Origin of the sequence: Planktotalea sp., from assembly GCF_050633725.1 — a bacterium.
Classification (GTDB): Bacteria; Pseudomonadota; Alphaproteobacteria; order Rhodobacterales; family Rhodobacteraceae; genus Planktotalea.
In genome coordinates this window covers 13,076-67,781 of record NZ_JBOEHB010000020.1, presented here as the reverse complement: position 1 = coordinate 67,781, position 54,706 = coordinate 13,076, and the positions used below count along the sequence as shown (strand labels likewise).

56 protein-coding genes, 2 tRNA genes and 2 pseudogenes (1 of these 60 only partly in view) are annotated in these 54,706 nt (G+C 54.7%); 31 read left to right on the top strand and 29 right to left on the bottom strand.

Annotated elements, in window-relative coordinates:
- On the top strand, positions 1-358 hold the 3' portion of the coding sequence (eda, locus tag ACRBCU_RS16000; RefSeq protein WP_431366392.1) for a bifunctional 4-hydroxy-2-oxoglutarate aldolase/2-dehydro-3-deoxy-phosphogluconate aldolase. The gene continues 287 nt to the left of window position 1, outside the view; only the last 358 of its 645 coding nucleotides appear in the window; the start codon falls outside the window, past its left edge; its stop codon occupies positions 356-358.
- Positions 359-424: 66 nt separating this feature from the next.
- Here the strand turns inward: eda and ACRBCU_RS15995 are convergent, their stop codons facing one another.
- The gene (locus tag ACRBCU_RS15995; protein ID WP_431366391.1) at positions 425-877 is read right to left on the bottom strand and encodes an outer membrane protein assembly factor BamE; all 453 of its coding nucleotides are present in this window, start codon (positions 875-877) and stop codon (positions 425-427) included.
- An 88-nt stretch (positions 878-965) separates the two neighbouring features.
- Between ACRBCU_RS15995 and ACRBCU_RS15990 the strand changes: the two genes are divergently transcribed.
- The 4 genes from ACRBCU_RS15990 to ACRBCU_RS15975 all read left to right on the top strand — a co-directional run bounded on the left by ACRBCU_RS15990 (position 966) and on the right by ACRBCU_RS15975 (position 5,306).
- Positions 966-1,538 (top strand): YceD family protein, encoded by a 573-nt coding sequence (locus ACRBCU_RS15990; protein ID WP_431366390.1) that lies wholly within the window; start codon positions 966-968, stop codon positions 1,536-1,538.
- Positions 1,535-2,026, top strand: coding sequence for a cupin domain-containing protein (locus ACRBCU_RS15985; RefSeq protein WP_431366389.1), 492 nt, complete (start codon positions 1,535-1,537; stop codon positions 2,024-2,026). Before ACRBCU_RS15990 ends, ACRBCU_RS15985 begins: the two co-directional genes overlap by 4 nt.
- A gap of 125 nt (positions 2,027-2,151) precedes the next feature.
- Entirely contained in the window at positions 2,152-4,581 is a 2,430-nt protein-coding gene (locus ACRBCU_RS15980; protein WP_431366388.1) for a calcium-binding protein, read from the top strand.
- A gap of 128 nt (positions 4,582-4,709) precedes the next feature.
- Complete coding sequence (locus ACRBCU_RS15975) at positions 4,710-5,306, top strand: DUF2306 domain-containing protein (protein WP_431366387.1); 597 nt, start codon at positions 4,710-4,712, stop codon at positions 5,304-5,306.
- On the opposite strand, the gene ACRBCU_RS15970 is transcribed toward ACRBCU_RS15975, so the two are convergent.
- Positions 5,303-6,433 (bottom strand): pyridoxal phosphate-dependent decarboxylase family protein, encoded by a 1,131-nt coding sequence (locus tag ACRBCU_RS15970; RefSeq protein ID WP_431366412.1) that lies wholly within the window; start codon positions 6,431-6,433, stop codon positions 5,303-5,305. The genes ACRBCU_RS15975 and ACRBCU_RS15970 overlap by 4 nt on opposite strands.
- Positions 6,403-6,720 (bottom strand): hypothetical protein, encoded by a 318-nt coding sequence (locus tag ACRBCU_RS15965; RefSeq protein WP_431366386.1) that lies wholly within the window; start codon positions 6,718-6,720, stop codon positions 6,403-6,405. Before ACRBCU_RS15965 ends, ACRBCU_RS15970 begins: the two co-directional genes overlap by 31 nt.
- A gap of 460 nt (positions 6,721-7,180) precedes the next feature.
- On the opposite strand from ACRBCU_RS15965, the gene rpmF reads away from it, so the two are divergent.
- From rpmF to ACRBCU_RS15930, 7 genes are all read left to right on the top strand, one after another.
- Positions 7,181-7,387: a 50S ribosomal protein L32 gene (rpmF, locus tag ACRBCU_RS15960; protein WP_431366385.1), complete on the top strand. Its 207-nt coding sequence runs from the start codon at positions 7,181-7,183 to the stop codon at positions 7,385-7,387.
- Positions 7,388-7,408: 21 nt separating this feature from the next.
- Positions 7,409-8,518 (top strand): phosphate acyltransferase PlsX, encoded by a 1,110-nt coding sequence (gene plsX, locus ACRBCU_RS15955; RefSeq protein ID WP_431366384.1) that lies wholly within the window; start codon positions 7,409-7,411, stop codon positions 8,516-8,518.
- The gene (locus ACRBCU_RS15950) at positions 8,515-9,483 is read left to right on the top strand and encodes a beta-ketoacyl-ACP synthase III (RefSeq protein WP_431366383.1); all 969 of its coding nucleotides are present in this window, start codon (positions 8,515-8,517) and stop codon (positions 9,481-9,483) included. The genes plsX and ACRBCU_RS15950 overlap by 4 nt, the downstream gene beginning before the upstream one ends.
- 101 nt (positions 9,484-9,584) lie before the next feature.
- A complete protein-coding gene (ihfA, locus tag ACRBCU_RS15945; RefSeq protein ID WP_431366382.1) occupies positions 9,585-9,887 on the top strand; it encodes an integration host factor subunit alpha in 303 nt (100 codons plus the stop codon).
- An 18-nt stretch (positions 9,888-9,905) separates the two neighbouring features.
- Positions 9,906-11,162, top strand: a complete 1,257-nt coding sequence (locus tag ACRBCU_RS15940) for a MerR family transcriptional regulator (RefSeq protein WP_431366381.1) — start codon at positions 9,906-9,908, stop codon at positions 11,160-11,162.
- 82 nt (positions 11,163-11,244) lie between these two features.
- A tRNA-Pro gene (locus tag ACRBCU_RS15935) sits at positions 11,245-11,321 on the top strand.
- Between the two features lie 65 nt (positions 11,322-11,386).
- Positions 11,387-12,466 carry a 2'-deoxycytidine 5'-triphosphate deaminase gene (locus ACRBCU_RS15930; RefSeq protein ID WP_431366380.1) on the top strand — a complete coding sequence of 360 codons (1,080 nt, stop codon included), beginning with the start codon at positions 11,387-11,389 and terminating at the stop codon, positions 12,464-12,466.
- Between the two features lie 11 nt (positions 12,467-12,477).
- Here ACRBCU_RS15930 and ACRBCU_RS15925 read toward each other — a convergent pair whose 3' ends face one another.
- The 3 genes from ACRBCU_RS15925 to ACRBCU_RS15915 all read right to left on the bottom strand — a co-directional run bounded on the left by ACRBCU_RS15925 (position 12,478) and on the right by ACRBCU_RS15915 (position 16,271).
- Positions 12,478-13,302 carry a sulfite exporter TauE/SafE family protein gene (locus tag ACRBCU_RS15925; protein ID WP_431366379.1) on the bottom strand — a complete coding sequence of 275 codons (825 nt, stop codon included), beginning with the start codon at positions 13,300-13,302 and terminating at the stop codon, positions 12,478-12,480.
- Between the two features lie 61 nt (positions 13,303-13,363).
- Positions 13,364-14,380 (bottom strand): tRNA dihydrouridine(20/20a) synthase DusA, encoded by a 1,017-nt coding sequence (gene dusA, locus ACRBCU_RS15920; protein WP_431366378.1) that lies wholly within the window; start codon positions 14,378-14,380, stop codon positions 13,364-13,366.
- A 154-nt stretch (positions 14,381-14,534) separates the two neighbouring features.
- Positions 14,535-16,271, bottom strand: a complete 1,737-nt coding sequence (locus ACRBCU_RS15915; RefSeq protein ID WP_431366377.1) for a hypothetical protein — start codon at positions 16,269-16,271, stop codon at positions 14,535-14,537.
- 350 nt (positions 16,272-16,621) lie between these two features.
- Between ACRBCU_RS15915 and kynU the strand changes: the two genes are divergently transcribed.
- Together kynU and ACRBCU_RS15905 are read left to right on the top strand one after the other, a co-directional pair.
- On the top strand, positions 16,622-17,818 hold the full coding sequence (kynU, locus tag ACRBCU_RS15910; protein ID WP_431366376.1) for a kynureninase: 1,197 nt from the start codon (positions 16,622-16,624) through the stop codon (positions 17,816-17,818).
- Entirely contained in the window at positions 17,815-18,663 is an 849-nt protein-coding gene (locus ACRBCU_RS15905) for an alpha/beta hydrolase (RefSeq protein ID WP_431366375.1), read from the top strand. Before kynU ends, ACRBCU_RS15905 begins: the two co-directional genes overlap by 4 nt.
- A 12-nt stretch (positions 18,664-18,675) precedes the next feature.
- On the opposite strand, the gene ACRBCU_RS15900 is transcribed toward ACRBCU_RS15905, so the two are convergent.
- Positions 18,676-20,295: a sulfatase-like hydrolase/transferase gene (locus ACRBCU_RS15900; protein WP_431366374.1), complete on the bottom strand. Its 1,620-nt coding sequence runs from the start codon at positions 20,293-20,295 to the stop codon at positions 18,676-18,678.
- 174 nt (positions 20,296-20,469) lie between these two features.
- On the opposite strand from ACRBCU_RS15900, the gene ACRBCU_RS15895 reads away from it, so the two are divergent.
- Positions 20,470-22,899, top strand: a complete 2,430-nt coding sequence (locus ACRBCU_RS15895) for a heavy metal translocating P-type ATPase (RefSeq protein WP_431366373.1) — start codon at positions 20,470-20,472, stop codon at positions 22,897-22,899.
- 49 nt (positions 22,900-22,948) lie between these two features.
- Here ACRBCU_RS15895 and ACRBCU_RS15890 read toward each other — a convergent pair whose 3' ends face one another.
- The 9 genes from ACRBCU_RS15890 to ACRBCU_RS15850 all read right to left on the bottom strand — a co-directional run bounded on the left by ACRBCU_RS15890 (position 22,949) and on the right by ACRBCU_RS15850 (position 29,488).
- On the bottom strand, positions 22,949-23,962 hold the full coding sequence (locus ACRBCU_RS15890) for a diguanylate cyclase (RefSeq protein WP_431366372.1): 1,014 nt from the start codon (positions 23,960-23,962) through the stop codon (positions 22,949-22,951).
- On the bottom strand, positions 23,959-24,543 hold the full coding sequence (locus tag ACRBCU_RS15885; protein WP_431366371.1) for a heme NO-binding domain-containing protein: 585 nt from the start codon (positions 24,541-24,543) through the stop codon (positions 23,959-23,961). The genes ACRBCU_RS15890 and ACRBCU_RS15885 overlap by 4 nt, the downstream gene beginning before the upstream one ends.
- A gap of 130 nt (positions 24,544-24,673) precedes the next feature.
- Positions 24,674-26,236, bottom strand: a complete 1,563-nt coding sequence (locus ACRBCU_RS15880) for a trimethylamine methyltransferase family protein (protein WP_431366370.1) — start codon at positions 26,234-26,236, stop codon at positions 24,674-24,676.
- Between the two features lie 84 nt (positions 26,237-26,320).
- A complete protein-coding gene (locus tag ACRBCU_RS15875) occupies positions 26,321-27,040 on the bottom strand; it encodes an HAD family hydrolase (RefSeq protein WP_431366369.1) in 720 nt (239 codons plus the stop codon).
- On the bottom strand, positions 27,037-27,321 hold the full coding sequence (locus ACRBCU_RS15870) for a DUF3572 domain-containing protein (protein ID WP_431366368.1): 285 nt from the start codon (positions 27,319-27,321) through the stop codon (positions 27,037-27,039). Before ACRBCU_RS15870 ends, ACRBCU_RS15875 begins: the two co-directional genes overlap by 4 nt.
- 110 nt (positions 27,322-27,431) lie before the next feature.
- The gene (locus ACRBCU_RS15865; protein WP_431366367.1) at positions 27,432-27,944 is read right to left on the bottom strand and encodes a periplasmic heavy metal sensor; all 513 of its coding nucleotides are present in this window, start codon (positions 27,942-27,944) and stop codon (positions 27,432-27,434) included.
- A 5-nt stretch (positions 27,945-27,949) separates the two neighbouring features.
- Positions 27,950-28,324 carry a hypothetical protein gene (locus tag ACRBCU_RS15860; protein ID WP_431366366.1) on the bottom strand — a complete coding sequence of 125 codons (375 nt, stop codon included), beginning with the start codon at positions 28,322-28,324 and terminating at the stop codon, positions 27,950-27,952.
- Positions 28,321-28,911 (bottom strand): RNA polymerase sigma factor, encoded by a 591-nt coding sequence (locus ACRBCU_RS15855; RefSeq protein ID WP_431366365.1) that lies wholly within the window; start codon positions 28,909-28,911, stop codon positions 28,321-28,323. The genes ACRBCU_RS15860 and ACRBCU_RS15855 overlap by 4 nt, the downstream gene beginning before the upstream one ends.
- Positions 28,912-28,990: 79 nt before the next feature.
- Complete coding sequence (locus tag ACRBCU_RS15850; protein WP_431366364.1) at positions 28,991-29,488, bottom strand: EF-hand domain-containing protein; 498 nt, start codon at positions 29,486-29,488, stop codon at positions 28,991-28,993.
- A gap of 242 nt (positions 29,489-29,730) precedes the next feature.
- Between ACRBCU_RS15850 and ACRBCU_RS15845 the strand changes: the two genes are divergently transcribed.
- Both ACRBCU_RS15845 and ACRBCU_RS15840 read left to right on the top strand, forming a co-directional pair.
- Positions 29,731-30,195: a DUF983 domain-containing protein gene (locus ACRBCU_RS15845; RefSeq protein ID WP_431366363.1), complete on the top strand. Its 465-nt coding sequence runs from the start codon at positions 29,731-29,733 to the stop codon at positions 30,193-30,195.
- Between the two features lie 44 nt (positions 30,196-30,239).
- On the top strand, positions 30,240-30,950 hold the full coding sequence (locus ACRBCU_RS15840) for an NUDIX hydrolase (protein WP_431366362.1): 711 nt from the start codon (positions 30,240-30,242) through the stop codon (positions 30,948-30,950).
- A gap of 25 nt (positions 30,951-30,975) precedes the next feature.
- On the opposite strand, the gene ACRBCU_RS15835 is transcribed toward ACRBCU_RS15840, so the two are convergent.
- From ACRBCU_RS15835 to ACRBCU_RS15825, 3 genes are read right to left on the bottom strand one after another with little or no spacing between them, the layout of a single operon-like run.
- Complete coding sequence (locus ACRBCU_RS15835) at positions 30,976-31,881, bottom strand: EamA/RhaT family transporter (RefSeq protein ID WP_431366361.1); 906 nt, start codon at positions 31,879-31,881, stop codon at positions 30,976-30,978.
- Positions 31,882-31,895: 14 nt separating this feature from the next.
- Positions 31,896-32,798: a fatty acid desaturase gene (locus ACRBCU_RS15830; protein WP_431366360.1), complete on the bottom strand. Its 903-nt coding sequence runs from the start codon at positions 32,796-32,798 to the stop codon at positions 31,896-31,898.
- A complete protein-coding gene (locus ACRBCU_RS15825) occupies positions 32,791-33,009 on the bottom strand; it encodes a DUF2061 domain-containing protein (protein WP_431366359.1) in 219 nt (72 codons plus the stop codon). The genes ACRBCU_RS15830 and ACRBCU_RS15825 overlap by 8 nt, the downstream gene beginning before the upstream one ends.
- A gap of 83 nt (positions 33,010-33,092) precedes the next feature.
- On the opposite strand from ACRBCU_RS15825, the gene ACRBCU_RS15820 reads away from it, so the two are divergent.
- Positions 33,093-33,956 carry a helix-turn-helix domain-containing protein gene (locus ACRBCU_RS15820; protein WP_431366358.1) on the top strand — a complete coding sequence of 288 codons (864 nt, stop codon included), beginning with the start codon at positions 33,093-33,095 and terminating at the stop codon, positions 33,954-33,956.
- 7 nt (positions 33,957-33,963) lie between these two features.
- Here the strand turns inward: ACRBCU_RS15820 and ACRBCU_RS15815 are convergent, their stop codons facing one another.
- Entirely contained in the window at positions 33,964-34,437 is a 474-nt protein-coding gene (locus tag ACRBCU_RS15815; RefSeq protein WP_431366357.1) for a MarR family winged helix-turn-helix transcriptional regulator, read from the bottom strand.
- A gap of 102 nt (positions 34,438-34,539) precedes the next feature.
- Here ACRBCU_RS15815 and ACRBCU_RS15810 point away from each other — a divergent pair, with 102 nt between their 5' ends.
- On the top strand, positions 34,540-35,505 hold the full coding sequence (locus ACRBCU_RS15810) for an MBL fold metallo-hydrolase (RefSeq protein ID WP_431366356.1): 966 nt from the start codon (positions 34,540-34,542) through the stop codon (positions 35,503-35,505).
- Positions 35,506-35,558: 53 nt separating this feature from the next.
- Here ACRBCU_RS15810 and ACRBCU_RS15805 read toward each other — a convergent pair whose 3' ends face one another.
- From ACRBCU_RS15805 to ACRBCU_RS15795, 3 genes are read right to left on the bottom strand one after another with little or no spacing between them, the layout of a single operon-like run.
- Positions 35,559-36,044, bottom strand: coding sequence for a DUF2867 domain-containing protein (locus tag ACRBCU_RS15805; RefSeq protein WP_431366355.1), 486 nt, complete (start codon positions 36,042-36,044; stop codon positions 35,559-35,561).
- Positions 36,045-36,083: 39 nt separating this feature from the next.
- The gene (locus tag ACRBCU_RS15800) at positions 36,084-37,283 is read right to left on the bottom strand and encodes a DegT/DnrJ/EryC1/StrS family aminotransferase (protein WP_431366354.1); all 1,200 of its coding nucleotides are present in this window, start codon (positions 37,281-37,283) and stop codon (positions 36,084-36,086) included.
- Position 37,284: 1 nt separating this feature from the next.
- Positions 37,285-37,968 (bottom strand): HAD-IA family hydrolase, encoded by a 684-nt coding sequence (locus ACRBCU_RS15795; RefSeq protein ID WP_431366353.1) that lies wholly within the window; start codon positions 37,966-37,968, stop codon positions 37,285-37,287.
- A 142-nt stretch (positions 37,969-38,110) separates the two neighbouring features.
- On the opposite strand from ACRBCU_RS15795, the gene glmU reads away from it, so the two are divergent.
- The 3 genes from glmU to ACRBCU_RS15780 are packed head-to-tail and all read left to right on the top strand — an operon-like array spanning position 38,111 to position 41,963.
- Positions 38,111-39,466, top strand: coding sequence for a bifunctional UDP-N-acetylglucosamine diphosphorylase/glucosamine-1-phosphate N-acetyltransferase GlmU (gene glmU, locus ACRBCU_RS15790; protein ID WP_431366352.1), 1,356 nt, complete (start codon positions 38,111-38,113; stop codon positions 39,464-39,466).
- A complete protein-coding gene (gene glmS, locus ACRBCU_RS15785; protein WP_431366351.1) occupies positions 39,466-41,286 on the top strand; it encodes a glutamine--fructose-6-phosphate transaminase (isomerizing) in 1,821 nt (606 codons plus the stop codon). The genes glmU and glmS overlap by 1 nt, the downstream gene beginning before the upstream one ends.
- The gene (locus tag ACRBCU_RS15780; protein ID WP_431366350.1) at positions 41,283-41,963 is read left to right on the top strand and encodes a DNA alkylation repair protein; all 681 of its coding nucleotides are present in this window, start codon (positions 41,283-41,285) and stop codon (positions 41,961-41,963) included. Before glmS ends, ACRBCU_RS15780 begins: the two co-directional genes overlap by 4 nt.
- An 8-nt stretch (positions 41,964-41,971) precedes the next feature.
- Here ACRBCU_RS15780 and ACRBCU_RS15775 read toward each other — a convergent pair whose 3' ends face one another.
- A complete protein-coding gene (locus ACRBCU_RS15775) occupies positions 41,972-42,460 on the bottom strand; it encodes a hypothetical protein (RefSeq protein ID WP_431366349.1) in 489 nt (162 codons plus the stop codon).
- 98 nt (positions 42,461-42,558) lie between these two features.
- Here ACRBCU_RS15775 and moaA point away from each other — a divergent pair, with 98 nt between their 5' ends.
- Positions 42,559-43,566 carry a GTP 3',8-cyclase MoaA gene (gene moaA, locus ACRBCU_RS15770; protein ID WP_431366348.1) on the top strand — a complete coding sequence of 336 codons (1,008 nt, stop codon included), beginning with the start codon at positions 42,559-42,561 and terminating at the stop codon, positions 43,564-43,566.
- A gap of 8 nt (positions 43,567-43,574) precedes the next feature.
- On the opposite strand, the gene ACRBCU_RS15765 is transcribed toward moaA, so the two are convergent.
- Positions 43,575-44,162 (bottom strand): TetR/AcrR family transcriptional regulator, encoded by a 588-nt coding sequence (locus ACRBCU_RS15765; protein WP_431366347.1) that lies wholly within the window; start codon positions 44,160-44,162, stop codon positions 43,575-43,577.
- 108 nt (positions 44,163-44,270) lie between these two features.
- On the opposite strand from ACRBCU_RS15765, the gene ACRBCU_RS15760 reads away from it, so the two are divergent.
- From ACRBCU_RS15760 to ACRBCU_RS15730, 7 genes are all read left to right on the top strand, one after another.
- Positions 44,271-44,660, top strand: coding sequence for a hypothetical protein (locus ACRBCU_RS15760; protein WP_431366346.1), 390 nt, complete (start codon positions 44,271-44,273; stop codon positions 44,658-44,660).
- Positions 44,661-44,762: 102 nt separating this feature from the next.
- Positions 44,763-46,055, top strand: coding sequence for a homoserine dehydrogenase (locus tag ACRBCU_RS15755; protein WP_431366345.1), 1,293 nt, complete (start codon positions 44,763-44,765; stop codon positions 46,053-46,055).
- Positions 46,056-46,224: 169 nt separating this feature from the next.
- The gene (glpX, locus tag ACRBCU_RS15750) at positions 46,225-47,196 is read left to right on the top strand and encodes a class II fructose-bisphosphatase (protein WP_431366344.1); all 972 of its coding nucleotides are present in this window, start codon (positions 46,225-46,227) and stop codon (positions 47,194-47,196) included.
- A 2-nt stretch (positions 47,197-47,198) separates the two neighbouring features.
- Entirely contained in the window at positions 47,199-48,944 is a 1,746-nt protein-coding gene (gene recJ, locus ACRBCU_RS15745) for a single-stranded-DNA-specific exonuclease RecJ (protein ID WP_431366343.1), read from the top strand.
- 101 nt (positions 48,945-49,045) lie between these two features.
- A tRNA-Glu gene (locus tag ACRBCU_RS15740) sits at positions 49,046-49,120 on the top strand.
- Between the two features lie 185 nt (positions 49,121-49,305).
- Positions 49,306-50,799, top strand: coding sequence for a calcium-binding protein (locus ACRBCU_RS15735; RefSeq protein WP_431366342.1), 1,494 nt, complete (start codon positions 49,306-49,308; stop codon positions 50,797-50,799).
- 43 nt (positions 50,800-50,842) lie between these two features.
- On the top strand, positions 50,843-51,580 hold the full coding sequence (locus ACRBCU_RS15730) for a heparan-alpha-glucosaminide N-acetyltransferase (RefSeq protein WP_431366341.1): 738 nt from the start codon (positions 50,843-50,845) through the stop codon (positions 51,578-51,580).
- Between the two features lie 13 nt (positions 51,581-51,593).
- Here ACRBCU_RS15730 and ACRBCU_RS15725 read toward each other — a convergent pair whose 3' ends face one another.
- Complete coding sequence (locus ACRBCU_RS15725; protein WP_431366340.1) at positions 51,594-51,932, bottom strand: MerR family transcriptional regulator; 339 nt, start codon at positions 51,930-51,932, stop codon at positions 51,594-51,596.
- A 77-nt stretch (positions 51,933-52,009) separates the two neighbouring features.
- On the opposite strand from ACRBCU_RS15725, the gene ACRBCU_RS15720 reads away from it, so the two are divergent.
- Positions 52,010-53,122, top strand: coding sequence for an NAD(P)/FAD-dependent oxidoreductase (locus ACRBCU_RS15720; protein WP_431366339.1), 1,113 nt, complete (start codon positions 52,010-52,012; stop codon positions 53,120-53,122).
- A gap of 119 nt (positions 53,123-53,241) precedes the next feature.
- Here the strand turns inward: ACRBCU_RS15720 and ACRBCU_RS15715 are convergent.
- The 3 genes and pseudogenes from ACRBCU_RS15715 to ACRBCU_RS15705 form a co-directional block, all read right to left on the bottom strand.
- A pseudogene (locus tag ACRBCU_RS15715) lies at positions 53,242-53,678 on the bottom strand (integrase core domain-containing protein); the annotation flags it as partial.
- 117 nt (positions 53,679-53,795) lie between these two features.
- A pseudogene (locus tag ACRBCU_RS15710) lies at positions 53,796-54,358 on the bottom strand (TRAP transporter large permease subunit); the annotation flags it as partial.
- Positions 54,359-54,360: 2 nt separating this feature from the next.
- The coding region (locus ACRBCU_RS15705; RefSeq protein WP_431366411.1) for a TRAP transporter large permease subunit at positions 54,361-54,706 on the bottom strand (346 nt) is incomplete at both ends.

The following is a 54,706-nucleotide window of genomic DNA, read 5'->3' as shown; positions in this document are numbered from 1 at the left end:
GGGTGCAACCGATATTTTGCTAGACGCTTGCGAAGCGGAAGACATGCCGCTTTTGCCCGGCGTTGCCACAGCAAGCGAAGCAATGCGCCTGCTGGAGCGCGGATATAGTGTGCAGAAATTCTTCCCTGCCGAAGCGGCAGGCGGCGCAGCAGCGCTCAAGGCGATTGGCGCACCTATTCCACAAGTGCGTTTTTGTCCAACAGGCGGCGTAAGCCCGAAGAACGCTAACGACTATCTTAGCTTGCCGAACACTGTCTGCGCGGGGGGCAGCTGGGTCTGCCCGAAAGAGCTAATCGCGGCACGTGATTGGGCTGGCATTGAAGAGTTGGCGCGCGCCGCGTCGCAATTCAAAGTGTAACGCAGCTGAAACGCCTGCTGGAGCGCTTGCGCGCTCTAGCAGATCCCTCGCCCTAAGAGTTCGAGCTTAGTTAAGGAAGTTGCTTGCGGAAAATCCGCCAAGGTTGCTCAGGATTTTGCGGATAACGCTGACATCTTGGCCATTACGTGTGATCCGACGCGCAAGCGGAACCACTTGTCCATCCTGTAGCGTATAGCGGCCCACATTCTCTACGATACCAGCTTGAGTAAAGCTCACAGCGACGACTTGACGGTCAATCACTTCAGGCTTTTGCCACGCGAACTGCTTAACGCGGCTCTGTACATAGTAGTAGCCGCTCTCGTTTAACACGCCCGCAGATGATGGGGTTCCGATACGTTCGGCCACTGTTTCACGCGTATCAACACCGACAGCAATTTGCGAAAGATCTTCTTCAAGTGGCACATAGCCATGATTGCGATACGTGGCGCTGCACGCCGCTAAAGACGCACACAATACGAGTGCTGCGCCGAATTTAACTGTATTTCCTATTGCCCGCATAGAGGTGCCCTCTTGTCTTGGCCTGCTCTGCCTTGTTATCTCGATACGACACGAACGCCCGACGTTCAAGAAAGGAAAACTCCAGCCCATGGATGAAACGCGCGCTTTCCCCGACTTTATACTCGACACCAGTGCCCTAGCGCGGCGCAAAACGACCCATTTTGAACATCGCTTGGAAGCAGCCCAGCTCAAAGCCTTGATGGCAGATCTGGGTTTGATCGGTCTGCGAAAGACGATCTTCAAAGGAAGCCTTAGCCCGGCGGGGAAACAAGACTGGGTTCTCAACGCCCACCTCGGCGCAACTGCCGTGCAGCCCTGCACCGTTACGCTAGAGCCCGTGACAACGCGGATTGATACCGAAATCACGCGACGCTTTGTGGTTGAAATGCCAACCGCGTCAAATGACGTCGAAGAAGACGAATTTGGCGGCACCGCAATGCTGGAGGACGATTCAATCGAGCCTTTAGGGCGCGAAATCGATTTGTGGGCGGTCATGAGCGAAGCCTTGGCGCTCGCTCTGCCAGACTATCCGCGCATAGAAGGCGCTGAACTTGGCGCTCTGAACGTAACAGAACCGGGTAAAGATGCCCTGAGCGATGACAGTGCGAAACCCTTCGCAGGACTTGCCGCGCTGAAAGACAAGCTAGAGGGCGGCTCATGAGCGAAGAAACCTATCTCGTAAAAGCGGCAGACATCAAAGCGCTTGAGGGGGTACACAAAACCCACTTCCTAAATGAGAACGCGGTGCGGCTTAATAAATCCTTGGGCGATATGACGGGCCTGACGGGCTTCGGTTTTCACATCATTGAAATTGAACCCGGATTTGAAAGCACAGAGCACCACGTTCATCACCACGAAGATGAATGCGTTTACGTTTTGAGCGGCACAGCCACAGCTTACATCGGCGATACGCCGCACGAGATTGGCGCGGGCGATTTCATCGGCTACCGAAAAGGTGGACTTGCCCATTCGATCAAGAACACGGGCGATGAAACCTTCCGCTGCATCGTAGTAGGTCAACGCCTTCCCCATGACGTTGGCGATTACACCAAACTCGGCAAACGTATCTATCGCAATGACGGGCTGACCTGGAACCTTGTAGATCACGACAACGTCCTCGAGGTTGGTGGATCTGCCGGGAAAAAATAACAGCTGCAGATGATTTTGACGCCGGGCTTTTCTTCTAATGCCCTGCCATGAGACAATTTAGCCTTGTAAAACGAGGAAACTTCCCCCAACGTCAAGCGTATTCGTAACCAGTGGGGGCTGTGTTAATGCTTGTTTATTTATCAATTCTTGGTGCGCTTGGCGCGGGTTCCTTGCTGTTTGACAACAGTGGCAACGATACGGTGCATGGTACCGAATGGGACGACACGCTCGACGGCGGAAACGGCGACGATGAGCTTTTCGGATATGATGGCGAAGACCTGCTGCTTGGCGGCGATGGCAATGACATTATCGAAGGTGGCGCCGCGCGCGATGAAGCCTATGGCGGCGCGGGCAATGATCTGATCACAGATTCTAGCGGCAGCGATCTGCTGGATGGAGGCGACGGCAACGATACGCTCATTGACCGCGGTGCGGATGATGGCGTGGACATCCTACTTGGTGGTGCAGGCAATGATCTGTTGATCGAAGAAAGCCCTGCTGAAACGTCGATCGCAATTCTTGACGGGGGCAGCGGCGATGACACGCTGTGGAGCCAAGATGAAAATTCGATCATGGTAGGCGGAGAAGGCGAAGACCTGTTCATCGCGCATAACTCAACGGATGCGCAAAGCGTAAACCTCTATGCTTACAACACAAAAATCGAAGATTTCACAATTGGCGAAGATATTTTGGCTATTGGTCTTGAAGGGGATGCAAGCCCAGAGGACTATTGGTTCGCGGAAGATCCCACTGGAAATCTCGCGCTCTATACAGATCAAAACGCAGGCGTCCCGCTAGGGCATGAAACCCCGGTTGTACGCCTTGAAGGTCTACAGCTCGGAGATATCTCGATTGAAGATATCACTTTCCTTTCGCAAGACGATCTGAATCTGCTCGGGAATGGCACAGAAGGCGAAGACACGAGCGACGGCGGCGAGGATACGACTGATGGTGGTGAAGACACCACGGACGGTGGTGAAGACACCACGGACGGCGGTGAAGACACCATGGACGGCTCAGTTGTCATTCAGCCCGATGGCGTAATTGTTATCGATCAAACACTGACTGGCTCCGAATTCAACGACACGATATTTGCTGGTTTTGGGGATGATATCCTCGATGGCTATGCGGGCGATGATTTCCTTGTTGGTGATGATGGCAACGACACCATCGATGGCGATTTTGGCAATGACACGATCTACGCAGGTGACGGAAACGATCTGCTTCGCACCGAAGGCGCTTATAACGAACTTTACGGCGACTCGGGCGATGATATCCTGTGGACAACAAGCTCGGCGCAGATGACTGGCGGCGACGGCAGCGATTACTTCCTGCCGGGAACCGACCTCAGCGTCGTTTCAGATTACGTTCCGGCAGAAGACACAATCGTTGTCCCCTTTAGCGATGCCGCACACAGCGCAAACTTTAGTATTGGGACAGACCCCGACACGGGCGACGCGCTCCTGATGAATGACGGCGTCGCGGTAATGCAATTTAGCGGCATCGGCGCTGATGAGATAAATCTCGAAGACATTGTCTTCCTGAATGAAGAACAAACCTATGCCTTCCTCGCATCGCAGGGCGAAAATGGCCCTACCCTGCCCGACACCGACACCACGCCAGAGCCCCCGCAATTTAACGTGATCGCAGGGACCGACGGTGCAGACACGCTTACAGGATCCGATGAAGATGATATGATCCTTGGCGGCGACACTGGTGATTTGATCAACGCAGGTGACGGCAACGATCTGATCAACCCCGGAACCGATATAGTAGACGAAAGCCAACGCCAACATTGGGCGCCCGCGGGCAGTGGTCTGAGCGCGACGATCGTAACCACCAATGCAGGCCAAGAACGTCTCGATCCAGACACAGTCTATGGCGAAGCAGGCGATGATACGATTGTCGGCGCAGGCCATGACCTTGATGCATATGGTGGTAGCGGAAACGATCTTTTGGTCAGCAATGAAAACGGGATCGCCAAGCTTTATGGTGGAGATGGCAATGACACCATCGTCGGCGAAGGTGGCGACACCGCTTATCATGTGAACAGGTTTAACAACCAGCGTTACGCGGAAGCGATCATAAGCGAGACGTCCTATATTGATGGTGGAAGCGGCGACGACACGATTGTCACGGCAGAAAACACCATTTCACGAGGCGGTCTAGGCGAAGACACCTTTATCATTCGCGAGCCAAGTGCGGAAACCTCGCCGTTTTGGAATGTGATTCAAGACCTCTCTGACACGTCAGAGCAGATCATTCTAACCTATACGGGCGAAACGGCACCGAGCTTGGATCAAATTGAATTTGAGACTGTCAGAATTAGGGATTTGCCGGGCGGATCATTTGAAAACCCGACTTCACGGATCGAAATACAGGTTGATGGAACCGTTTACGGCTACATTAATCCACCCTATCCAACGCTTGGGAATTATCTAAGCTTGGAAGCCTATTACGATATGGTGGACAACGGACAAATTCTCTTTATGCCCGACAGTGAGGTCGCGGCCTTGCATCAAGCTCAAGCCGCAAGGGCGCTTCTGTCAGCTTAATTAGGCAAGGTTTTTTCAGTACGATCGGGCAAAGCATTTGCCCACTATTTCAATCGCGCGTCTTTCTGATCTTGGTGTCAGACAGGCGCGTGTACACTTTTTTCATATGCTCATTTGAAAGTCCCAATATGTTTTTTGAAAAGATTTCCACACCGCTTATCGTTGTCCTGAGCGTCTTGGTCGCGGCGCTCACCTTGCGCTTCTTTGTTGCAGATATTGACCTCGTCTTCAAAAATCTGACCCATCAAACCCAAGACGCGCGCGTCGAGTTTTTGCTCCATATCTTTGCCAGCTCACTTGCTTTGGCGGTAGGCGCGTTCCAGATGATTCAATCGCTGCGGCACCGGTACATAGGCTTGCACCGCTGGATGGGCCGTATCTACGCTGTTGCGGTCGCAATTGGAGGGTTGGCCGGCCTGAACATCGCGTTCAATATCGAAGGCGGCCTCGCGACCGTAGGGTTTGCCATGTTGGCCATATTTTGGCTGATAGCGACGGGCCAAGCTGTGCTGCTGGCGCGCGCGCGCAAAATTGCGCAACACAGACGCTGGATGATTTGCTCCTTCGCTTTGACCTTCGCGGCGGTCACACTGCGTCTGCAATTGTTGGTCTTTCACTTTGGCTTTTCCATGCCGTACTCAGAGGTCTACACCTTTCTGGCGTGGTCTTGCTGGGTGCCAAACATCCTCTTTGCGCTTTGGTATATCCGCCGCGCCCCGAGCTAAGCTCGACGGCGCACGGCCTTCTCAACCGCTTGAATAGATTGACGAATGTCATCAGATGTTGTGCGATGGTTAACCAAGGCCGCGCGCAGGCACGGCTTTTCCTTGATAAAGGTCGTAGAAAACACCGCTTCACCGCTTAGCTGCAATTCGGCAGCAACTTCGTTGACGTCGCCGTGCGCGATATAGAAACAGCACACATTCGACGACACATCAAAAGCGAGCTCTAACACATCTGATGCATCGACAAGCTCGGCCATTAGTGCGCCCTGCTTACAATTGTCGGTAATCGAGTTTGCAAACGCTTCGGTTCCAATGGATTTGATCGCTGTCCAAACCTTGAGCGCGCGAAACCCACGAGACAGCTCTAAGCCATAATCGCAAAACCACAAATCGCCGCCGCCAAGCCCTTGTTCTTGTTGCTCAAGATAGTTCGGACGCGATGTAAACGTGTCGAAATGCAGTGTGCGATCATAGATCATGCAAGCGCCGCAGTCATATGGCACTGACATCCACTTGTGAAAATCGCAGGCGATAGAATTGGCCCGCTCCATACCCTCAACCAGATGCGCCCAAGGGGCCTGCGCCAAACGCGCCCAAAACCCGAAGGCCGCATCAACGTGAAACCAAATGCCTTGCTCTTCGCAAAAATCCGCAATGTCATGCAGAGCATCATATGCCCCTGTGTTCACCGAGCCTGCGGTGCCAATGACAGCCAAAGGAACCCGCCCCTGCGCACGATCTCGCGCGACCGCCTCTGCAAGCGAGGAAAGGTTCATCCGCATATCGTCGTTTGTTTCAACAACGTGAATGGCATCACTGCCATAACCCATAGACTCTAATGCCTTGCCAATGCAGGAATGCGTCCCCTTGCGCACATAGACCGCAACCTTTGGCAACTCTTGGATACCCGTTTGACGCACGTCTTGCCCGAACCGTTTGTTGCGGGCAGCTGTCAGCGCGAGGATCGTGGCGTTTGATGTGCCGGTGGTTAAAATGGCCGAAGCGGTGTCGGGCAAACCAGAAACATCCAGTAGCCAATCAAGCGTTGCGCGCTCGACTTCCATCGCGCCATGATCGCGCCCGCCGCAATTGCTGTTCATCGTTGCTGCGACCAACTCTGCCCCCACCGAGACAGGCAAGCCCGCGCCGTGAACCCAGCCAAAGAACCTTGGAGCGTGTTGCCTGTCGCAAAGGGCATAATGTCTTGCACAAGATGCTGCATCGCGCGCTCTGAGCCCACCCCATTCGTTCCTGCGCGCAAGGACATACGGCTTCCCATATCCTCTGGCTTGGGCCGCCAGGGCAGATCACGCGCGTTTTTCATGCGCTCAAGGCAATGGTCCAAAAGCGCATGCATGTCGCGGCCAAAATCATCCCAGTTTTCGGGGTCCAAATGCGTGCCTTCAGAAGCCATGATGAAATCTCTGTCAAATTAGCGGCAAGCCCTGACCCGCTCTCGCCAGATTCGCAGAATCGAACCAGAATCGCGAAACCAAATAGCGGCAGGAGATTGCTTTGAATATTGCCCTGAGACCTAAGGGGTTCGCCTGTTAAGCACCACCCTAGAGATGCGACAAAGTTACCATTTCCACCTATTCACGCACCAGAGCGCATAAAACGAACACTCCAGATGGAATCACCACCCCGAAACAAAGCGCAGAAACCGACAGTTTCCACTTGAAAGCCCCGAGAAACTTAAGTTTCTACCCGATAGCGGCAATGCCGATGAAGAATCGCTTGCACACTTAACTTTCTTCCCTATTTTCGCGCGCTCTAGCGAATTTAGGGTTGGACAGGCGGCGTGCCCTCGCATATGTGCCTGCTAGACCCATACAACGGCCCATCTGGGGCCCCGAACATTGATAGGTTGCGACATGGCTGTCCAGCAGAACAAAGTATCCAAATCACGCCGCAACAACCGTCGTGCGCATGACGCATTGGTTGCAGCGAACCCAAACGAATGCTCTAACTGTGGCGAGCTACGTCGTCCACATCACGTATGCCCTGCTTGCGGCCACTACGACAACAAAGAGATCGTTGCACAAGCAGACGAGATTGATCTGGACGAAGACGCGGCATAACCAACCCGCGAGGTACGTTTTATGAAGGTGTCTACAGATCAATTCACTGATCCTATGACAACAGATGGTAAGCGTATCATTTTATCTATCGACGCTATGGGCGGAGATGAGGGACCGGCGGCTATTGTCGCCGGTGTTTCGCGTTGTGCGGTGTCGAATCCAGACTTAGGGTTTATCTTACATGGCCCCGCCGATGTGCTTGACCCGCTGGTAAAGCGGCGCAAAGAATTATCTGGCAAATGCGACATCCGCGACGTTCCTGACGTTGTTAAGATGACCGACAAGCCAAGCCAGACTCTGCGCACTGGCAAAAACACCTCTATGTGGTCCGCGATTGATGCGGTTAAAAACGGTGAAGCGGCCGCCTGCGTCTCTTGTGGCAACACTGGTGCTTTGATGGCGATGAGCATGATCCGCCTGCGTAAGCTGGCTGGTGTAAACCGCCCCGCGATTGGCATTTTGTGGCCGTCGCGCTCGGAACACGGGTTCAACGTTATGTTGGATGTGGGCGCAGATATTCGCGCGGATGCGACTGACCTTCTTCAATATGCGCTCATGGGTGTGTCCTATGCTCGAAATGGCCTCAGCATCGCGCGCCCTCGTGTCGGGCTGCTCAACGTTGGCACGGAAGAGCACAAAGGTCGCTCTGAACTGCATGACGCAAGCGAGCTGATTGAAGGGCAAGCTGAAGCCGCGGACTTTGAATATGTTGGCTTTGTCGAAGGCGGGGACATTCCCGGCGATCACGCCGATGTCATTGTTACCGATGGATTTACGGGCAACGTCGCGCTCAAAACTGGCGAAGGCACGGCAAGTCTAATCGGTCAGCGGCTGCGAGAGGCGTTTGCCTATTCAATCGCGTCAAAGGTTGCCTCGCTCCTTGCCTACACATCGCTCAGACGTTTGCAGCAGCGCATCGACCCGCGCCGCGTAAACGGCGGTGTTTTTCTTGGTTTAAACGGTACGGTTGTAAAATCACATGGTTCGGCCGATGCGACGGGCGTCGCTGCGGCAATTAACCTTGCGTTTCGCCTTGCACAGTCCGGCTTTTCAGACAGACTGGCAAAACGCATCGCGGCAAGCACCCAAGCTGCGGCGCAGACCATCGCTGAGGAGACCCCACCCAAATGATAAGAGCACAGATCAAAGGGGTTGGGCATTATCTGCCGGAAAATGCTGTTCCGAACGCGCATTTCGAAAAAACGCTCGATACGTCCAGCGAATGGATCATCTCACGCTCTGGAATCGAGCGGCGTCATTTTGCGGCCGAAGATGAATGCACATCCGACCTTGCTGCGCACGCCGCACGCGCAGCCCTTGCAGACGCAGGTTTGGATGCGAGCGATATCGACGCGCTCATCGTGGCGACCTCGACAGCCGATCTCACCTTTCCTTCTGCCGCGACAATGGTTCAGAGCAAAATCGGAATGACAGGCGGCTTTGCCTTTGATGTCCAAGCGGTTTGTGCGGGTTTCATTTTTGCGTTGGCCAATGCCAATGCCTTGATCGTTGCAGGAACAGCTAAACGCGTGATGGTCATTGGCGCAGAAACATTCAGTCGGATCATGGATTGGACCGACCGTGGCACCTGCGTGTTATTCGGTGACGGCGCGGGCGCTTTGATCCTCGAAGCCGCTTCGGGTGAAGGCAGCGCAAAAGATCGCGGTGTTCTTTCGACAGACCTCAACTCGGACGGCACTTACCGCGATATTCTTTATGTCGATGGCGGCGTGTCCACCAAGACAACAGGCTACCTGCGGATGGAGGGCAAAGAAGTCTTTCGCCACGCCGTAGAAAAGCTGGCAGCGACCGCGCACACCGCGATGGAAAAAGCTGGCGTTCAATCAGAAGATGTGGACTGGGTTGTGCCGCATCAAGCCAATATTCGTATCATCAAAGGCACCGCCAAAAAGATGAACGTGCCGATGGAAAATGTCATCGTGACGGTGCAGGATCATGGCAACACCTCTGCGGCGTCCATCCCTCTCGCACTTTCTGTCGGAAAGTCAGAGGGCAAGATAAAGCCGGGCGATTTGGTAGTGACAGAAGCCATTGGCGGTGGTTTGGCTTGGGGCGCAGTCGTTTTACGCTGGTAAACCACTGATAGATAGACCTTTCCGCACGCATTCTTAGCACGACGCACTTGACTCATTTTTCCCCCTGCCCTTAAGGTAGCTCAATTGCCTTGGGGGCGCTTATGACTGAAAAAACTTTAACGCGTATGGACCTTAGCGAAGCAGTGTTTCGTGAGGTCGGTCTATCTCGCAATGAATCCGCAGATTTGGTTGAAAACATTCTGACGCATTTGTCTGATGCACTTGTCGCTGGCGAACAGGTGAAAATTTCATCCTTTGGCACTTTTAGCGTGCGTGACAAAGCGGCCCGCGTTGGCCGTAATCCTAAAACGGGACAAGAGGTTCCAATCAATCCGCGCCGCGTTTTGACGTTCCGCCCGTCGCATTTGATGAAAGATCGCGTCGCAGACGGCAACAAACGCTAAAGCAGGAGCGCTGCCGCGATGGCCAAGTCAAAGGACGCTTTTCGTACAATCAGCGAAGTCGCTGAGTGGCTAGAGACGCCAGCCCATGTGCTGCGGTTCTGGGAAAGCAAGTTTACGCAGGTAAAACCCGTGAAACGCGCAGGCGGTCGGCGCTATTATCGCCCCGCTGATATGCGTTTGCTCGGCGGTATCAAAAAGCTGCTGCACGACGATGGCCTGACGATCAAAGGCGCGCAAAAACTGCTGCGCGAGCATGGCGTGAAACATGTGGCCGAGCTGTCCCAGCCTTTGGAAGAGGACCTCTTGGAAGAAGCGGGCTTGCTTGAAGCCGCTTTTGAGCCAGATGCCCAGCCAGAGCCAGTTGTCGATGAACCCGCCACGGTGCTGAGTTTCCCAAACCGTACCGAGCAAGCTGCGCCCGAAAACGTTGCTGCGCCAGACCCTGTAGAAATACCTGCTGAAGCGCCCACACAGGAAACAGCGGCCTTTGCTGAGCCGACTGCACAGGCTGAAACGCCTCTGCCTGTTGAAGCCGCAAAAGACAGTCCAGAAGAACCAACGATCGAGCCAGAGCCAGAGCCAGAGCCAGAGCCAGAGAGCCAAGCAAGCGCGCCTGAGACGTCTAGTGACGCGCCAGCCTTTGGCAGCGATGCCCTGCCTGCTTTCATGCGCCGCACCCCGACAGCTCAGGTCGAAGACGCGCCCAAACAACCGCAAATGCAGGAAACCCCTAGCGGCGAACCTGAGCCCGAAGCGGAGCCAGCGCCTACCGCTGAAAAAGCGCCGTCCAAACTAACAATCGATCCCGTTGCAAGACTTCAACCCGTTGAAACATCTGTCGACGACGCGCAAGAACCCGCCGCTGATGTGCCGCTCGAGACGGCACAAGATGACGCCGCATCGGAATCGCAGCCCCCAGCTCCCGCGCTGCCCGCTGAGGAACCAGCCCAGCAAGTAGAAACACCAGCTGCGCCAATGTTTACGCACCGCACGAGGCTTGCTGAAACAACTGAGCCTGTTGACGCGTCCGCGTCGGATCAGAACGAAGATGCACCAGCGCCCGTTCAACCAGAAGAACCAGCGCCAGCCCCCGCGCCAGCAATTGATCTGCCATCTGTCGCCAAAATCGCACCTGAATTGGCAAGCTACACAGCAAAACCCGGCGTGTTAGCTGCTCTGCCCGGCGCGCGTGGCATTTCTCCAGAGCTGGCCGATCAACTCTCTGAGCATTTGGCGGAACTGCGCAGTTTGCGTGACAGAATGCAAAGTCACTAGCTCTTTTGGCACGCGCCTCTCAGACATACATTTTGCGCTTGCCCTTTGATGCAGTTCCATTAAACAGCGCTTTATCAAGCGTCGGGCTATGGCGCAGTCTGGTAGCGCGTCCGTCTGGGGGACGGAAGGTCGCAGGTTCAAGTCCTGCTAGCCCGACCACTTATAAACGAGTTTCGAACTGTTCATTTAAAGCCCCCCTCACCCGATTGATTGGAGCCAGATAAATGACAGGTGTTCTTCCCAGCCAGCGACTAGAGCAAATGATTGCACAGGGACAGATCAGCGGATCGCCCTCTGTCATTCCTGAGCAAATCCAACCTGCAAGCCTTGATCTGCGTCTTGGTAGCGTTGCCTACCGCGTGCGCGCTTCGTTTCTCGCAGGTCATGGGCGCCGCGTAGAAGATCGTCTCAAAGAATTTGAAATGCACCGCATTGATTTGACGGACGGGGCGGTTCTCGAAAAGGGCTGCGTGTATGTGGTGCCTTTGATGGAAAGCCTCGACTTACCCGACGGTTTGCAAGCAGTCGCAAATGCAAAAAGCTCTACTGGCCGCTTGGATCTGCTCACGCGCACGATCACGGATGGCGGCGCCGAGTTTGATCGCATCGCGCTTGGCTACAAAGGACCGCTCTACGCTGAAATCTGCCCGCGCTCCTTTTCCGTTCTTGTACGCCCTGGAATGCGTTTGAACCAAATTCGTTTTCGAGAAGGCCAAGCCGTTCTTGATGACACCGAAATGCATGCGCTACACGCAAGCGACGTTTTGGTGAACGGCGAGGCTTTGATAGACGACGGTCTTGGTTTTTCCGTCGATCTTAAACCCGAAGGCACCGATCTGGTCGGGTATCGCGCCAAACCACATACTGGCGTCATTGATCTGGACAACATCGGCCACTACGACCCTTCTGAATATTGGGAGGAGGTCCGCAGCAAAGACGGGCAAATCATTCTCGACCCCGGCGCATTTTATATTCTGGTGAGCCGTGAAGCCGTGCACATTCCCCCAGCCTACGCGGCCGAAATGGCGCCCTATCTCGCTATGGTTGGCGAGTTTCGGGTTCACTACGCTGGATTCTTCGATCCGGGCTTTGGTCACAGCGCGGCTGGCGGCACAGGCTCGCGCGGGGTGTTAGAAGTGCGCTGCCACGAAGCCCCGTTTGTTCTAGAGCACGGACAAGTCGTCGGGCGTCTTGTTTACGAACATATGGCAGAGGTTCCCCAGCAGCTCTACGGCGCTGGGATCGCGTCGAACTATCAAGGCCAAGGCTTGAAGCTGTCCAAGCACTTCGCTGCGCCAGCCTAAGTTAAAGGCTATTACCAACCAATCGCTTTTCGCAGCATGTTCAATGCGACGAGGATCAAGAACACGCCAAAGGCCTTCTTCAACGGCCCTGCATCCATCGCATGTGCAAGGCGTACCCCCCAAGGGGCTGTCAGCAACGTCATGGCGATGACCACGATGAAAGCAATCAAATTCACCGCGCCCAAGGTAAACGGTGGGCGCCCGCTTGGCTCGATTGGAACAAACAGAAAGCCAATCACCGCAGGCACCGCAATCAAAACGCCGAAACCTGCCGCTGTCGCCACTGCGCGATGGATTGCGACCCCGTGAAGCGACATGAAGGGCACGCCGAAACTACCGCCGCCAATCCCCATCAAGACCGACATGAACCCCAGTAAGGGCGAGACCCCCATCCGCTTTGCGCCTTGCGGCATTGCCTCGGCCAAACGCCATGAACTGCGTCCAAAGCTCATGTAGGTGCCGACGATAAGGGCCAGAATGCCAAAGATGAATTGCAGCGTTCCAGAGCGTAAACTGGACGCAACAAGCATCCCGCAAAGCGCGCCGATCACGATGCCGGGAGCCCAAGTCCGCAGAATGTCCCAATCCACAGCCCCCTTTTTGTTATGGCTCAAAACAGAGCGCACAGACGTCACGATGATCGTCGCAAGAGACGTCGCCAAGCAAATCTGCATCAACTGCGGTCCGCCAAACCCAAGCGCGCCAAAGACGTAAAAGAAGGCTGGCACCAAAACGATACCGCCCCCAACGCCCAACAATCCTGCCAACACCCCAGCAATCGCACCGGTGATGAGCAACAATATCAGCATTTGCATCAACAGGAATGGATCAGACATCATGGCCTCTTTCACAGTTTGCAGCACTCAAGCCCGAAACACCACGTACTCGCAAGTGGCGTTAACACAAAACCGGTCGCGCGGCGTGCATCTTTTCAATCGCTTCGACAACCGTGTGTGAACCCGCGTCGGGCTTATGCGCGTTTTCTGACAAGTGCCGCTTCCAGTGGCGAGCGCCGGGTTGACCCGCAAAAAGCCCAAGCATGTGACGTGTCACCTGCCCCAACTTGCCGCCACTGTGAATATGCGCGTCGATATAAGGCAGCATTTGCAGCGCAATGTCTTCGCGAGTTCGCTCAAGCGGAGCTTGCCCGAAGATCAGATGATCCGCTTGCATCAAGATATCCGCAGGCTGATGATAGGCCGCGCGCCCGATCATCACCCCGTCCATTCCACGATCTAGCGCAGCCATCGCATCCTCAAGCGTTGCAATCCCGCCGTTCAGGCTCAGATGAAGCGCTGGAAACAGCCCCTTCATCTGCTGCACCAGATCGTAATCCAGCGGGGGAATATCGCGGTTTTCTTTTGGACTAAGCCCCTGCAACCACGCTTTGCGTGCATGGATCGAGAACCTGCCAACCCCTGCCCCCGCAACACGCGCGATGAACTCGGGCAAGACATCGCTTGGCTCTTGATCATCCACGCCGATGCGGCATTTCACCGTGACTTCAACGGGCGACGCCTTGATCATCGCCGCGCAGCATTCTGCCACCAACTTAGGGTCACGCATCAAGATCGCGCCAAACGTTCCCGATTGAACCCGATCCGAAGGACAGCCGACATTCAGGTTGATTTCACTATACCCTGCTTCGGCCCCAAGGCGCGCCGCTTCGGCTAACTCGGCGGGATTTGAACCGCCAAGTTGCAACGCCAGTGGCTGTTCTTCGGGCGAGTAATCCAATAAATGCAGCGCCCCGCCCCTCACCAGTGCAGGTGATGTGACCATTTCAGTGTAAAGCAACGCATGCTGCGACAAGAGACGATGGAAAAACCGACAATGCCGATCTGTCCAATCCATCATAGGTGCAACGGAGAGCTTTGCGGCGCGGGCCGCGTTATTGAAATTACTTGCAGTCACTTCTTGAATTCCACGTTCAGAGCAGCTGCTTACTAACACATAAGCACAGAAGTGGTAGAGCAGCTCGTCTGCCAAAACAAGAACGGGCCACGAAACCGCAGCCCGTTCCAATTTGCGATGAGACCTAAGCGAGCGCTTAGTCCTGATCTCGTCGTTAGGCTAGGAAAAGAACCCCATCGAAAATAAAGTCACTGAGCCCCACATTGCCCGCAAGGTCCAACTCAAAGTCGGCGGCACCGTCTCCGTCAACATCGCCAGAGAGCGTCGTTTTCGAGCCGTCGAATTCGTAGCGCAATTCTCCAGCTTGGTTAGAGAACGCGAGCGAATCAATAAAGAAAAAGTCGTCATTGCTTACGGTATTCGTATTCGCATCAATCGCGCTCAAATCAATGACATCCGGGCCGTTCGCATAATCTTGGATCAGGTCATTATTGCCGCCAGACCCGCCAAAATGGCCAATGTCTGTAAAGATAAACACGTCCGAATCCGCACCGCCAAAGAGGGTATCAGCGCCTTTGCCGCCAACGATCTGGTCAATGCCAGAACCGCCTTTGATGACATCTCGGCCAGAGCCGCCAAAGAGCAGATCATGGCCGTCGCCACCTTTGATCGTATCATAGCCAGAGCCACCGAAGATCAAATCTTCATCGTCGTTGCCATGCAGTACATCAGCGCCTGCGCGGCCCAGGATGAAGTCACTGTCCGCACCGCCGCGCAAATCGTTAGCGCCGCGCGAGCCGCGCAACATATCATCGCCCTCACCGCCACTAACGCGACCTGACAATTCGACGCGCGCACTCACCGTTAGAACATCATCGCCATCGCCCATATCGAGCGTCCCATCCAGAATTGCAGTATCGTTCAAACTTACGGTATCGTTGCCCTCTCCCATATCAAGCGAACCAATTGTTACGCCGCTATAGCTCCTAAAGCTATCATTCCCGCCATGAAAGAACAGATCGCCCTCAATGCTCCCCCCGTTGTCGACCCCGTTTGAGTGCTCGTTGCCAGTAAAGGCAGTGCCGCTCAGCGCTTCGAATGATCCAGTGTCATAAACAGAAAGCTGCCCGTTCCCCATATTAGAATTTGGCGTAACGCCCGCGCTTACGGTGACTGAGCCGAACATATCCCCAGATTCAACGGCAAATCTGCCGCCATCAATCACAGTATCTGAAATTTGCACGCCGCCAACGCTGTAGGTACCGCTGGTTACGGTAACCAAATCTGTGATGAAGCCATGTTCGACAAAATTACCGTACATACCAAGTGTCACAGGACCAGTGATCGTTCCATGGTTTGAAACGAACGCGTCGCCGACATCTAGTGCCCCATCGATCGTTCCATAGTTGTGTACATTCGCATAGTTCATCGTCACGTCGCCGTTGATTGTGCCGTGATTGAATATGCTCGCGCCATTTGTCAGATGTAGCGCGTTGTTGATGCTTCCGTGGTTTGTTAAGTTGGTTGAGTAATTTGTCAGCGTAAGCGTGCCAACCAACGACATCGCCCCGCCAAATGTCATGCTTGTCGCATTGATCGTCAAACCGCCCAAGGATGTAATGTTAGAGCCAATGTCAAACGCGACGTTTGCGTTCTGACTCGTAATTGAACTTCCGGAAATAAAATCCAAAGTACCGCCCGCAAAATTGTGGCTTACTCCAGAACTGGCGCCCGTATGCAGAGTCACACCTCCAAGCGAAACAACGCCAGAGACTGTCGTCACCGCAGGGCTGGTGCTTAGATGAAATGTCGCGCTATCACCTGCGTTAAAAACCGTATTTGAAAAACCGCCGTCGGACGTCCAACTAGTCGTAGTACCTTCGTCCCAAAAACCGCTACCATTTACCACTGTACCGTCCAGAGTGGTCGTGTCCCATGTGAGATTAGCCATTCCAAGATCTCCTTAATATTAGTGGAATGCGTCACAGGGCCTGAAAAACCGTGGCATAGCAATAACTTCCGCAAAAATTCGCCTTTAATGCACATATTTACAACCAAGGATTGCGACTTCAGCAGCGCAAATCCAAAACACCGATAGCATTCGGTCCGCGCCAACACTCACTCGGAAACGCATTTCCAGTCCCGTGCGCGCTTTGGGCTAAACAATGCGTCCAGTGCACGGCTTCGCAAAGAACAAAAACCAGCCTCTGGCAGATCGGGCACGAAAGAAGTGTCCACCTCTTGCCACGCCTTCCAACTTCTGTTCCACTTTCGCGAAACTTGATGTTCAGAAAGCCCTCAATGACCGATTTTGCCGCGACACGCGCTATGTTCGATATCCCAGAAGGGATGACTTATCTTAATGGGAATTCGCTTGGCCCAATGCCCAAAGCGTCGCCCGAAGCGATGATGTCTTTTCTTAACGAAGAATGGCGCAGCGAATTGATCAAAGGCTGGAACACCAAAGGTTGGTTCATGCAGCCCAATACCCTTGGCGATCGCATCGGCAAATTGATTGGCGCTGAGGCTGGAACAACTGTGGTCTCAGACACTTTGTCGATCAAAGTGTTCCAAGCGGTTGGCGCAGGGCTTTCTTTGGTGCCAGAGCGCAAGGTGATCTTGTCCGACACGGGCAACTTCCCCACCGACCTTTATATGGTACAAGGTCTCGTTAAGCTGAAACAAGACGGCTACACGCTGCGCACTGTTGAACCCGAATCCGTCATGGATGCGATCACCGATGACGTGGCCGTCGTCACGCTGACCGAGGTGGACTACCGTACGGGCCGCAAACACGACATGAAAGCGATCATTGAAAAAGCCCATAGCGTCGGCGCTGTCGTTGTCTGGGATCTCGCGCATTCCGCAGGCGCATTTCCTGTGGATGTGTCTGGCACTGACGTCGATTTTGCCGTCGGGTGCACCTACAAATTCCTGAACGCTGGCCCTGGCGGCCCTGCTTTCATCTACGTTGCGCCGCGCTTGATCGACGTGGTCGAGCCAGTTTTGTCTGGCTGGTATGGCCATGAAGCGCCGTTTGCATTCGATACCGACTACCGCCCGATGCCGGGCAAGATTGACCGTATGCGTATCGGCACCCCATCTATCGCATCTTTCGCTCTGTTGAGCGCAGCACTTGATGTTTGGGAGGGCGTCGACCTTGCGGATGTACGTGCGCGCGCAGAAGAATTGATGACCCTGTTCATCAACGAAGTCTCCGCGCGATGCCCGGGGGTGACGCTTGCTGGCCCAGCAAATATGGACGAACGCGGCTCGCATGTTTCGTTCCATTTCGAGCATGGATATGCCTGTATGCAAGCGCTGATTGATCGCAAAGTCATCGGCGACTTTCGCGCACCCGACATGATGCGCTTTGGTATAACCCCGCTTTTCGTAGGTAAGAGCGATATTATGAAAGCCGTTGATACGCTGGAAGATATCCTGCGCACTGAAGCCTACAAAGAAGATCGCTTTAACGTGCGATCTGCCGTGACATGAGCCAACGGCGCAAACATTGGCGCGACATGGCTGACACCGAGCGCGGTATCGCCTATTCGCCAAGCGCGTCGCTGCCCGATGGAGATCTCACTCCGTTTCTGGAAACCTACGCCAAACTGAGCGCTGAAACCTACGCCGCGCATAGTGATGTGCAAACCCTCACCTATGGCAAGCGGCCCTCAAACACCGTCGATCTTTTCCGCCCGAGCGGCAATGCAGCGCTGCCACTCCATATCTTCATTCACGGCGGATATTGGCGTGCATTGTCCAAACGCGAAAGCACCTTCCCTGCGCAGGGTTTTCTCGATCAAGGCATTGCCTACGCTGCCGTTGATTACACGCTGGCGCCACATGCATCGCTGGACGAAATCGTGGCAGAATGTTTGGCTGCGGTGACGATGATGTTCGAGCAGGCACAACAGCTTGGCGTTGATCCTAACCGTATTTCCTTGTCAGGCAGCTCAGCTGGCGCACATCTTGCGGCGATGACCTGCCTTGGCCTTGCGCCTCAGCATCGCCCCTGTGCAGCAATTCTTCTCTCGGGCGTCTTTGAGCTAGAGCCCCTCGTTGGCACCTATATCAATGATCCCGTGAAAATGAGCATCGAGGGTGCGCATCGCAACAGCCCTGCCTTGAAGGATGTTTCAAACTTCCCCAAAGCGCTCCTTGCATATGGAGAAATAGAGCCCGACGAATTCAAACGGCAAACCCATGATTTTGCAGCAAAATTGCCCGAGGCGCAGGCGCTTGAGGTGTCCGGCCGCAATCATTTTGACGTTGTGCATGATCTCTCGAATGAAAGCGCGCTCGCTCAGCATATCGCAAAGCTCTGCGTTGCGGACTAACGGTCTAGCGGCCTAAGACAAAGGATGCACAGCCTTTGGCGTGTCCTTAACGTCTTGCTCATCGTAAAAGCCGATCAACACGCCAATTTCACACTCGCTGTCCTCGTAATCAATGCGACGCGAGATCGGTGTTGTGCCGGACGTGTGATGCGCCATTGACCATTCATCAAGATGTGCGCGCAGCTTTGCAAGCGCAGCGATTGAGCTGGCCTCACGCCCAATATCGCGCAATTCCTTGGGATCGTTTTCTAAATCGAACAAAACGGGAGGCAGATTGGCATTTGAAAAGACCGCTTTGAAACGCCCATCAAACACCATCACCATACGGCACTTATCCACGGGCAACCCTAGATGAGTGCACGCATAGGTCTCGCTAAAATCTACTTCGCTAATCGCGTAATCGCGCACTGGTTGCGCCTTGGGATCATGCAGAAACGGCATCAGCGAATGACCCTCTAGAACATCGTAGTTCGGCTCGCCGCCCGCAAAGTCAACGAAGGTCGGCAGCAAATCTATCCCCTCAACCAACTCATAGCACACGCTGCCGCGTGTCGCATCCGCCGCGGCAGTTGGATCAAATAGGATCAAAGGCACCTTAACCGCTTCTTCATGGAAAAACTCTTTGTCTCCAAGCCAATGATCACCAAAATAGTCCCCGTGATCAGAGGTAAAGACGATCAACGTGTCTTCCCATTGCCCCGTGTCTTTCAGCGCCTCGAAAACGCGGCCCAATTGGTCGTCAATCTGCTTGATCAAGCCCATATATGCGGGAATCGCTTTGTCACGCAGCTTTTCTCGCGCGAACATTTTGGCGGAGCGTTTTTCATATTGCGCACCAAGCAAGGGGCCGGAATTTTCGCGCTCGCGTTCATTTCGGTTTGGTTCAGGCACGTCCTCGGGGCCATACATGCTCGCGTAGGGTTCTGGGACAATATAGGGCCAGTGAGGCTTGATATAGCTCAGGTGCAAGCACCAGCTATCGCCGGCGTTTTTTTCGATAAATTCGATACTGCGCGACGTTGTATAGGGCGTTTCGCTGTCTTCCTCCGCGATGCGCGCAGGCAAATCATTGTTCTCGATGAACCACCCTGTTTTGAGTTCTCCATCTGCCCCTTCGGCGGAATTGGCCCAATCATGCCAAGGATTGTCGCCCTTATACCCTTTTTCGTTCAAATACTCGAAATAGTGGCTTGGACGCCGTGTGCCTTTGGCGGGATATACACCGTCGAGCCGATCCCAAAGCTCGAACCCGCATTCCGAGATCCGTTGACCCGCAGGGCTGCACGGATCAATGCCCAGCCGCGCCATGCCATCCAAGTCTGGCGTCATATGGGTTTTGCCACAAAGCGCCGTGCGCATCTTCAATGGGTTCAAATGATCCCCAAAATTCATCTCGCCTATCCGCAAAGGCGAGCCGTTCCAGTATGACCCATGGCTGCGCGGATAACGCCCTGTATACACCGACATGCGACACGGCCCACAAAGCGGCGCAGGCACATAAGCGTTAGAAAACCGAACGCCGTTTTCAGCTAACATATCAATATTGGGCGTCTTCAAAACGGGGTGGCCCGTGCAGCCCAAATAGTCGTGGCGCAACTGGTCACACATGACGAAAAGAATGTTTTTGGGCATTTTCAGACAGGTCCAGTTGGGCTTGATTTTAGCGTTGCCGCGAGCAAAGCCCAATATCGCGCTGCATGCAATGCGAAGCCAAGATGCCGCGACGTTTTCAGATGATAAAGTTCATGAATGGGCCTATATGAAAGCAAATACGTTTGATCATCCTGTACCCTCAAGGCTCAAAAAATGTCCAACCCATTGGTGTTTTCAGTTCAGGGGCTCAACTGCGCCTCATGCTCGGCCCGCGCAGAAACCGCACTAAAGTCAGTTGCAGGCGTGAGCGATGCACGGGTCAATTTTGCGACGGGTCAGGCCGAAGTCGATCCCGAGGCACCGTTGCGCGCGATCGATTTGCACGCCGCTCTCGAAAACATTGGCAAACCTGCACCCCTCGAAACAATACGCCTTCGGGTTAATGGAATGAGTTGCGCCTCATGCGTTGCGCGGGTCGAGCAGGCTTTGCTGGACGCACCGGGTGTCGTGTCCGCAAAGGTCAACCTCGCAACGGGACAAGCAGAAATCGAAGGGCTTGGCATAAAGGCGCAAAACCTTGTTGGCGCGGTGCAAAGTGCAGGCAAAACCGCGGAGCCGCTATTGCGCGGCGCGTCGCAAGATCACGACCCCTCGCACGCACATGAAGACACGTCAAACGAAATGCGCCGCGCGTTTTTAATGGCCGCGATCCTGACCCTACCAGTTTTCGCTCTGGAAATGGGCGGCCATGCGTTTCCAGCTTTGCATCATTTCATTGCACGCACCATCGGGATGCAGACCAGTTGGGCAATCCAATTTATGCTAACCGCCTTGGTTATCTTGGGCCCGGGTCGAACGCTTTGGCGCGCTGGCCTGAGCGCGCTTTGGCGATGGCAGCCCGACATGAATGCCCTCGTGGTTCTCGGATCAGGCGCCGCATTTCTATACTCATCACTCGCCCTCTTCTTTCCTGAAACGCTCCCGATTGCGGCGCGCGCTGTCTATTTCGAAGCTGCAGCAGTGATCATCACCCTTATTCTCGCAGGTCGCTGGATGGAAGCGCGGGCAAAAGGGCGAACGGGCGCTGCCATTTCGCGCCTGCTTGCGCTTCGCCCTTCAAGCGCGTTGGTTCTTCGAGATGGAGAATTTATCGAAATCGAAGCTTCCGCATTGGCGGTAGGCGATGAAATCCGCATTAAACCGGGCGAACGCATTGCAGTAGACGGCATCGTTCACAGCGGAGAAAGCTGGGTCGATGAGAGCATGTTAACCGGCGAACCCCTACCCGTTCTCAAAGCTCAAGGAGCAGAGGTCACGGCTGGCACAATAAATGGCGAGGGCAGTTTCACATTTGTCGCGCAGGCCGTTGGCGCAGACACGACGCTCAGCCAGATTATCGAAATGGTTCAAAGAGCCCAAGGCGCGCGATTGCCGGTTCAGGATTTGGTGAACAAAATCACAGCATGGTTTGTTCCCACCGTCCTTCTGATCGCAGCCTTTACAATTATAGCATGGCTGGTGCTCGGTCCCGCTCCGGCGCTAACCCATGCGCTCGTTGCTGGGGTTGCGGTTCTCATCATCGCATGCCCCTGCGCAATGGGTCTTGCAACGCCAACGTCGATCATGGTCGGCACGGGGCGCGCCGCTGAACTCGGCGTGCTATTTGCTAAGGGCGCGGCCTTGCAAGAGTTACAAGCAGTTAAAACCGTCGCATTTGACAAAACTGGCACGCTTACATTAGGGCAACCGGCCTTAACATCCGTTCATCTGTTTGGAGACATTGACGAGAGCGCGGCGCTCGCGTTAGCCGCATCTGTCGAGCTTAATTCAGAGCACCCGATTGCCCGTGCCTTGATCAAAGCTGCGCAAGAGAAAAACCTGCCTCTTCTTCAAATCTCCAACTTCACCAGCCATTCGGGTGGAGGGGTCAGCGCTCTCATCGATGATGAAAAAACCCTTTTGGGCAATGCTCGTTTCTTGCGATCTCAGGGTGTGACTATAGAAGGCCCCGAAATCGCAGGCACCGAGGTTTTGCTTGCACGTGGCGACACGCTTGTCGCACGTTTTGAAGTTTCTGATCCCTTAAAGGAAAACGCGAAAGACTGCATCGCGCAGCTTATAAAAACAGGCATTTCACCTGTTATGATTACGGGCGACAGTCCCGCAGCAGGCAAACGCGTCGCGGATGAACTTGGCATTTCCAACGTAATTGCGGGCGTTCGGCCAGATGGTAAAGCCGATGCTATCGCTTCGCTGCAATCCAGCGGCCCCGTCGCCTTCGTTGGAGATGGTATCAATGACGCGCCGGCCCTTGCTCAGGCCGATGTCGGGATTGCCATTGGAACCGGTACAGATGTTGCCATTGAAACGGCAGATATTGTTCTCCTTTCCGGTGATCTATCGGGCGTGAGGAACGCCTTTGAAATCAGCGCCGCAACGCTTTCTAATATTCGTCAAAATCTGTTCTGGGCCTTTGCATATAATGCGTTTCTCATTCCAGTTGCGGCAGGCGCGTTGTTCCCATTTTTTGGCTTTATGCTTTCCCCCGCCTTGGCAGCAGGAGCAATGGCCCTTTCGAGTGTTTTCGTACTAAGCAACGCCCTTAGATTGCGTTCTGCTGGCGCTCAAAGAAACAAGACGTGAATTTTCAAACGTAATAGGACCCTCGATAACTTCCGCCTAGTGTTCTGTGTTAACTCAATTCATCAAAAAACGTCGCACATGCGCGCCCTTTGTCCTTTGAAACATATAGCGCCCTATCGGACCGTTGAACCAATTCATCAGCCTCTAGATCTGTGCAATCGTCTTGAATTGCGATGCCTATGCTCGCCGAAATTTTACAAACCTCGCCATTGAACGCGATCGGCTTTTCAATACCGCGAATGAGACGCGCTGCGATATCCGAAAGCTCCCCCTTCGCGGTCTCGTCATCGATCAGGATCATAAACTCATCGCCGCCCACACGCGCAATCATATCGCTCTTTCGGGTTTCCGCGCGCATGACTTTCGCAACCTCTTGCAGCACGTGATCGCCTGCGGCATGTCCCATCGTGTCATTCACTGCTTTGAAGTAATCCAGATCGAGGTGCATCAAGGCAAAAGAGCGTTCTTCATCAACCTTTTGCTGCAAAATGCGATCCGCCGCGCGTCGGTTTTTAAGCCCCGTCAATGTGTCCGTTGCAGCTTGTTCTTCTGCTTCTTGCTTTGCGCCTTGCAAGCGCTGGTTAAGCTTTCGTGAAGCATCCATCGCGGCTGACTTGGCCTCAACCAGATAAAGCATTTCGATTGCCAAATCTGTGGCCGCAAAGTCGGCGCTGCTTAGCCCATAATCCTGAACGCCCTCTACGACTGAAATTCCGAACGACAGATTGACCAAAGCGCCCTGCCCTTCTGGCAATCGCACCAAGACCCCTTTCAAAGCTGTTTTTGGCTTGTCGCGAAGTTCAAGATGTAGCTTGCTTTTTGCCCGCATCAACAGCTCGGACATTGTGACGATCGAACGAGGTCGATCCAGTCGGAACACCTCCAAAAACCGTTTTCCCAAAAGCTCGACGTCAGGGCGAAGCTTGCGCAATGTAGGCGCGACATGAACGATATGTCCCGTCTCGGTCAAACGAAGATGCATCGGGCATAAGATATCTAGCGCGCCTTCCATCTCTGACCAACCCGGCGCGGTTTGCGGTTTAAGATCGCGATCTATCTTCATGCGCGCGCACCAAGTTCAAAATGGTTTCCCGCGGCAAAAGACGTCTCAAGCAGAGAAATGGAAATCGTTTCGACACCAGCCTGTTTCCCGCCATAGTCGAGCAAAACCAAAGCACCGTAGTCATCGGCCATTGCCGTTAACAACCCGATCAGAACATGCCCGAATCCATCTAAATCAGATTGAACGCTGAGGCTAAATTGACTGCACGTATGCTCCCGCAGTTCCAATTTGGGCAACGTTAAATCCGCAACCGCGAGGCGCGCGCGATCTTGCAGGTCATCCAGTGAATAGAGGAAGTCGACAAAATCCACGCCGCCAAAGCGCAAAAGCCGACGCACGGCCTGTTGAGAGGGCTGCGAAACCAAATAGATCCCAAGGCTATGCAAAAGATCTGCCCGATCTGCACCAAGCGCCTGCGTTGCACAATCTATGATCCGAGGAGTCAGGTCTTTTTCATAGACCATCATTGCCTCAAACGAAGGCTCTTCAAGGTTGGCCAAATGCGTCACGGCCTGCCAAGCAGCATTCCCATATGTATCGCGAACAAAGGCCTCTATCGCTTTGTTGACCAAGCCATGCATTTCCAATCCCTTACGCAGTCATAAGGGCAAGTAATGCATCCTGGTTCTTAACAAACCGATAACGCGGACCAATCCAAGCCGCACAAAGCGCCGTGCAATTTAAACAACTTTTAGAATTTGCATTAACCTATCAAAAGTCGGTCGGCGCGCCGCCTTCGGACTTTCTACGCGCCACGAAATCTGCCAACTCTTCACGTATTGCAGCGTCCATTGGCGGCTCTTCAAACTCTTCCAAGATCTGCAAAAACAGGTTGTGCGCGCGCTCGGGCGTCCAGATACCACCAGCGGCCTCCCAGCCTTCGTAGTTTTTCCAATCGCTCAAAAATGGCTGGTAAAACGCGGTCGTATATCGGTCTTGTGTGTGCTGAATTCCAAAGAAATGCCCGTCATTTCCAACCGACTTGATCGCATCCAACGCGATATCATCCGGTGTCGTCGCAAAGGTTGCAGGCTCCATATAGCGTTGAATTTGCTGAAGAACTTCGCAATCCATAATGAACTTCTCCGGCGATGCAATGAGACCTCCCTCAAGCCAGCCAGCCGCATGATAGACCATATTGGTTCCCGATTGCACAGAGGCCCATAGGCTGTTCGAGGTCTCCCACATGGCTTGCCCATCGGGCACGTTAGCCGCGCACACACCCGAAGATCGCATGGGCAAATCATAAAATCGCGCCATCTGTCCCGTCATCTGCGTGGCGCGCATATATTCTGGCGTGCCAAACGCTGGAGCGCCGCTTTTCATATCCACATTCGAGGTGAATGTTCCGATCACGCAGGGACAACCAGGGTTAATGACTTGCGCCAATACGACAGCGCACAGCGCTTCCGCCAGCGATTGCGCCACTGCGCCAGCCATCGTCACAGGCGCCATCGCGCCCGCCAAGGTAAAGGGTGTCACCACCAACGCCTGCCCGCGCCGCGCAAGTCGCATCCAACCGTCCATCATCGGAAAATCGTGTTTCAGCGGCGATGTTGAGTTGATGTTCGTATACATGTGTGGCTTGGCGTCGAATTCTTCGTGGCTCAAACCACCCGCGATACGCACCATTTCCATCACATCTTCGACGCGTTCTTTACCGAGGCTATAGGCGTGCATGACTTTATCGGTGATCGTTAACTTGTCAAAAAGCACATCGAGGTGACGCACAGAGGCATGTACATCCACGGGTTCAACCGGATAGCCCCCCGCAAAATGGATACAGTTGAAATATTGCGTTAGTTTCAAAAGGTTTTGGCACATCTCGCGGTTGCCGGGCACCTTTTTACCTAGTGACATATCCCAGTAATTGGGCGGCGACGACACATTGCCAAAGAGCAGCGTCTTGCCGCCAACGGTGATCGTGCGCTCGGGATTGCGAGGGGTGATATCGAATTGACTTGGGGCCAACGCGATTTTTTCCATCACGAAATCGCGCCCCATCCGCACATTGCTGCCGTCGATGTCACAGCCACCGCTTGCACGCAAAATTTCAAGCGCTTCGTCATTCAGGAACTCAATGCCGATCTCTTCCAAGATACGCATTGCGCCATCGTGAATAGCTGCGACGCCTTCTTCGTCCAATGGCTCGGTCGGGCGATCTAGGTTTTGCGGCAGACGCCAAGGACTTTGTTCAATTGCTGCGCTTCCACGGCGGTTGGCCGCCCCTGCGCGTCCGCCACTTCTACGTCGTCGTGTGTCCGATCCAGCCATATTGATCCCCCTTACATTAAGGATATCAAACGCATCACAGCCACAGAGAGTGATCCTAAAGGCGACACATCTTGTCGTATTTTGCTATTTGCGCGCAGACTGGCCTGCCAACCATTCGGGAAGCTGTCCAATATCGCTCAGAACAGCGTCCGCATGCGGCGCAAGCTCGGATGCGCGTGCAACACCTGTCAGAACGCCGATAGCTATCATGCCCGCTGCGCGCGCCGCTTCCAAATCATGTGTGCTGTCCCCAACCATAATGGTATTGAACGGATCAACGCGAACATGATCGCAAAAGGCGAGCAAAGGCGCAGGATCGGGTTTTGCGCCAAACCCGCTATCGCTGCCGCAAACGAAATCGAAATGTTCCCGAACGCCTGCAGAGCGCAGATGACTGTCCGCGACACTATGCGCATCATTGGTCATCACGCCGAGCTTTAAGCCGCGCTGCCCGAGATCCTCAAGCAAAGGTGCAAGTGGAACAGCAGGAGAAACAGGTGCCAGCGCCGCGCTTCGCGCAATTTCTTGGTTGAGCGCATCTACGTCGGTGCGCTTCAACGCCTGCGCCATGACTTCTGCTATCTCCAAATTACTGGCAGCGATTGCTATAGAGCTGGGCAAAAACGTCCGCTTGGCCAGATCAAAACCCACAGCCGCGCAGAGTTCGTCCAATACATCAGCCTTGCCACCGCATAGGCTTGGCAAGAAGTCAGCCGCCCAACTGTCCCAAGTGCGCCTGAAATCAAAAAGCGTGCCGTCTTTGTCGAATAGCGCAGCCTGAAAGCGATCAACCCGCGCGCTCATGTCCAACTTACCTCTGCGCCGCCGGGCATCATTTGCCGCGCTTCACCCAAACTTTCGTAAGGGACATTGAGCGCATCACAGCACGAGATGACCCACTGATCGTCCATCATAAGGAAATCAAGCACACTTAAGAGAAACTCCGGTTCCGAAGCGCGCGCGCGAATATCAGATTCACTCGCGCCGCTGGCCCCAAGAAACACCGGCAAGATATCCTCTTGCCCGACAATCCAGCCCAGAGCATTCAACGAGAAAACTTCAGCAGCTTCGCGCGACATAGCCATTGCGATGCCCCTCCCCAACAACAGACCTCGAATTCGCTTTGATCAAGACCGATCAAATGACGATACCTGAAAACTGCTTCGCACGACCTGAGGTCTATTTCCAGAGAACATTAACGCTCATTGCGGGGACCACGCGTTTTTCTTTCGTCCAAGTGTACTTGCACCCGATCGGCATAGCTGCGCCTGTCTTCAACGCTCATCTCGCTCAATCGCTGGATCGAAAGCTCGCGCCCCAATTTCTGGAACCCGCCTGCGCGATTGATTTGGGCTTCCATAATGGACAAAGCTCGCTCTGCGTCAAAGTTTTCGCTGCGCACAACCTTCAGAAAGGCTTGGTAGTCTGCTTCATTTGCAGCAATGGCCTCGCGCCGATCTGGCAAGCGTGAACGCATTTCCTTGCGCAAGCTGCGCTTAGCGTCTCGATCAAACGCTTTGACATAAGGCGCCGAAATTTCGCGGGATCCGGGAGGGCCGCTACGGGATCTAGGGCCGTGCATAAGCGCGCCGACGATGGCAAAAATCACCAGCAGATTAAGCGCCAAGGACAGGCCAAACAGAATGCGAAAGCGGCGTTTGGGTTTGCTGACAGGCGGTGTCGGTTGTTGTGTGTCTGGGCTGCTCATAAGTGTTACCCTTCGAACAAGGTGAAATCAAAGCCGTCGCCGAAATCGTCCGTCTCGGTGAGGGACGCTGTATCGCCGCTCAAGACTGCGTTAAACGGATCCAGTAGACTTTGGGGGGGGCTAATCCCGATCCAAAGACCCGTGACTGCGGCCGTTGCGAGACCTGCAAAGGCAGGCCATCCGCCAATAGCGTCGCTCAAACCCGATAAGAAGTGTTGTACAGGCCCGCGTTTCGGAGTTGGCGTTGCCATAACACCCAAAGGTGCCGGCTGCATCGCTTCTGCATCGCTTAACACGCGCGCAAGAAAATCCGCAGATGGCTCGGGCGGCGCACGACGCGCGCTTTCAAACATCGCTGTGAGATCGTCTTTATCGCTCATCGCACATCTCCTTCAAATCCGAGGGCGTCTTTTCGCCCCTTTAAAATCTTCGCCAACGCGCGTTTTCCACGCGATGTCAGGCTTTCTACAGCTTCCACGCTGATCTCCATAACCTCGGCGATCTGTGGATTTGGCATTTCTTCCAAGTGGCGCAAAACAACCGCTTGTCTTTGCCGTTCGGGAAGCTCCAACAACGCGCCTTGCAAGGCGTCATGGCGCGCACGCCCCTGCATTTCATCAGCCGCGCTCAGGCTTGGATCAATTGGTTCGTCTACTGCATCAAGCGAACTGGTTCGCGTTTTGCGCAAACGATCCGTGCACAGGTTCGCCGTAACGCGGTAAAGCCAGGTTGTAACCTTCGCCTCGCCCGTGCGCCACTCTGGCGCGATCTTCCAAACACGCATCATCGCGTCTTGCGCAACATCCTCAGCCTCTGCTGCATTGCCAAGCATCCGAAACGCCTGCGCATAAGCGCGCGGCGCCAAACGCAAGGTGAGAATGCGTGCAGCAGCTTGATCACCATTGGCGTAAAGCTGCAAAAGCGCATCGTCACTTATGTCTGCATTTTGGTCCAAAGGCATTGTCATTCAAGTCTTTTACGAAAGCTTCCGAATAAGGTCGAGGGGCCTGCCCCGCGCATAACCGCGGAGCAGATCGTTGCAAAAATTATTCGCCGCGCTTTTTGTCTTTATGCTTGCCGCGACCAAACTTTTCGACCTTGGCAAACTCTTCTTCGGAGATCGATCCATTGCCATCCGTATCGATCCGCTCAAACATCTTTGCGCCGCGCCCTTCTTTGCGACCTTCGGACATTTCTTCAAAGCTGATCATGCCATCCCCATCGGTATCGTGACGCTCGATCATTTTGCCAGCGCGTTTTTCGGCGCGTTTGTGACCGTCCTTGGTCATTTCCTCAACGCTCAACTTGCCGTCGCTGTTTGCATCACGCGCGTCAAAACGAACCCGTGCATGCGCTGCCAATTCTTCTTTGCTCACTTCGCCGTTGGCGTCTGTGTCCAGCTGGCTAAAGGACGGGCGCTCTTTGCGCATCTTGCCGCCGTGCTTGCCTTCGCCGTCACCAGATGCCGCTTGCGCTGCAAAACCAACCGAGATGATCAGACCTGTAAGAGCGATCCGCTTTGTCATGTTTGAAAACTTAGTCATTTAACTACTCCGGTTTATCGACCAATCTTTGGCCATTGTGTCAGGCGTTTCTTGCCTGTTGTGGTAGGTCAAACGGAGCAGCGGAAAGTTTCCGTCGCACTTTTTTTGATCTTTTCGAAAAAACTCTCCGCGCGCCGACGCGACATCCCGACGCAAGGCGCATTTGCACACTAGCAATACGTTCATGCGCGGCTCATGAAGATGCTCTACTAAAGTATTACTAGTTCCAAAGGGCTGAGATCATGTCTGTAACATATACCGACTCTCCTAACGCGGCATCTAATTCGGCGCTCGAAGCAGAGCAAAGCCCTGAACGTGCACTCAAACCTGCGTTGCTGCGCGGGTGGCGACGTAAATGCCCCAATTGCGGCGAAGGCCCGTTGTTGCAGGGCTATCTAAAGATGCGCAAAAGCTGCACCGTCTGCAAACAGGACTTCACGGCGGCGCGTGCGGATGATGGCCCGGCCTATCTTACGATTCTTATCGTCGGTCACTTGATGGCGCCGGGATTGCACATCGCCTTTGTCCACTACCGCCCTGAACCACTTGTGCTGTTTTCCATCTTTGCGGTGGGCTGCGTTGCTCTCTCGCTTTATCTGCTGCCGCGCCTCAAGGGCGCAATTGTAGCGTTTCAATGGTCCCGTCAGATGTTCGGCTTTGCAAACGAAGAGGTCAAAGCCCCTCTTGAAGCCCCCGAAAGCCCGTGATTGTGTAGGCTTCAGCAGGTTCACTGCGCTGGAGCCAATTCAACATGACCCAAGCCGCCCCAATTGATAAAACCGCCATTCGCCATGCTGCGACGGTAATCGTCTTGCGTGATCGCATGAGCGCGCCGCGTGTTCTTATGGGGCAGCGCGGGGCAAAAGCGGCCTTTATGCCAAACAAATTTGTCTTTCCCGGCGGCGCTGTGGATGCAGGCGATGCAGATATTCCGCTTGCAGGTACGATCAATGACGGCTGCTCCGAGCATCTGTTGCGCAAAACAGACGCTGACCGCGTGCATGCGCTTGGCGTGGCCGCGATCCGCGAGTTATGGGAAGAAACGGGTCTCATTCTTGGGCGCGAAGGCAAATGGGATCAAAACCCGCCAGAGGATTGGAAGGATTTTGCCGCCAGCGGGCACGTGCCCGACGCCTCCGCTTTGCAATTCGTGTTTCGCGCGATCACCCCGCCCGGACGCCCGCGCAGATTTGATGCGCGGTTCTTCCTGATTGATGCAGATGCCTTGCTTGGCGACATCGACGACTTTTCGGCTGCCTCTGACGAACTTTCTCATCTGCAATGGATCGCCTTGGAAGATGTGCGCGAATTCGACCTTCCCTTTATAACAGAAGTGGTTTTGGCCGAAATCGCGGGGCGCGCCAATGACCCAACGCCGCCGCCAAGCGTGCCCATGTTCCTAAATACCGAAGAGCAAAGCCTGTTTCTTCGCCTCGGTGGAGCGTCCCCGCTTGATCAATAGTGTTTACCGATCACTCAGGTAAACTCTAATGCACCACCAGGATCAGTAACAAAACGCTCGCTGTAAGAAGCGCAATGCCAATGCCTTCGCGCTTGCTTACGCTTTCTTTGAATACCAAGACCGATACCATCAACGAAAAGATCAGCTCGATCTGACCCAGCGCTTTGACATACGCTGCTGTTTGCAAAGCAAACGCCAAAAACCACCCGAGCGAGCCGCCAAGGCTCATCAAACCGACCCAAAGCGCTTTGCGTCGTGCGGCCCAGACCGCGGTGATTTGGCCCTGCTCAAAAAGGCGCAACCAAACCAACATCGCGCAGAGTTGCATCAGTGTCACCGCCGACAGGGTCAGGGCCGCACGCAGCGCGGGTTCCTCAAAGCTCACTTCCATAATCGCGCCGCGATACGTCACGCCGGAAATCGCAAAGAGCAAACCCGATGCCAAACCTAGCCCCGCTGCGCGTGTAAAGAGCCGCTCTTTCCAGTTCCCTGTCGCTTCTGGCGCGCTGGACAGGAACAAAACCCCCATCAGCCCAACAAGAATCGCGATCAGACCAAGTGCGGAAACCCCCTCGCCCAGAATGATTAACCCGACGAAGGCGGCCTGCACGACCTCTGTTTTCTTGAACGTTATGCCAACCGCAAAATTGCGCGCTCGGAACAGCGCCACCACGCAGACCGTTGCGAGGATCTGCGCAAGCCCTCCCATTGCGCCCATCATCCAGAAACGTGCGCTTAAACTTGGGAATTCTGTGCCGCTAAGGATCATCCACGCGGCCAGTGCTGCGGCAAGCAGCGGCGCAGAATATGCGAAACGCGCGAAAGTCGCGCCGCCCGTAGACAACGCCCCCATGCTCAGTTGCTTTTGCAACATGAAGCGCAAAGTTTGAAAAATCGTGGCGACAATCGTCGCAATTATCCAAAGTTCCATAGGTCCGCTATGGCCTATCGCTCCTGCGATGACCAGAGCGGATGGGGCACAGGCTCTTTCGCCTTAAAGAAATACGAGCGGAACACCTGAACGTAAGAGGAATAGTAATAGCCTTCGTTAATCTCTAAAAACCGCTCCTTATGGGCGCGAAACAACGCAGGCAGCGCATACCAAGGAACGCCGGGGTGCAAGTGATGCACCGAGTGAAAATTATTGTTCAAAAACAACAGCGCCAACAGTCCACGATCCGCGATGATCACCGTACGTGCGTCTTGAACATGATGGGCTTGATGCTCAAGAAAGGTTCGGATTTTCAGCACAGCGGTTCCAAAATACACCGCAACAAAAAAGGCCCACAGGGGCATTGCTCCAAAATAAATCAACCACAAAATCGGCATCGCAGCTGCGGGGATGTGCCAAAGCCAACTGATCAAAACCCGCTTATCGCCGTCCCTGATCAATTTGAAATCGCCCAGCATGAAAGCGATCTGACCAACCAATGGACCTAACAAGAGCCGCCCTGCCAAAGTATTGTTGATACGAAACAACCCCCTCATCGGCGCGCTCAAAGTCGCCCAAACCGCGGGGTCCAAATAGCAGCTTTCTGGATCGTCATATGGATCGGTCAACCGACTGTCTTCATGGTGCGCCAGATGCGTGTCACGAAAGCGCATGTAAGGAATAAAAAAGCTAATCGCAGGGAATACCAAAGCGGCGTTTAAGTGCTTGTTCCTAAAAGGATGCCCATGCAAAACTTCGTGCGAAAGCGAAGAATGCAAAGCCACGCTCAGGATTGTGACAACGATTGCAAGCGGCAAGGAACCCCCCGCAAGCCACGTCGTCGCAAAGCCGAAACTGCCATAACACAGGATCAAAAGCCCCCATGTCGGCCACTCAAAACGCTTTAACTCAGACATGCCGCCCCCATTTGATCCTGTCCCAAAGGCGTTCATAGAGAAAATAAGTGATCATCCCGATCGCACTATTGAGCAGCGCCATCTTGCCACCCGTTGAAAGCGATCCAGTCATGAAAAAACCAACAATCCCCATGACCAAAAGCCCCATAAGGGTCCAGATGGTCGCTTTGACGATGGCGCGGGTTTTGGTTTGGGCGAGTGGCTGTGTCATGTTCTCTCGCTAATTGAGACAATCCGCTTTGCCCATTCGGAATTTGGTTAACAAAGGCGACATCATGTGAATATATTCACCATATGATGAATTCCGTCGACAAACGCACCCGTGCAACGCTTTTTCGCGCGCGCCTCAATCAGGCGATGCAGGATAGCGCGATGACACAAAGCGAATTGGCCCGCCGCATCGGCGTTGATCGCTCCACCGTCTCGCAACTTTTAGGAGGCAGCGGCGCGCGCTTGCCCAACGCTCATGTGGTCGGGGCCTGCGCCACGGCGTTAAAAGTATCCGCTGACTGGCTACTCGCCTTGTCCGAGCGACCAGAAAGCATTTCGGATTTGCTTGCGACGTCTTTTTCTATGTCCGAAGCACCGCGCGCTTTGATTGATGAGCAGATTTTCGAGTGGCACCGCGAAGCCAAGGGGTACAAAATTCGCCACGTTCCCGCGACCCTGCCTGACATGCTGAAAACCACCGAGATGCTGGAATGGGAATATGCACCGCATTTGGGGCGCACGAGCAAACAGGCGATTGGCGCAAGCCAAGATCGCTTGACTTGGATGAGCGCGTCTCATTCGGATTACGAAATCGCGTTTCCGCTCAGCGAGCTGCGCAGCTTTATGACGGCAAGCGGTTACTACAAGGGGCTATCGCGCGACATCAGGCGCGCTCAAACGCAAAAGTTTCTCGATATTCACGCGCAACTCTACCCCCGCCTTCGCGTCTATCTCTTTGACTCGCATAAGCTTTTTTCTGCGCCCGTCACAATATTCGGCCCGCTGTTAACATCTGTCTATCTGGGGCAATACTATGTCACCTTCCGCGATAGCGCGCGCATCAGCGCCTTTACCAACCACTTTGATACATTGGTGCGCGAAGCTGAAATCCCAGCGCGCGACTTTGCGCGCTTCGTAACCCAGCTCTCGCGCGAAGAAGGTCTATAGCGACCACCTAGTCCGGCAAATCATCAAGTTTTAGTTTTGGTGGATCGGCCTTATCCAGCTTTATGCGTAGATCTTCGAGGTATTGCACCGCTGCGATGCTTTTCTCGTAATCGAGCCCTAACTCGGTAAACCCTTGCTGAACAACCGCATCGGCCCGCTCAAGCAAAACGCGCCCCTTCTCGGTAAGCGCGATCATAACGCGGCGCTCATCGTCTGGATTTCTTTCACGGGTAATTGCACCAAACTCGGCCATTTTCTTCAGCATAGGCGACAGCGTATTTGGCTCAACCCCAGCGCGGATCGAAAGATCGGAAACGGTTAAAGGCCCGGCATCTTTCAACGAATTCAGAATGACGAACTTGGGATAGGTCAGCCCAGTGTCAGAAAGGATCGACTGAAAAAACCGCCCGAACGAGCGGTTGGTTGCGTAGGTGTTAAAGCAAATACGCTGGGTAAAGTAATAGGCTTCTTCTGACATCATCGCCAGAAGTAGTCCTTTGTCGCGATAATTGAAAGGCTTGACATAAATTTCCTCTCGTACGATTAATTCGTATACGATTTAATCTTATTCAGAGGTATTCCTATGACACATCTCACCCGCCGCTCATTCGCTCTTGCCGGCCTTGGCTCTACCGCCACGCTCGGCCTTGCTGCGAGCGCCGCGCCTTCGCTGGCCGCTGGGCATGCGCCAGCCAATCCACCTGCGATGTTTGATGCATCACTTGGAAACTACCGCGTCACCGCGATCTTTGACGGCATGGTCCCGCTTGAGAAAAAGCTGTTCTTTGGCCCAGAGCAGGCTCAAATAGACGCAGCACTTGCTGCTGCGGGCGTTGTTGGCGACGCGCTCCCTGCCCCTGTGAACGCGTTTTTGTTGCAATCGGACAAGCATACGGTCCTGATCGATTCAGGCATGGGTGAATTGCCAATGTTCGGTCCAGGCTTTGGCCGCCTCTCCGCCGCTCTTGCCAGCGCGGGTGTTGCACCAGAAGACATCGACACGATCATCGCAACCCACGCACACCCCGACCACATCGGCGGTTTCTTGGCGGGTGGCAAAGCCGCGTTCGCCAATGCAGAGCTGGTCATTTCAGACGTTGATTATGGCTTCTGGAGCGATTCAGGCATGATGGCGCAAGCCCCTGATGAGGCCAAAGGCATGTTCGGATTGGCCCAACAGGTTTTCGGCGCTTACGCTGATCGCATTCGCCCAGTTGCCGCTGGCAGTGAAATTGTTCCAGGTGTCTCGCTCGAACTTTCACCGGGTCACACACCAGGCCACTCGGTTGTGCATATTGACGGCGGCGATCGCCAGCTGCTGATGGTGGCAGACACAGTTCTGAATACCGATCTGCAAACCGCGATACCAGAAACCTTGTCAGGCTTTGACACCGATCCGGCCCTCGCAGCAAAGTCTCGCGCCGCCCTGTTCGATCGCGCAGCAGCGGACAACATCCTTATTGCCGGCAGCCACGTCCACTTCCCGGGATTTGGCAAATTCGTAAAGGCTGGCGATGCCTATCGTTTTGTTCCAGCCAGCTGGATGTAAAGAGTGCCCTGTGGCCTGAACACTTGTTCGGGCCACAGTTTCCACATCATAAACTAGGCACAAACGGCCGTTTTCAACCGTTTAAGCATCCCGCGCACGATCCAGCGGTGCGCGATCCCAACCGGGATCATATATAGATGGCCAAAGAAATTATGCACCTGCACCGATGAGGTCACTGAAACGGTGTCATCTTGGGTCGAGACACAGGTCATCACATCCAGATGGCGGTCCCGTTCAGTCAGAACAATGACATCTTCACTCATGTGCTCGACTAGGAAAAAATCCAAGCGCTCGCCGACCTTAACAGGACGCGTGCGCGCACCACTGAACCCCTTAATGCGCTTGACGCCGAACTTAGAAGAAATCGCATCTCTCACCCGAAAAGCGATCTTTAGAATAGGCTGCGGATGCGCCATGATGGCATTCCACGCCTCCAATGGGCTTACAGGTCTTTGAAGCTTGATCGTCTGACAATCAAAATAGTTCAGGTCAGACACAGGCCCAAGGACAAAGATATTTCTGTTATCATATCTGATCATAGAGCCAATCTGAGCGTTCTGGCGCGCCAAAAGCGCGAGTTATTCTTTGCCCTGCTGAAATACCGCTGAGACTTCTGCGCGAATGATCCGTGCGATTTGTCCGCAATCGTCTAGCGAGAATGTCAAAGGCAGGCGCATATCAACAATGCTGCGTAAAATGTCGTCCGTGGCGGGCATCGCCTCGCTCGGCGCATAGCGCCAACTGTCATAGCGCGAGGTAAAGCCCGCAGGCTCCGCGCCGCCGAACCATTTCAATTCAACCCCGCGCGCCGCGCAGTTATCAATGACCTTATTGACCGCTACATCGCTCCAGCCGTCCAACAGGAATTGGATGGAAGAGCCAACGTAGCTCTCTTTCTCATGCCGTTTGATCACCGTCAGCCCTGCGGTATTCGCCAAGCCCGCTTCAACCACGCTATAGCGTTCATTCCATCGCGCGACCTGCGTCGACAAATCCGCCAGTTGCGGACGCAAAATCGCTGCGCGCAGGTGATCCATACGCCCCGAAATATTTGGGGTCTCATATTTGATCTGCGCATAGGTCTCCACCGGCGGCCCTGCTAAATGACGCTCAAACAGCATATAGCTGCCAGAGAGCATGATCGCGCGCGCCATCAATTCATCATCATCCGAGACCAGCAAACCGCCCTCGCCCGAATTCACATGCTTATACGTCTGGCAGGAATAACAGCCCATAACCCCGTGCCGCCCGGACCATGTATCACCCCACTTAGCCCCCATTGTATGGGCGCAATCCTCGATAACGGTGAGGCCCGCTGCGTCACATATCGCCATAAGTCGATCCATATCGCAGATATGGCCGCGCATATGGCTCAGCAGTAAAACGCTCGCCTGACCCGCTTTTGCAGCCAAATCATCCAAGTCAATCGTGAGATCACGCGTCACGCCAACAAACACAGGCACCGCGCCAAGCGCAGCAATCGCACCCGGCACAGGGGCCAACGTAAAGGCGTTGGTCAGCACCTTGTCACCCGGCTCCACCCCAACCGCGCGCATCGCAGTGCCCATCGCATAGCCGCCAGAGGCCACTGCAAGGCAATATTTCGCATCAACCGCGCTCGCGAACTCTTGCTCAAGCAATGCGGTTTCACCGTGTTCGCCTTCCGCAACATTGTAGCGGTGCAAACGCCCCGATTGCAGAACCGCCATCGCCGCATCAATGCCCGCTTGCGGGATCGGTTCTTGCTGGGTGAAACTCCCTGAAAAGCGTTCGCTCATGTTAATGTCCTAACAATTTGACTGCCAAATCGGGCAGATCATCAAAGTGATCCAGCAGCGCATCGGGCTTTAATGCGCGGACTTCCGCTGATCCGTTTGCTGAGCCAGGCCCAAAAGTCACAAGCACACTTGGCACCCCTGCCGCGCGCGCAGTGGCATGATCTGTTATCGTATCACCGATCAAACACGATCGCGCAGCGTCACCGCCCGCGCGGCGCACGGCCTCAAAGAACGGCTCAGGATCTGGTTTGCGCACAGGCAAGGTATCTGCCCCGACAAGCGACGCAAACTCGCCCCGAACACCAAGTTTGGTGAGAAGAATCTCAGCGAGGTACTCGGGTTTATTCGTGCAAATACCAACAGCAAACCCATTACCGCGTAGCTGCCCGATCGCGTCCATCGCCCGCTCATACAGCACTGTATGCACATCAATTGCGCTTTCATATGCGTCCAGCAGAATAGGAAACTGCGCATCAATCACAGCTTGATCCGCGGCGCGCCCCGTTTCGCGCTCCAAACCTGCACTCAGCATTGCGCGCGCGCCGCGCACTGCTGTTCCGGCATGTTCTTCAACGCTCAATCGCACGTCCATGCCCATGCCCTCAAAACACGAATTGGCCGCAGCGAGGAGATCACCGCTGGTGTCCGCCAAAGTTCCATCAAGATCAAAAATAACTGTGCGCATCCTGCCTCCGAGCAATAAACGCGCCCCTCGAAAACTGCGGCGCGTGTTACACACCGCAATCTAAGGTGAACACGCGCGACTTGCGGCCTCTCAAAGTTTAGGTAGAACGGCCCTTAACAAATTGCAAAGAGTATTCCCTATTATGAGCATTGCTCTAATTATCCTCGCCGCTGGCAAGGGCACCCGCATGAAATCCGATCTTCCAAAGGTATTGCACCAGGTTGCAAGCGCACCTTTGCTCGTGCATGCAATGAAAAGCGCGGACGCGCTGGAGCCGGCCAAAACCATTGTGATCGCAGGCCATGGCGCTGAAGCGGTCGGCAAAGCCGCCTCAGAGTTTGACGAAAAGGCCGAAGTGGTTTTGCAAACCGAGCAACTTGGCACCGCCCATGCCGTCGCTCAGGCCAAATCCGCGCTCGCAGGTTTTGAAGGCGATGCAATCGTGCTCTACGGTGATACGCCCTTTATCAGCCCCCAAACACTGGATCAGATGATCAAGGCCCGCGCAGCGCATGACGTGATCGTGCTGGGCTTTGAGGCCTCCGATCCTGGGCGTTATGGGCGCCTTGTTATGGACGGCGACAGCCTGTCCAAGATCGTCGAATTTAAGGATGCATCAGACGAAGAACGCGCCATAACGCTCTGTAATAGTGGTGTTATCTGCGCAAACTCGCAAACCCTCTTTGATCTTATTGATGCGGTCGGCAACGACAATGCTTCGGGTGAATATTACCTCACAGATATCGTTGAAATCGCGCAATCCAAAGGGCTTAGCGCGACCTCCGTCACCTGCGATGAAAGCGAAACCCTTGGCGTCAACTCGCGTGTGCAACTGGCCGAAGCCGAGGCAATCTTTCAAGCGAAAGCGCGCAACGCGCTGATGGAGTCGGGCGTCACATTGCACGCCCCCGAGACGGTTTACCTCTCGCATGACACCCACATCGGCCCCGATACAATCGTCGAACCCAACGTGGTTTTTGGTCCCTCGGTCACTGTCGAAAACGGCGCGCATATCCGTGCGTTCAGCCATATTGAAGGCGCTCATGTGAGCCGCGGTGCAGTGGTTGGCCCCTACGCACGCCTGCGCCCCGGCACCGAACTGGCTGAATTCACCAAGATCGGCAATTTCGTAGAAATCAAAAATGCTGTGGTGGATGAAAACGCCAAGGTGAACCACTTGTCTTATGTGGGCGACGCCCATGTCGGAGCCCGCGCAAACATTGGTGCAGGCACCATTACCTGCAATTACGATGGCGTGATGAAGCATCACACAAAAATCGGAAGCGATAGCTTTATTGGATCGAACACATTGCTCGTTGCGCCCGTTTCGGTAGGCGCAAAGGCGATGACTGCGAGCGGTACAGTGGTGACGAAAGACGTGCCTGATGCTGCTCTCGCCATGGCACGCACCAAGCAAGAGAACAAACCGGACCTCGCTGTCAAATTGTTCGATATGTTAAAGAAAAAGAAAGCCAAACGTCAAAAAGGAGCCGAATAATGTGCGGAATTATAGGGGTCCTCGGACAGCACGAAGTAGCACCCACACTGGTTGAAGCGCTTCGTCGCCTTGAATATCGCGGCTATGACAGTGCCGGCATTGCAACCGTAAACGACGGTGTCTTGGATCGCCGCCGCGCTGTTGGCAAACTGGTGAACCTGTCTGATTTGCTGGTGCATAATCCGCTCGCGGGCAAGTCTGGCATCGGTCACACCCGCTGGGCCACGCATGGCGCACCGACGACGGATAACGCCCACCCACACCAAGCTGGCCCGGTTGCGGTAGTTCATAACGGAATCATCGAAAACTTCCGCGAATTGCGCGAAGAGCTTGCGGAACACGGCATTGGCTTTGTGACCGAGACCGACACCGAAACCGTCGCGTTGCTCACCCAGCACTATATGAACACGGGTCTAGGCCCTGTTGAAGCCGCAGAGAAAACCATCGCACGCTTGGATGGCGCCTTTGCGCTGGCGTTCTTATTCCACGGGGAAGACGATCTGATGGTTGCCGCACGCAAGGGCTCGCCCCTTGCGATTGGCCATGGCGCAGATGAAATGTATATCGGCTCTGACGCGATCGCGCTCGCCCCTTTAACCAATCGTATCACGTACTTAGAAGAAGGCGACCGCGCCGTCCTAACCCGCAACAGCCTGATGATCTGGGATTGTGACGGGCATCAAGTTGGCCGTGACATGCGCGTCATCGAGATCGATACGGCTAAAGTCGACAAGGCTGGCTTTGACCACTACATGGCCAAGGAAATCGCCGAACAACCCGCTGTTGTCGGCGCGGCGATCAACAACTATTTGCCCCCCGCTGGCGATGAAATCGTCCTGCCCGGCGGCGATATTGATTTTACCAAAATCGAGCGCCTGACGATGGTTGCTTGCGGCACTGCGTTCTACGCCTGCCTCACTGCGAAATACTGGTTCGAAAAGCTCGCACGAATTCCTGTTGAGGTCGATGTGGCCTCCGAATTTCGCTATCGTGAGCCCCCCATTCCGGCGCAAACCGCCGCGTTGTTCGTGAGCCAATCAGGCGAAACCGCTGACACTTTGGCGGCACTACGCTACTGCTCGGGCAAGGCTGACAAGATCCTGTCCGTCACAAATGTTGCCGAAAGCTCGATCGCACGAGAGAGCGACCAAACCTACCCGATTTATGCGGGCGTAGAGATCGGCGTCGCCTCGACCAAAGCCTTCACATGCCAGCTTACAGTCTTGCTTTCATTAGCTTTAAAGGCCGCACGCGATCGCGGAACGATGTCCGAAACAGAGCTGCTCGAAGCCGCAACAGCAATGCGCGCTCTGCCGGGGCTTTTGAACGTCGCCTTGGAGCAATCCGATGCAATCAAGCGACATGCGCGCAAGCTATCCGAAGCGCGAGATATTCTTTTCTTGGGTCGCGGATTGATGTATCCCCTCGCTCACGAAGGCGCTCTTAAACTGAAAGAAATCAGCTATATACACGCGGAAGCTTATGCATCAGGTGAACTCAAGCACGGCCCCATTGCGCTGATCGACAAGAAGGTTCCGGTGGTCGTGCTCGCACCGTCCGATGACCTCTATGACAAGTCGATTTCAAACATGCAGGAAGTCATGGCCCGCTCCGGCAAAGTTCTGTTGATTTCAGATCGTAAGGGATTGCAAGACGCTGGTGCTGTTTGGGGCGAAATCGTTATGCCCGAGTGCCACACGCTGATCAGCCCGATCATCTATTCAATCCCTGCTCAATTGCTTGCCTATCACACGGCAGTTGCAAAAGGCACGGATGTGGACCAACCGCGCAACCTCGCTAAATCTGTTACGGTCGAATGACCTTAGAGGACGCCCTCGCCGCCCTTCGCGCGCGCATCCAAGAGGGCCGCGCCGAGGGGATGGCAAAGTACCACAAGTACCCGCGCGAGTACCTTGGTATTGCCAACCCCGACTTGAACGATCTGACCAAAGAGTGGCGCAATGCGCTCGACGTTGAGACCCGTGTGCGCCTTGCGTCCGAGCTTTGGCACACAGACATTTTCGAAGCGCGCCTTGCCGCATCCAAGCTACTTACGCAGGCGCGCATTCGCCCTGATGAGGGTGTTTGGGAGTTGATCAAAGGCTGGACGCCTGACTTTGACAGTTGGGCTATTGCCGATCACGCTTGCATGGCAGGTCAAAAACGTCTGACCGCAGACCCTTCTCGGCTTGATGATGTTGAGGCTTGGACAAAATCGGATCACATGTGGACCCGCCGCGCGGCGTTGGTGATCACGTTGCCTTGGACCAAACAGAACAATCCCAAGCCCGAAGACCTCGAAGCGCGCGATCGCATTCTGGGTTGGGCAGCGTCCTATGTGAGCGATCAAACTTGGTTCATTCAAAAGTCAGTTTCTTGGTGGCTTCGTGATCTCAGCAAGCACGACGCCCCCCGCGTGATCGCATTTCTTGAAAAACATGGTGACCAAATGAAGCCATTTGCCCGCAAGGACGCGGCGCGAAAGCTACCTCGCTAACGCCGCCTCTAACCGCCAGAGAAGACTTCGATCTCTGGAAGCTCTGTCAACGGTGCTTCGATCACGCGAAATGCTGCGAGCGAAAGCCGACTGCCAGCCGTTTCGCTGCCCTCTAACGGGATAAGATCAACCTGCACCGATTTTCCATTCTCAGGATAGACGACGCGCCCCGTCCCTTGGGCACTGACCAGCGGCGTTTTGATCCAGAATCCCGCTTGCGCCGGATCCCCAAGCGAAGCAATCGTCACGCCTAGTAATTTCTCGGAGCTTTCCACAGGAGCCTCAGCAGCGGCTTTTCGCTCTTCAGCGGTAGTTACATCAAACTCTTCCGCGGTTCGTGCCTCTTGCGGCACCACACGGCCCAGGCCCGCTGGACGCGCCATGGGGCGAATTTGGCCTTCCGCCGATTCTTCGGGCACCGTTGGCAAAGCCGTTTGTGGAGGCTGCGCGCAGGCAGCAAGCGCTAAAAGGGCAAAGCAAAGAAGTGTACGAGTCATACCCGCATGATTAAAGCCTTCCCCGCAGAACGCAACATCGTGTTTCACCCTCCTTTAGTCCCCTTGCAGCGCGCGCCTGTGCGCACTAGTTTCGCCCTATGAATGCTCCATTGATTGATCCCTTCGCGCGCGCGATTACCTATCTTCGTGTTTCTGTTACGGACCGCTGCGATTTCCGCTGCGTCTATTGCATGAGCGAAAATATGCAGTTTCTTCCTAAGAAAGAGTTACTAACGCTCGAAGAACTGGATCGGATGTGCAGCACATTCATTGGCCTTGGGGTTAAAAAGCTACGCATCACTGGCGGTGAACCGCTGGTACGCCGTGATATCATGACCTTTTTCCAAGGAATGAGCCGCCATTTGGACAGCGGCGCACTGGATGAGCTTACCCTAACGACCAATGGCAGCCAGCTCGCGCGATTTGCAAAGCCGCTTTATGAGGCGGGCGTGCGGCGGGTGAATATTTCGCTCGATACCTTGGACGAAGATAAATTCGCACGAGTTACACGCTGGGGTCGTCTCGCTCAGGTTCTAAAGGGCGTTGATGCGGCGCAAGCGGCAGGGCTTAAGGTAAAGATTAACGCGGTCGCGCTAAAAGACTTCAACGAAGACGAGTTATTCACGATGACCCAGTGGTGCGCAGAGCGCGACATCGCATTGACGTGGATCGAAGTTATGCCAATGGGTGATCTCGGCAATGAAGATCGGGTTGGACAATATTGGTCGTTGAAAGATTTGCGCCGACAATTGGCGCAGCAATTTACCGTGACAGAACTTAGCGAACGCACAGGCGGCCCTGCACGCTATGTGCAGCTAGAGGAAACGGGTCAAAAAATCGGGTTTATCACGCCGTTGACGCATAATTTCTGCGAAAGCTGCAATCGCGTACGACTAACCTGCACGGGCGAGCTATATCTCTGCCTTGGCCAAGAGGACATGGCCGATCTGCGCGCGCCCTTGCGCAACAACCCAAAGGACGATGCTCCTTTGAAGGACGCGATTCACAAGGCGATCGGATTGAAACCCAAGGGGCATGATTTTGACTACTCGCGTCAAAAAGCCGATGGGCAAGTCACCCGCCACATGAGCCACACAGGCGGATAAACTGGCTGTCAGGCGCCCACAGCTTTGCGCACCATTTGCCAATAGACTTCTTCCACCGCGTCCCGGCTGAGCGCTCCACTATCGCGATACCATGTCGTCACGCCTGTCAACATCGCAATGACGGCGCGCGCCGCGACTTTCACATCAACCACATCGAACGCGCCTGTGCGATGGCCCGCGCTCAAAATCTCGGTCAACTCGCCCTCATATTGGCTACGGAGCTTTTCAATCTGAGCGAAATGCGGCTCTGTAAGATTGCGCAATTCCATGTAAGCGATGAAAACTGCATCAGGACGATCAAGGTGAAAGCGGATGTGAAACCGCGTAAAGCCTTCAAGCGCCGCCACTGGTCCATCGGCAGGCTCTTGCGCAGCGCGCGCCGCGAGCAATTCGTCCATGTGCTGCTTCATCAAATCATACAAAAGCGCCTGTTTGTCGGGCGTATAGTTGTAAAGCGCACCCGCTTGCACGCCAACATCCGCCGCAATTTGGCGCATAGAAACAGCGGCATAGCCGGATTGCGCAAATAATTTCTGCGCACTTGCGCGCACGCGCGGGCCTGTTGCGGCCGAATGTGATCCTTGAGTACGTGCCATACGCGCGATGTTATCTGAACATACGTTCAGAAAAAACCACTTTTGCGAACAACCTTGCTTCGCCTCTTGCCCTACGTCAAAAGGATCAAAAGAAACGGATCCGATTTTATGCTCTCTTTGCGTGCCTTAGTTGTTTTCTCTCTCGCGATTGGCGCGGCCAGCCTACCTGGGTGCCGCAAATTTCCAGAGGTCGAAGTCTCCGAAGCGCAATTTGATAGCAAAACCCCTTACCCCAAGCTGATCCCCTTTGAGACATTGCTCAAAGAACCAGAGCCAAGCATCACAGACGAAGTCGAAGAAGATCTCACAACACGCCGCGATGATCTTTTGGATACGCCCGATGCGGATGATCTGGAGGAAGCCAAAGACCCGGTGCTCGACCGCATTGATGCTTTGCGAAAGCGGCGAGATGAGCAAACAACCAGCGATCCGATTATTGATGATGAATTGCGCAAACGCTTGGAAGGCGGCATTACACCCCCGACCGAGCCCGAGTAGCATGCGAAAAACGCAAAAGCGCTCATTGCTGCGTTGCACCTGTGCTTTACCATAGCTAAACGCAAATCAGATAAGTAATCCCGTCGCCTGAAGGAGCCCCAGATGAGCCAACAAACGCCACTGCGCCTAGGAATTGCCGGTCTGGGGACCGTTGGAACAGGCGTCGTCAAGATTGTACGCCAGCAAGCAGCCCTTTTAGCCGCACGCGCAGGCCGCGAAGTCGTGATCACGGCGGTTAGCGCACGCGATCAGTCACGAGATCGCGGTGTCTCACTAGGCGGATATGCTTGGGAAACCGATCCTGTCGCATTGGCGCAGCGTGATGATGTTGATCTCTTCGTTGAACTGATCGGCGGCGATGAAGGCCCCGCCAAAGACGCCGTCGAGGCCGCGCTTGCGGCTGGTAAAGACGTTGTAACCGCGAACAAAGCGCTTTTGGCGCACCACGGGCAGGCCCTTGCTGAAACAGCAGAAAACGCTGGAAAGGTCATTCGCTACGAAGCGGCGGTTGCTGGCGGCATCCCAGTGATCAAATCGCTATTGGAAGGCCTCGCGGGCAATGAAATCACGCGCGTCATGGGCGTGATGAATGGCACATGTAACTATATCCTGACCAATATGGAAAAGTCGGGGCGCGGGTACAATGCGCTCTTTGATGAATGTGCTGAGCTTGGCTACCTTGAAGCGGATCCCAACCTTGATGTTGGCGGCATCGACGCGGGTCACAAACTCTCGCTCCTAGCCTCCGTTGCCTTTGGCACTCAGGTTGATTTCGACGCGGTCGAACTTGAAGGCATCCAGCGGATAGAGCTGCAAGACATCAAACATGCCGCTGACATGGGGTTCAAAATCAAACTCCTCGGCGTCACGCAAATGACAGGTCGCGGGCTTGAACAGCGTATGACGCCCTGCCTCGTTCCCGTTACCTCGCCTTTGGGGCAACTCGATGGCGGCACCAATATGGTGGTGATCGAAGGCAACCAAGTGGAACAGGTCGTGCTTCGAGGTCCGGGCGCTGGCATGGGCCCAACCGCAAGCGCAGTAATGGGCGATGTTATGGATATCGCGCGCGGCATCCGTATTCCAACCTTCGGTGTGCCCGCAGATCAACTCAGCAAAGCAACGCCAGCGCTCGCTTCAACGCCTGCGCCCTTTTACTTGCGCGTTGGCCTGAAGGACAAACCGGGCGCAATGGCAAAGATCGCAACCATTTTGGGCGAAGCAGGTATTTCCATCGACCGCATGCGCCAGTACGGACATGAAGATGAAACCGCGCCCGTGCTCATCGTCACGCATAAATGTATGCGCCAAGCCTTGAATGAAGCTATCGACGCAATCAACAAAACCGAAGTGGTCGCAACGCCGCCCGTCGCTCTGCGCATCGAACATCTTTAAACGTCTTACGTCTTTGGTCCAAATTGTCTCGCGAGAGCGCGGATCGGCTGACCCTCTCGCGCCCAAAGCCGAATGTCAGCGCAAACACCACAAAGTCAGCGCAAGCAGCCCTTGTCTTGCGCGCTTCATCCCGCTAGGCAAATTCCAACAGATCGAGTTAGGAAGCCCAATGTCTCAGCCAACAGATTTCAATGACCGCATGCTTTCGCTGGGCCTTGCCCGCGTTGCCGAGCAAGCCGCAATCGCCTCTGCCAGCCTTATCGGGCGCGGCGATGAAAAGGCCGCTGACCAAGCTGCTGTGAACGCAATGCGCGAGCAGCTCAACTTGCTCGACATTGCTGGCGTGGTTGTCATCGGCGAAGGAGAGCGCGACGAAGCTCCGATGCTCTACATTGGCGAAGAAGTCGGGACAGGCAATGGCCCGGGCGTAGACATTGCGCTCGACCCGCTTGAAGGCACGACGCTCACCGCGAAAGATATGCCAAACGCTTTGACCGTGATCGCGATGGGTCCACGTGGCTCTATGCTGCACGCCCCTGACGTCTACATGGACAAGCTGGCGATTGGCCCGGGTTATCCTGAAGGCATCGTTACGCTTGATATGCCCTACGCGACGCGCGTTTCGGCGCTGGCCTCTGCCAAGGGCTGCGCTCCGTCCGACATCACCGTTTGTATTCTTGAGCGTCCGCGCCACGAAGAAATGATTGCTGAAGTGCGCTCGACAGGCGCGTCCATTCGCTTGATCACGGATGGCGATGTTGCGGGTGTTATGCACTGCGCGGAACCTGAACTGACAGGCATCGATATGTATATGGGCTCTGGCGGCGCACCTGAGGGCGTTCTCGCAGCGTCCGCGCTAAAATGCATGGGCGGTCAAATCTTCGGCCGCCTGTTGTTCCGCAACGATGACGAACGGGGCCGAGCATCCAAAGCTGGCATCACTGATTTCGACCGCATCTACAGCCGCGACGAAATGGTAACGCAGGACGTTATCTTCGCCGCAACTGGCGTGACGGGCGGAACGCTTTTGCCTGCGATCAAACGCGAAGTTGGCTATGTCACAACCGAGACCTTGATCATGCGCTCAAAGACCGGATCGGTCCGTCGCATGACCTACCGCAACCCGACTGCTGCAGACTAAACATGGGCGCGTTCCTAAATGTGGAACGCTCTTTAACGGGTCGGCGCTGGGTCGGCCCGGATATTGAAATCGCGCGCCACGCTGAAGCAATGGCGCAGGCCACGGGCCTGCCTGCCCCGCTCTGTAACGTCTTGGCCAAGCGCGGAGTTGCGCCCGAAAATGCAGACGCCTTTCTCGCGCCGACCTTAAAAGATTTGCTGCCCGATCCGCGCTCATTGCGGGATATGGAAAAGGCAACTGCGCGCATCCTCGCTGCGGTCAAAGCCCGTCAGAAAATCGCAATCTTCGCGGATTATGACGTCGATGGCGGAACCTCCGCCGCCTTGATCATCGACTGGTTGCGTCACTTCGATCAAAGCGCAACGCTTTATGTGCCTGATCGTATAGACGAAGGATATGGCCCCAATGATGAGGCTATGTCGATGCTCGCAAGCACACATGACCTTATCATCTGCGTCGATTGCGGCACGCTTTCTCATGGCCCTATCGCTGCGGCAAAAGCCGCGGATGTTGTCGTTCTGGACCACCATTTAGGGGGCGAAACGCTCCCGCCAGCTCTTGCTGTGGTCAATCCAAACCGCGCCGATGAGACTGGAGATCTGGCCCATCTCTGCGCCGCCGGCGTTGTGTTCTTGATGCTCGTTGAAGCAGGTCGCCAACTGCGTGAAGATGGGGCGCAAGGCCCGAACCTGTTGAACATGCTCGATCTTGTGGCCCTAGGCACCGTCGCGGATGTTGCGCCGCTAATTGGTGTGAACCGCGCTCTGGTTCGCCAAGGCCTTACCGTTATGGGCCGCCGTGAACGCGTCGGCATCACAGCACTCGCAGATGTTTCGCGCATGGATACCGCGCCTAGCTCCTATCATCTCGGCTTTCTGCTTGGCCCACGCGTCAACGCAGGCGGGCGCATTGGCAAAGCCGACCTGGGCGCGCGCCTGCTCTCTACGCGCGATCCACACGAAGCCTCTGCAATGGCCGAGCGCCTTGATATGCTCAACACCGAACGCCGTGACATAGAGAACCAAGTACGCGCGGCCGCGCTGGAGCAAGCCGAAGAACGTGGCTTTGACGCGCCGCTCGTTTGGGCAGCTGGCGAGGGCTGGCACCCCGGAGTTGTTGGCATTGTTGCGTCCCGCCTCAAAGATGCAGCGCATCGTCCATCGATCGTTATTGGGTTTGATGGGAATGCTGGAAAAGGCTCAGGTCGCTCGATCTCTGGTGTTGATCTCGGGGCCGCAATCCAGCGCCTTGCGCATGAAGGGCTGATTGAAAAAGGTGGCGGTCACAAAATGGCGGCGGGCCTCAGCTTGTCTCGCGCGCAGCTCGAACCTGCAATGGCGCGGCTGTCCGAACTTATGGCCAAACAGGGAGCGGGCGATGCTGGCCCTGCCGATCTGCGCCTCGATGGCGGCATGCTCATGCCCGGTGCAGCGCAGGTCGAGTTGATCGAGCAAATCGAACAGGCTGGTCCCTTTGGCGCAGGTGCCCCTGCCCCGCGCTTTGCTTTTCCAGACGTTGAGATTCGCTTTGCCAAACGCGTGGGCGAAAGCCACCTAAAAGTCACCTTCGGCGATGGGCTTGGCGCACGTCTTGAAGCAATTTGCTTTGGCGCGATGGATACCCCGCTCGGCCCAGCCCTTGAGAATCACAACGGCCAGAGATTCCATCTGGCGGGCCGTTTAGAGGTAAATTCATGGGGCGGACGCCAGAGTCCGCAGCTTCGTTTAGAAGACGCAGCACCTGCTTGAATTGGCTGAAATTTCCCTCTGAAAAACTTCTACGAAAAAACTGTTTTTTGCTCTTGCGCGGCTCGGCGTCTTTGCCTAGAAGTCGCCTCACGCCACAGAGCGTCCCGTTCGTCTATCGGTTAGGACGCCAGGTTTTCAACCTGGAAAGAGGGGTTCGATTCCCCTACGGGATGCCAGTGGCATTTTGAGTTTTCGAATACTCAAGATGCAGGCACCCTACCTCAAGAGAAAATGAATTTGCAAAGACCGCATCCGCACATTCTGCGTTTGATTTTTTCTTGTCTTTTGATCTAGATTTCCAGCCATTCATTACGCCGCAACTTCGAGCGGCGTTCTTTTTCAATTTAGATAGGAAATTTCTATGGCCTTCACCTTTATCGAAACCGAAGTAAATGTCGTTCAAGCCCTAAGCGATGATGATATCACCTATGTTCTGGAAGGCGGTAGCGTGCGGCGCGCTTCGGGCGATGCATTTACTTTGAACGGCGATGATATCTCAATCTTTATCGACGGTCTGATCGTTGTTTCAAGCAATGGATTTGCTTTTGAAATAGACAGTGGAGCTCGCGCAAACATCGTGATCACCGAAAATGCTCAGGTCTTCCAAAATACCTTTGGCGGCTATCTCGCTCTTGCGGAGTTTCAGGGCTTTTCAACCGATGGTCACATCATCAATCACGGGCAAGTCACGTCAGGCACAGGTGTTTCCTTCGTCTCAACCGTCGGCGGTAACACGTTCACCAATACCGGCTCTGTTGTGCTAACCAGTGACCAAACCTATTCGTCAGCAGCTGCTTTTTGGCATTCGGGTGGGACATTTATTAACTCTGGCACCGTCAACTCCGCCAACAGAAGCGCAGTGTTCTCCAGCACGAACAGCAACGGAAACAATACAGTCATAAACTCTGGCGACATGACGGCTGATATCGGCGTGCTCATTCAGGCTGGCTTTGCAAATTCTTTGACATTCACAAATTCAGGAACGCTCATCGGGACGAGCGGCGTCGCGATTGAAGATCAAGGCGCGGGATCAGAGTATTATAACTCGGGTTCGATCCTGGGCGATATTGATGCGTCAAACGCAAATGGAAGCACTTTCCTGCAAAACACAGGCTTCATTGATGGGGATGTCAGACTAGGTGGCTCCGAGGATGAATATTACGCCAATGGCAACGGCTATGTAGCGGGCGACGTGCTCGGCGGCGGCGGCCAAGATCTATTGATCGGCGCATCTCAAGCGGATGTCTTCTTCGGCGAGGCGGGCGCTGACACGCTGCGCGGTCACGGCGGTGATGATGAACTCGCAGGCGGTGATAACAGTGATTTGCTCTTAGGTGGCAAGGACGATGACACGCTGGATGGCAACAGTGGCACCGACACCTTGCGCGGCGCGAGCGGCGATGACGTTCTCTTTGGTGGCAAAGGTGATGACATCGTGAAGGGCGGGCGCGATGACGATGATCTCTCAGGTGGCAATGGTGATGATACGCTTAAGGGCGGCTCCGGCGATGACACGCTCAATGGCGGCGGCGGCCAAGACCTTCTGATCGGCGGATCTGGCCTTGATACGTTTGTGTTCAACGATATCTCTGAGAGCACCAACGACGGTGACCGCGATGAAATTCTCTACTTTGAAACGGGCGATCTTATTGATGTCGCCGCCGTTGTTTCGGGTGTTCTGGAATTCATCGGCGACGCTGCATTCACGGGCACGGGAGACGCAGAACTGCGGGTCAAAGAGTACGCGAGTGGGCACTCAAAGGTCTATCTGGACACCGATGGCGATGGCTCTGGCGATATGCGGATTCTTCTCACCGACACGCTTGGACTAGGCGCGTGCGATTTCATCTTATAGAGGAGAGTTCTAGCGCGCAAAACCAGCGCGAAGGAATTCAACAATGCCAGCACAGCCCAGAGTCGCGCTGATCGACATAGCCAGAACACTCGCACTCATCGCGATGGTGATCTTCCATTTCACCTATGATCTGGAACTCTTTGGCTTTGCGCCGCAAGGCACAATGGCCAGCCTAGAGTGGCGCTTGTTCGCTCAAGGCATTGCTGGCAGCTTTATCTTCCTGTCTGGCGTCAGCCTTGTGATCGCGACGCTTGGCGGGCCCCTTGCCCTGCGCAAGTATTTGCGCAGGCTCGCCATGCTCGCCCTTGCGGCGGCCGCGGTGACGATTGGCACCTATTTCGCCAATGGCCCCGCTTTCGTGCGCTTTGGCATCTTGCATCTGCTCTTTGCCGCGAGCCTACTTGGCCCGCTGGCGTTGCGCGCGCCTTTCTGGCTGACACTTGCAAGCGGGGCGATCATCCTCGGCCTGCCCCACCTCGCAAACTGGCCGTTCCTCGGCGACGTGCGTTTGCTCTGGATTGGCGTAACCAAAGCGCCGATGCCTGGCATGGTCGACTACGTACCGCTTATTCCGTGGCTTGGCGTATTCCTCATCGGAATGGCCGCCGCGCAATTGATCGCGCGCTTAGGCAAATGGCCAAACATCGCGGCGCTGATTGATCCCACTAAGCCACTCGCAAAATGTCTGTCATGGCCGGGGCAACATAGCCTTGCGATTTATCTGATCCACCAACCCGTGCTTTTTGGAGCGGTCTATCTCGCGCGGATCTTAGCAGGCTAATCGAGCCATAGGCTCACGATGAAATGGAAGCCTCTAGAAACTCAACGACCGTTTCAATCTGCTTGGCGCGCTCTTTCAGCTCTGCGATTTTCTGCTGGACGACTTTGCGCGCATGATCCTGATCACAACTGCCTGCGACCGCCTCAACAATGCTGCGCAAATCAGCAACGGACATGCCCGCCTCGCGGGCACCATTAAAGAACCGCAGCCAGATCAAGCTGTCCTCGGGATAGTCGCGATAGTTATTCGTCGCGCTTTCCCCTGCTGTCGAGGTAATCAATCCGTTGCGTTCATAAAACCGAATTGTATCGCGGCTCACGCCTGACTTTTCAGCAAGTTCACCAATGCGCATTTCAAATCCTTAAACCATGGACTTAAGTCTATTGTTTTCCGTTTTCACTCCCCTTATATGATCTTCGAAACGACAAAGTGCAACATCACGGCACACAAAGGACACATGTTATGAGCAAACGCATCGCAATTATCGGCGGCGGCAATCTTGGCGCGGAACTCGCAAAATCGCTTGAGGGTGCAGCCGAGGTGACGCTCATCGAGCAGAACAGCCACTTTGTGCAGGCCCCTGCGATGATCCGCGCCGTTGTTGACCCGTCAGTGCTTGAGACCGCGCTAATCCCTTATGACAACTTGCTTACGCAGGGAAAAATCGTTCAGGCACGCGCTTCAAGCGTTGATGAAACGGGCGTAACGCTTGAAGACGGCAGCCGCATTGAAGCCGACTATATCGTTGTTGCAACCGGTTCCAGCAACGCGATCCCGTTCAAGCCCACAAGCACGGGAATTGAAGGGCTGCGCAGCGACAGTGCCCGAATTCACACTATGCTGACGCAAGCAAACAGTGTCGCAATCGTTGGCGCTGGCGCTGTTGGCACAGAGCTTGCAGGCGAAATCGCGCATTTCATGCCAGAAAAATCCGTCACGCTGATATCCAGCGATACTTCGCTTTTCCCGACGATGCCAAAGGCACTGGGTCGCGGCCTGATGGGTAAGTTGAAAGCGGCAGGCGTGAACGTCATCACTGGCGCGCGCGCCGAAAACCTCGAAAGCTTGACGCAGCCATATAAAGGCACGCTAAAGCTGAGCAACGCAAGCGAAGTCACCGCTGATCTGATCTTTCCTGTGATCGGCTCGCGCGCAACATCCGGGTTGTTAGAGCAGCTTCCCGAAACGGTCAAAAGCAATGCAAATCGCGTAAAAACAGACCCTTGGATGCGCCCGTCCAGCTTGCCGAACGTTTTTGCAGCGGGCGACATTGCCGATAACGGCGATGCCATGACCATCGTGGCCATCAGCCGCCAAACCCCTTGGCTTGCCAAGCTTTTGACCTCATTGGTAAACGGCGGCAAGGTTGAGGACACCAAACCCTACAAACCTTGGGGCAAAGCGCCCATTCTGGTGCCGCTTGGCCCCAACAAAGGCAACTCGTTCCTACTTCTCTTTACGGCAGGAAATTTCTTAACCAGCCGGATCAAAGGCAGGGATTTGTTCCGCTCCAAATACAACAAATTGTTCAATCGCAGCTAGACTGGCTTGGAGCAGGAAAAGTGAAGCGCGTATAACAGAGTTCTGTTATACGCTAGGTCCTTGGCGATCAGTGCACTGGTAATCCCCCCATTTTTAGTGGGATCCAGCCGTAAAATTAAAGCGGCTGCCTTCAGTTTCATGGCGGGTGTCAGGGCGCCGATACCCATGTTGAATCGCTCGTTATTGTAAGTCCAGAGCCATTCAGTCGCCTGCTCTTGTGCCTCCTCGATAGCTTCAAAGATATATTGCCCCAACCATTCACCGCGAACAGTGCGGCTTTACCGCTCAATGTAAGCATTCAGTTGGCGCTTTCCGGGTTGGATACATTCGAGCCGCACATTCCGTTTCTCAGCCCATTCCATGAGCTTCGCACGACACGCTCGGCTGGCACCGAGAAGTCGACTTCGACGCACAAGCCAAAGCCCCAACTTCGCGTGTTGGCTTTCAACCGCCCTAACCGCTCGGCGATCTCTTCGTTCTCATCACTCAGCAAAGGGCTATAACGATAGCGGGTGTCGCTGATTTAAAGAGTACGGCACGCCAAGGCTGTGTTGACGGTGAAGTCGGCACCGATTTGTTAAGGCTGGGTTAGGCTTGGCATAACAGGTCGCCAAAAAAATAACGCGCCCGAATTGCTTCGGACGCGTTGATGCCACACTGGCGTGTGTAAGCCCTAGTTCGTGATGATCTCCGGCCCCATGAAATAGGTCGGCAGGAACGTCGAAATCCAAGGGATATAAGTCACCATAATCAGGAAGACGAAGAGCACCGCAAGGAACGGTAGCGCCGCGCGTACAACCCGCATCATCGGCATTCCAGCCACGCCAGACGTCACAAAGAGGTTCAGACCAACGGGCGGTGTGATCATCCCGATTTCCATGTTCACCACCATGATGATCCCGAGGTGGATCGGATCAATGCCGAGCTCGATCGCAATCGGGAACACCAATGGCGCGACGATCACGATGAGGCCCGAGGGCTCCATGAACTGACCACCGATCAGCAGGATCACGTTGACGATCACAAGGAACATCACCGCACCGAACCCCGCACTGAGCATGGCGCTCGCGATTTGCTGCGGGATCTGCTCGTCCGTGAGAACATGCTTGAGGATCAAGGCGTTGGCGATCACGATCATCAGTGTGACGGTCAATTTGCCCGCCTCGAACAGCGTGTGGCGCGTGTCCTTGTGCCCCCATGCGGTGAGCAGGGCAAGCGGTTTGGACAAGAGCGAGANNGCGTTGGCGATGATGAACATCAACGTCACTGTCAGCTTGCCCGCTTCAAAGAGCGTATTGCGTGTGTCCTTGTGAAAGAAAGCCGTCACCAGCGCGATGGGTTTTTCGATCAAAGAGAGGTTACGCTCGCCTTCAGGGCGGTGCAGCGGCCCCATATCACGATAAACAAAGCTCGCGATGAAGAAGGCATAAACGGCCGCAACCGCAGCAGCTTCGGTCGGGGTAAAGATACCGCCATAGATGCCACCAAGGATGATCACGATCAGGAACAATCCCCAACCCGCTTCCGAACCAGCGGCCCAAACTTCGCCCCAGCCCTTCCACTCGCCTTTTGGCAGGTTCTTGA

What these genes read in the sequence shown, in the direction of transcription:
- ACRBCU_RS15995 (WP_431366391.1), bottom strand. Translation starts at nt 877, where the DNA reads ATGCGGGCAATAGGAAATACAGTTAAATTCGGCGCAGCACTCGTATTG.
- ACRBCU_RS15990 (WP_431366390.1), top strand. Translation starts at nt 966, where the DNA reads ATGGATGAAACGCGCGCTTTCCCCGACTTTATACTCGACACCAGTGCC.
- ACRBCU_RS15985 (WP_431366389.1), top strand. Translation starts at nt 1,535, where the DNA reads ATGAGCGAAGAAACCTATCTCGTAAAAGCGGCAGACATCAAAGCGCTT.
- ACRBCU_RS15980 (WP_431366388.1), top strand. Translation starts at nt 2,152, where the DNA reads ATGCTTGTTTATTTATCAATTCTTGGTGCGCTTGGCGCGGGTTCCTTG.
- ACRBCU_RS15975 (WP_431366387.1), top strand. Translation starts at nt 4,710, where the DNA reads ATGTTTTTTGAAAAGATTTCCACACCGCTTATCGTTGTCCTGAGCGTC.
- ACRBCU_RS15965 (WP_431366386.1), bottom strand. Translation starts at nt 6,720, where the DNA reads ATGGCTTCTGAAGGCACGCATTTGGACCCCGAAAACTGGGATGATTTT.
- rpmF (WP_431366385.1), top strand. Translation starts at nt 7,181, where the DNA reads ATGGCTGTCCAGCAGAACAAAGTATCCAAATCACGCCGCAACAACCGT.
- plsX (WP_431366384.1), top strand. Translation starts at nt 7,409, where the DNA reads ATGAAGGTGTCTACAGATCAATTCACTGATCCTATGACAACAGATGGT.
- ACRBCU_RS15950 (WP_431366383.1), top strand. Translation starts at nt 8,515, where the DNA reads ATGATAAGAGCACAGATCAAAGGGGTTGGGCATTATCTGCCGGAAAAT.
- ihfA (WP_431366382.1), top strand. Translation starts at nt 9,585, where the DNA reads ATGACTGAAAAAACTTTAACGCGTATGGACCTTAGCGAAGCAGTGTTT.
- ACRBCU_RS15940 (WP_431366381.1), top strand. Translation starts at nt 9,906, where the DNA reads ATGGCCAAGTCAAAGGACGCTTTTCGTACAATCAGCGAAGTCGCTGAG.
- ACRBCU_RS15930 (WP_431366380.1), top strand. Translation starts at nt 11,387, where the DNA reads ATGACAGGTGTTCTTCCCAGCCAGCGACTAGAGCAAATGATTGCACAG.
- ACRBCU_RS15925 (WP_431366379.1), bottom strand. Translation starts at nt 13,302, where the DNA reads ATGTCTGATCCATTCCTGTTGATGCAAATGCTGATATTGTTGCTCATC.
- ACRBCU_RS15915 (WP_431366377.1), bottom strand. Translation starts at nt 16,271, where the DNA reads ATGGCTAATCTCACATGGGACACGACCACTCTGGACGGTACAGTGGTA.
- kynU (WP_431366376.1), top strand. Translation starts at nt 16,622, where the DNA reads ATGACCGATTTTGCCGCGACACGCGCTATGTTCGATATCCCAGAAGGG.
- ACRBCU_RS15905 (WP_431366375.1), top strand. Translation starts at nt 17,815, where the DNA reads ATGAGCCAACGGCGCAAACATTGGCGCGACATGGCTGACACCGAGCGC.
- ACRBCU_RS15900 (WP_431366374.1), bottom strand. Translation starts at nt 20,295, where the DNA reads ATGCCCAAAAACATTCTTTTCGTCATGTGTGACCAGTTGCGCCACGAC.
- ACRBCU_RS15895 (WP_431366373.1), top strand. Translation starts at nt 20,470, where the DNA reads ATGTCCAACCCATTGGTGTTTTCAGTTCAGGGGCTCAACTGCGCCTCA.
- ACRBCU_RS15890 (WP_431366372.1), bottom strand. Translation starts at nt 23,962, where the DNA reads ATGAAGATAGATCGCGATCTTAAACCGCAAACCGCGCCGGGTTGGTCA.
- ACRBCU_RS15885 (WP_431366371.1), bottom strand. Translation starts at nt 24,543, where the DNA reads ATGCATGGCTTGGTCAACAAAGCGATAGAGGCCTTTGTTCGCGATACA.
- ACRBCU_RS15880 (WP_431366370.1), bottom strand. Translation starts at nt 26,236, where the DNA reads ATGGCTGGATCGGACACACGACGACGTAGAAGTGGCGGACGCGCAGGG.
- ACRBCU_RS15875 (WP_431366369.1), bottom strand. Translation starts at nt 27,040, where the DNA reads ATGAGCGCGCGGGTTGATCGCTTTCAGGCTGCGCTATTCGACAAAGAC.
- ACRBCU_RS15870 (WP_431366368.1), bottom strand. Translation starts at nt 27,321, where the DNA reads ATGGCTATGTCGCGCGAAGCTGCTGAAGTTTTCTCGTTGAATGCTCTG.
- ACRBCU_RS15865 (WP_431366367.1), bottom strand. Translation starts at nt 27,944, where the DNA reads ATGAGCAGCCCAGACACACAACAACCGACACCGCCTGTCAGCAAACCC.
- ACRBCU_RS15860 (WP_431366366.1), bottom strand. Translation starts at nt 28,324, where the DNA reads ATGAGCGATAAAGACGATCTCACAGCGATGTTTGAAAGCGCGCGTCGT.
- ACRBCU_RS15855 (WP_431366365.1), bottom strand. Translation starts at nt 28,911, where the DNA reads ATGACAATGCCTTTGGACCAAAATGCAGACATAAGTGACGATGCGCTT.
- ACRBCU_RS15850 (WP_431366364.1), bottom strand. Translation starts at nt 29,488, where the DNA reads ATGACTAAGTTTTCAAACATGACAAAGCGGATCGCTCTTACAGGTCTG.
- ACRBCU_RS15845 (WP_431366363.1), top strand. Translation starts at nt 29,731, where the DNA reads ATGTCTGTAACATATACCGACTCTCCTAACGCGGCATCTAATTCGGCG.
- ACRBCU_RS15840 (WP_431366362.1), top strand. Translation starts at nt 30,240, where the DNA reads ATGACCCAAGCCGCCCCAATTGATAAAACCGCCATTCGCCATGCTGCG.
- ACRBCU_RS15835 (WP_431366361.1), bottom strand. Translation starts at nt 31,881, where the DNA reads ATGGAACTTTGGATAATTGCGACGATTGTCGCCACGATTTTTCAAACT.
- ACRBCU_RS15830 (WP_431366360.1), bottom strand. Translation starts at nt 32,798, where the DNA reads ATGTCTGAGTTAAAGCGTTTTGAGTGGCCGACATGGGGGCTTTTGATC.
- ACRBCU_RS15825 (WP_431366359.1), bottom strand. Translation starts at nt 33,009, where the DNA reads ATGACACAGCCACTCGCCCAAACCAAAACCCGCGCCATCGTCAAAGCG.
- ACRBCU_RS15820 (WP_431366358.1), top strand. Translation starts at nt 33,093, where the DNA reads ATGATGAATTCCGTCGACAAACGCACCCGTGCAACGCTTTTTCGCGCG.
- ACRBCU_RS15815 (WP_431366357.1), bottom strand. Translation starts at nt 34,437, where the DNA reads ATGATGTCAGAAGAAGCCTATTACTTTACCCAGCGTATTTGCTTTAAC.
- ACRBCU_RS15810 (WP_431366356.1), top strand. Translation starts at nt 34,540, where the DNA reads ATGACACATCTCACCCGCCGCTCATTCGCTCTTGCCGGCCTTGGCTCT.
- ACRBCU_RS15805 (WP_431366355.1), bottom strand. Translation starts at nt 36,044, where the DNA reads ATGATCAGATATGATAACAGAAATATCTTTGTCCTTGGGCCTGTGTCT.
- ACRBCU_RS15800 (WP_431366354.1), bottom strand. Translation starts at nt 37,283, where the DNA reads ATGAGCGAACGCTTTTCAGGGAGTTTCACCCAGCAAGAACCGATCCCG.
- ACRBCU_RS15795 (WP_431366353.1), bottom strand. Translation starts at nt 37,968, where the DNA reads ATGCGCACAGTTATTTTTGATCTTGATGGAACTTTGGCGGACACCAGC.
- glmU (WP_431366352.1), top strand. Translation starts at nt 38,111, where the DNA reads ATGAGCATTGCTCTAATTATCCTCGCCGCTGGCAAGGGCACCCGCATG.
- glmS (WP_431366351.1), top strand. Translation starts at nt 39,466, where the DNA reads ATGTGCGGAATTATAGGGGTCCTCGGACAGCACGAAGTAGCACCCACA.
- ACRBCU_RS15780 (WP_431366350.1), top strand. Translation starts at nt 41,283, where the DNA reads ATGACCTTAGAGGACGCCCTCGCCGCCCTTCGCGCGCGCATCCAAGAG.
- ACRBCU_RS15775 (WP_431366349.1), bottom strand. Translation starts at nt 42,460, where the DNA reads ATGACTCGTACACTTCTTTGCTTTGCCCTTTTAGCGCTTGCTGCCTGC.
- moaA (WP_431366348.1), top strand. Translation starts at nt 42,559, where the DNA reads ATGAATGCTCCATTGATTGATCCCTTCGCGCGCGCGATTACCTATCTT.
- ACRBCU_RS15765 (WP_431366347.1), bottom strand. Translation starts at nt 44,162, where the DNA reads ATGGCACGTACTCAAGGATCACATTCGGCCGCAACAGGCCCGCGCGTG.
- ACRBCU_RS15760 (WP_431366346.1), top strand. Translation starts at nt 44,271, where the DNA reads ATGCTCTCTTTGCGTGCCTTAGTTGTTTTCTCTCTCGCGATTGGCGCG.
- ACRBCU_RS15755 (WP_431366345.1), top strand. Translation starts at nt 44,763, where the DNA reads ATGAGCCAACAAACGCCACTGCGCCTAGGAATTGCCGGTCTGGGGACC.
- glpX (WP_431366344.1), top strand. Translation starts at nt 46,225, where the DNA reads ATGTCTCAGCCAACAGATTTCAATGACCGCATGCTTTCGCTGGGCCTT.
- recJ (WP_431366343.1), top strand. Translation starts at nt 47,199, where the DNA reads ATGGGCGCGTTCCTAAATGTGGAACGCTCTTTAACGGGTCGGCGCTGG.
- ACRBCU_RS15735 (WP_431366342.1), top strand. Translation starts at nt 49,306, where the DNA reads ATGGCCTTCACCTTTATCGAAACCGAAGTAAATGTCGTTCAAGCCCTA.
- ACRBCU_RS15730 (WP_431366341.1), top strand. Translation starts at nt 50,843, where the DNA reads ATGCCAGCACAGCCCAGAGTCGCGCTGATCGACATAGCCAGAACACTC.
- ACRBCU_RS15725 (WP_431366340.1), bottom strand. Translation starts at nt 51,932, where the DNA reads ATGCGCATTGGTGAACTTGCTGAAAAGTCAGGCGTGAGCCGCGATACA.